At 68.6% G+C, this 44,988-nt stretch carries 33 protein-coding genes, 1 pseudogene and 1 riboswitch; of the genes and pseudogenes, 15 read left to right on the plus strand and 19 right to left on the minus strand.

The genetic code is table 11. The features are described from left to right. Positions 1 to 155: 155 nt before the first annotated feature. From nhaC to W5W_RS14415, 3 genes are read right to left on the minus strand one after another with little or no spacing between them, the layout of a single operon-like run. Positions 156 to 1,694, minus strand: coding sequence for a Na+/H+ antiporter NhaC (gene nhaC, locus W5W_RS0101550; RefSeq protein ID WP_017194064.1), 1,539 nt, complete (start codon positions 1,692 to 1,694; stop codon positions 156 to 158). 27 nt (positions 1,695 to 1,721) lie between these two features. Then, on the minus strand, positions 1,722 to 3,035 hold the full coding sequence (locus tag W5W_RS0101555; protein ID WP_017194065.1) for a MalY/PatB family protein: 1,314 nt from the start codon (positions 3,033 to 3,035) through the stop codon (positions 1,722 to 1,724). Further along, positions 3,032 to 3,913, minus strand: coding sequence for a helix-turn-helix transcriptional regulator (locus tag W5W_RS14415; RefSeq protein WP_017194066.1), 882 nt, complete (start codon positions 3,911 to 3,913; stop codon positions 3,032 to 3,034). The genes W5W_RS0101555 and W5W_RS14415 overlap by 4 nt, the downstream gene beginning before the upstream one ends. A 376-nt stretch (positions 3,914 to 4,289) precedes the next feature. On the opposite strand from W5W_RS14415, the gene W5W_RS0101565 reads away from it, so the two are divergent. Then, positions 4,290 to 5,219 carry a LysR substrate-binding domain-containing protein gene (locus W5W_RS0101565; protein WP_008731791.1) on the plus strand — a complete coding sequence of 310 codons (930 nt, stop codon included), beginning with the start codon at positions 4,290 to 4,292 and terminating at the stop codon, positions 5,217 to 5,219. A gap of 251 nt (positions 5,220 to 5,470) precedes the next feature. Next, positions 5,471 to 6,493: a diacylglycerol/lipid kinase family protein gene (locus W5W_RS0101570; RefSeq protein ID WP_017194067.1), complete on the plus strand. Its 1,023-nt coding sequence runs from the start codon at positions 5,471 to 5,473 to the stop codon at positions 6,491 to 6,493. Between the two features lie 46 nt (positions 6,494 to 6,539). On the opposite strand, the gene pheA is transcribed toward W5W_RS0101570, so the two are convergent. Further along, positions 6,540 to 7,496 (minus strand): prephenate dehydratase, encoded by a 957-nt coding sequence (pheA, locus tag W5W_RS0101575; RefSeq protein WP_008731781.1) that lies wholly within the window; start codon positions 7,494 to 7,496, stop codon positions 6,540 to 6,542. A 304-nt stretch (positions 7,497 to 7,800) separates the two neighbouring features. Between pheA and W5W_RS0101580 the strand changes: the two genes are divergently transcribed. Next, positions 7,801 to 8,760: a fructosamine kinase family protein gene (locus tag W5W_RS0101580; RefSeq protein ID WP_017194068.1), complete on the plus strand. Its 960-nt coding sequence runs from the start codon at positions 7,801 to 7,803 to the stop codon at positions 8,758 to 8,760. Positions 8,761 to 8,801: 41 nt separating this feature from the next. Continuing rightward, complete coding sequence (locus W5W_RS15200) at positions 8,802 to 11,705, plus strand: hypothetical protein (protein ID WP_154650218.1); 2,904 nt, start codon at positions 8,802 to 8,804, stop codon at positions 11,703 to 11,705. Between the two features lie 4 nt (positions 11,706 to 11,709). Here the strand turns inward: W5W_RS15200 and W5W_RS0101595 are convergent, their stop codons facing one another. After that, a complete protein-coding gene (locus W5W_RS0101595) occupies positions 11,710 to 12,495 on the minus strand; it encodes a glycosyltransferase (protein ID WP_008731629.1) in 786 nt (261 codons plus the stop codon). 715 nt (positions 12,496 to 13,210) lie between these two features. On the opposite strand from W5W_RS0101595, the gene W5W_RS0101600 reads away from it, so the two are divergent. After that, entirely contained in the window at positions 13,211 to 13,915 is a 705-nt protein-coding gene (locus W5W_RS0101600; RefSeq protein WP_017194071.1) for a hypothetical protein, read from the plus strand. A 209-nt stretch (positions 13,916 to 14,124) separates the two neighbouring features. After that, complete coding sequence (locus W5W_RS0101605; protein ID WP_017194072.1) at positions 14,125 to 15,450, plus strand: hypothetical protein; 1,326 nt, start codon at positions 14,125 to 14,127, stop codon at positions 15,448 to 15,450. Positions 15,451 to 16,333: 883 nt separating this feature from the next. Here W5W_RS0101605 and W5W_RS0101610 read toward each other — a convergent pair. Next, positions 16,334 to 17,347: a LacI family DNA-binding transcriptional regulator gene (locus tag W5W_RS0101610; RefSeq protein ID WP_017194073.1), complete on the minus strand. Its 1,014-nt coding sequence runs from the start codon at positions 17,345 to 17,347 to the stop codon at positions 16,334 to 16,336. Between the two features lie 147 nt (positions 17,348 to 17,494). Between W5W_RS0101610 and W5W_RS14425 the strand changes: the two genes are divergently transcribed. The 4 genes from W5W_RS14425 to W5W_RS15450 all read left to right on the plus strand — a co-directional run bounded on the left by W5W_RS14425 (position 17,495) and on the right by W5W_RS15450 (position 24,385). Further along, positions 17,495 to 20,689 (plus strand): glycoside hydrolase family 2, encoded by a 3,195-nt coding sequence (locus tag W5W_RS14425; RefSeq protein ID WP_017194074.1) that lies wholly within the window; start codon positions 17,495 to 17,497, stop codon positions 20,687 to 20,689. Positions 20,690 to 20,693: 4 nt separating this feature from the next. Next, positions 20,694 to 21,188 carry a NanQ anomerase/TabA/YiaL family protein gene (locus tag W5W_RS0101620; protein ID WP_017194075.1) on the plus strand — a complete coding sequence of 165 codons (495 nt, stop codon included), beginning with the start codon at positions 20,694 to 20,696 and terminating at the stop codon, positions 21,186 to 21,188. A gap of 127 nt (positions 21,189 to 21,315) precedes the next feature. Beyond that, on the plus strand, positions 21,316 to 22,926 hold the full coding sequence (locus tag W5W_RS0101625; protein WP_017194076.1) for an amino acid permease: 1,611 nt from the start codon (positions 21,316 to 21,318) through the stop codon (positions 22,924 to 22,926). Between the two features lie 292 nt (positions 22,927 to 23,218). Continuing rightward, the gene (locus W5W_RS15450; RefSeq protein ID WP_081486177.1) at positions 23,219 to 24,385 is read left to right on the plus strand and encodes an ATP-binding protein; all 1,167 of its coding nucleotides are present in this window, start codon (positions 23,219 to 23,221) and stop codon (positions 24,383 to 24,385) included. A gap of 725 nt (positions 24,386 to 25,110) precedes the next feature. Here W5W_RS15450 and W5W_RS0101640 read toward each other — a convergent pair. From W5W_RS0101640 to W5W_RS0101650, 3 genes are all read right to left on the minus strand, one after another. Beyond that, complete coding sequence (locus tag W5W_RS0101640; RefSeq protein ID WP_017194079.1) at positions 25,111 to 25,962, minus strand: MetQ/NlpA family ABC transporter substrate-binding protein; 852 nt, start codon at positions 25,960 to 25,962, stop codon at positions 25,111 to 25,113. 137 nt (positions 25,963 to 26,099) lie between these two features. Then, on the minus strand, positions 26,100 to 26,861 hold the full coding sequence (locus tag W5W_RS0101645; RefSeq protein ID WP_017194080.1) for a methionine ABC transporter permease: 762 nt from the start codon (positions 26,859 to 26,861) through the stop codon (positions 26,100 to 26,102). Then, positions 26,858 to 27,994: a methionine ABC transporter ATP-binding protein gene (locus tag W5W_RS0101650; RefSeq protein ID WP_017194081.1), complete on the minus strand. Its 1,137-nt coding sequence runs from the start codon at positions 27,992 to 27,994 to the stop codon at positions 26,858 to 26,860. The genes W5W_RS0101645 and W5W_RS0101650 overlap by 4 nt, the downstream gene beginning before the upstream one ends. A gap of 11 nt (positions 27,995 to 28,005) precedes the next feature. Further along, positions 28,006 to 28,097, minus strand: a riboswitch (SAM riboswitch). Positions 28,098 to 28,233: 136 nt separating this feature from the next. On the opposite strand from W5W_RS0101650, the gene W5W_RS0101655 reads away from it, so the two are divergent. From W5W_RS0101655 to W5W_RS0101665, 3 genes are all read left to right on the plus strand, one after another. Further along, positions 28,234 to 29,139, plus strand: coding sequence for a hypothetical protein (locus tag W5W_RS0101655; protein ID WP_017194082.1), 906 nt, complete (start codon positions 28,234 to 28,236; stop codon positions 29,137 to 29,139). A 112-nt stretch (positions 29,140 to 29,251) separates the two neighbouring features. After that, a complete protein-coding gene (locus tag W5W_RS0101660) occupies positions 29,252 to 29,647 on the plus strand; it encodes a hypothetical protein (RefSeq protein ID WP_017194083.1) in 396 nt (131 codons plus the stop codon). Positions 29,648 to 29,746: 99 nt separating this feature from the next. Then, positions 29,747 to 30,979, plus strand: coding sequence for an alpha/beta hydrolase (locus W5W_RS0101665; protein ID WP_017194084.1), 1,233 nt, complete (start codon positions 29,747 to 29,749; stop codon positions 30,977 to 30,979). Positions 30,980 to 31,077: 98 nt separating this feature from the next. On the opposite strand, the gene W5W_RS0101670 is transcribed toward W5W_RS0101665, so the two are convergent. Further along, positions 31,078 to 31,734 (minus strand): arsenate reductase/protein-tyrosine-phosphatase family protein, encoded by a 657-nt coding sequence (locus W5W_RS0101670; RefSeq protein WP_017194085.1) that lies wholly within the window; start codon positions 31,732 to 31,734, stop codon positions 31,078 to 31,080. A 222-nt stretch (positions 31,735 to 31,956) separates the two neighbouring features. On the opposite strand from W5W_RS0101670, the gene W5W_RS0101675 reads away from it, so the two are divergent. Then, positions 31,957 to 32,709: an A24 family peptidase gene (locus W5W_RS0101675; RefSeq protein WP_008732336.1), complete on the plus strand. Its 753-nt coding sequence runs from the start codon at positions 31,957 to 31,959 to the stop codon at positions 32,707 to 32,709. Positions 32,710 to 32,831: 122 nt separating this feature from the next. Further along, positions 32,832 to 34,583 (plus strand): DUF885 domain-containing protein, encoded by a 1,752-nt coding sequence (locus W5W_RS0101680; RefSeq protein ID WP_017194086.1) that lies wholly within the window; start codon positions 32,832 to 32,834, stop codon positions 34,581 to 34,583. Positions 34,584 to 34,694: 111 nt separating this feature from the next. Here W5W_RS0101680 and W5W_RS16530 read toward each other — a convergent pair. The 9 genes and pseudogenes from W5W_RS16530 to W5W_RS0101725 all read right to left on the minus strand — a co-directional run bounded on the left by W5W_RS16530 (position 34,695) and on the right by W5W_RS0101725 (position 44,730). Further along, positions 34,695 to 35,998, minus strand: a pseudogene (locus tag W5W_RS16530) (amidohydrolase). A gap of 67 nt (positions 35,999 to 36,065) precedes the next feature. Continuing rightward, on the minus strand, positions 36,066 to 36,314 hold the full coding sequence (locus tag W5W_RS0101690; RefSeq protein WP_238533219.1) for a hypothetical protein: 249 nt from the start codon (positions 36,312 to 36,314) through the stop codon (positions 36,066 to 36,068). Positions 36,315 to 36,316: 2 nt separating this feature from the next. After that, positions 36,317 to 36,529, minus strand: a complete 213-nt coding sequence (locus W5W_RS0101695) for a hypothetical protein (RefSeq protein ID WP_017194088.1) — start codon at positions 36,527 to 36,529, stop codon at positions 36,317 to 36,319. Between the two features lie 124 nt (positions 36,530 to 36,653). Then, on the minus strand, positions 36,654 to 37,913 hold the full coding sequence (locus W5W_RS0101700; protein ID WP_008732337.1) for an ATP-binding protein: 1,260 nt from the start codon (positions 37,911 to 37,913) through the stop codon (positions 36,654 to 36,656). A 156-nt stretch (positions 37,914 to 38,069) separates the two neighbouring features. After that, complete coding sequence (locus W5W_RS0101705; protein ID WP_008732359.1) at positions 38,070 to 39,560, minus strand: amidohydrolase family protein; 1,491 nt, start codon at positions 39,558 to 39,560, stop codon at positions 38,070 to 38,072. 80 nt (positions 39,561 to 39,640) lie between these two features. After that, positions 39,641 to 40,615, minus strand: a complete 975-nt coding sequence (locus W5W_RS0101710; protein WP_017194089.1) for a hypothetical protein — start codon at positions 40,613 to 40,615, stop codon at positions 39,641 to 39,643. A 261-nt stretch (positions 40,616 to 40,876) separates the two neighbouring features. Next, positions 40,877 to 41,854 (minus strand): IS481 family transposase, encoded by a 978-nt coding sequence (locus tag W5W_RS0101715; RefSeq protein WP_017194090.1) that lies wholly within the window; start codon positions 41,852 to 41,854, stop codon positions 40,877 to 40,879. 861 nt (positions 41,855 to 42,715) lie between these two features. Further along, positions 42,716 to 43,393, minus strand: a complete 678-nt coding sequence (locus W5W_RS0101720) for a hypothetical protein (protein ID WP_017194091.1) — start codon at positions 43,391 to 43,393, stop codon at positions 42,716 to 42,718. Between the two features lie 164 nt (positions 43,394 to 43,557). Then, positions 43,558 to 44,730 carry a Fic family protein gene (locus W5W_RS0101725; RefSeq protein WP_017194092.1) on the minus strand — a complete coding sequence of 391 codons (1,173 nt, stop codon included), beginning with the start codon at positions 44,728 to 44,730 and terminating at the stop codon, positions 43,558 to 43,560. Positions 44,731 to 44,988: the final 258 nt, after the last annotated feature.

Genomic DNA, 44,988 nt, shown 5'->3' on the forward strand with positions numbered 1-44,988 from the left:
CTCAGATGTAATGACACACCACAACCTCGCACCGGTAGTACCACCGATCTCGAGCCGGAACCGGACCGATCTCGACACGGGTTACGACCGATCTCGACACGCGCGGCGGGGTGCTGTCCGCCGAGGCCGGCGGACAGCACTGGCAGGCCTCCGCATCAGCCCTCGGCGAGCATCCGCTCCCGCTCCTGCGAGGACAGGCGTGCGATCCCGATGCCGGTCGCGCCCCAGAGCATCGCGAAGAAGATGGCGATCCAGTTGGAGACGGCCCACGGCATGTAGCTGAGCGTGGCGACACCCAGTGTTCCGGCCATGTAGGCGCCCGCAGAAGTCCACGGGAGAATCGGCTCCCACACTGTCGCGGCGTCCTCGATCGTCCGAGAGAGGTTCTTCGGGTGCAGGCCCCGGCGAACGTACTCATCGCGCAGCATCTCGCCGGGGATGAGGAGGGAGACCTGCCCGTTGGAGGTGATGCCGATCGTCGCGAGGCCCGTGACGATCGTGGCGAGAATGAGGCCGAAAGTCGAGTGGACCGGCTTGAGGACCCGGGAGATGAGGACGTCGAGGGAGCCCGAGACCGACACGACGCCGGCGAAGCTGATCGCGCAGAAGCAGATGAGCAGGACACTCATCATCGAGTTCATGCCGCCGCGGTTGAGGAGGCGGCTCACGTCCTCGATGACGGCGGAGGCGTCGAAGCCCGCCTTGCCGACCATGTCGACCTCGAAGCCGTTGACCCCGGCGACGACGGCATTCTTGAAGCTCACGTGCTCGAAGACGACGGCGTTGATCATGGCGCAGGCCGCGGAGACCAGCATGACGGGGATCGTCGGCTTCTTCCAGATGGAGCCGCCCAGGACGACGACGACCGGAACCAGCAGCAGGATGTTCCAGTTGAAGGCGGCATCGAGGGTGCTCAGGATCGTCCCCACCTTCTCGGGAACGGCCCCGCCGTGGGACTGGATGCCGAAGATGGTGTAGACGACAGCCGAGACGAGGAAGGCGGGGACAGTGGTCCACATGAGGTGCCGAATGTGCGTGAAGAGGTTCACGCCGGTGGCGACCGAGGCGATGTTCGTCGTGTCCGACAGCGGCGAGAGCTTGTCGCCGAAGTAGGCGCCGGCGACGATGGCCCCTGCGACCATCGGCAGGTTCGCGTCCACACCCATTGCCACGCCCATGAAGGCGACCCCGACCGTGCCCGCCGAGCCCCAGGAGGTGCCGGTGCACAGGGAGACGATCGCCGTGACGATGAGGGCGATGAGGGCGAGGAATTTCGGGCTGATGATCTTCAGCCCGAAGTAGATGAGCATGGGGATCGTGCCGCCGGCCATCCACGTGCCGATGAGGAGGCCGACGCAGATGAGGATGAGGATCGCCGGCATGGTCTTGGCGATCTTCTCCGCGATCGACGAGATGATCTCGTCCCACCCGTAGCCGAGGTACCGGGCGACGACGCCCGCGACGACGGCCGAGGCGATGAGGAGCGGCTCGACGGGCAGCTCCGCGGCGATATAGCCGCCGCCCAGGAGGACGATGAGGGTGAGGACGGGGATCGCGGCGACCCAGACGCTGGGACTCCGATGGGCACGGGCCTTGTCGGCCCGGTCGGCCCGGTCGGCCCGGTCGGCCCGGGGGCTCTCGGAGCCCTGGGAGCTGGTGGAGCCGGCATCGTCCTTGATGCGGGATTCGGACATGAAGGGATACCTTTCTCAGTTGTTTTCTCAGTGAGTGGGAACAGATCGTGATTGAGAACCGGCGGCCCCGGCAGTGCTGCCGGCTTCAGCGGCGCCGGCAGTGCTGCCGGCTTCAGCGGCGCCGACCGCGCCGACCGCACGGATCTCACGGCACAGACGCGGCAGTGCGGCGGCGAGCTCGCCCGCCGGCAGGGCCGTGTTGATGCGGAACCAGCCCGCGTAGCGCTCCCCGAAGTCCTCGCCGGGGGTGACCGCGACGCGGCAGGCCCGCACCGCGCGGTCGAGGTCGGCCTCGTCGCGCAGGTAGGAGCGCGCATCGACCCAGACGAGGTAGGTGCCGTCGGGATCCGCGACGCGGGCGCGGGGCAGCTCGGCCCGGACGATCCTCACGGCCTCGGCGAGATTGGCATCGATGAAGGCGCGAAGGCGATCGACCCACGGACCCCCTCGGGTCCATGCGGCGATGGCCGCCGGAATCGCGAAGTAGGAGGGGTTGTGCAGGCCCATCCGGCGCTTGGCGGCCTCGAGCTCGTCCCCGAGGTCCCCGGGGGCGAGGACGGCGGTGGCCTCGAGGCCGGCAATGGTGAAGGTCTTCCCGGGCGAGGCGCACTGGATGAGGCGGCCCGATTCCCACAGGGCGGGGCGGGTACTGGCGATGGGGGCGTAGCGGGTGCGTCCGGGGCGCTGGAAGTCGGCGTGGATGTCATCGGAGAGCACGAGGACGCCGGTGGGCAGGACCGCATCGGCGACGGCGCCCAGCTCCTCGGCCGTCCAGATGCGGCCGGTGGGGTTGTGCGGATTGCACAGCAGGAACAGGTCGGCGCCGTCGAGCGCCCGCTCAAGGGCCGGGATGTCGATTCGTGCGGGCGATGCGGGGAAGTCGTCCAGGAGGAGGGGGACGCGGCGGATCTCGGCACCGGACCGCTCGGCGACCTCGAGGAGCGGCCCGTAGGCCGGGTCGAGGGTGACGACGACGGGCCGGGCGGCGCGGCGGTCGGGAAGGACGACATTGAGCAGGGCGCTCACGCACTGGACGACGCGTGGGAAGAAGCGGACGCAGCCGGGCTCGGGCGCCCAGCCGTGCCGCTCGCGCTGCCAGAGGACGGCCGCCCGCCTGAAGTCGTCGAAGACCTCCGTGTACCCGTAGGTCCCGTGCCGCGCGGCCGCGGTGACGGCGTCGATCACGCACGGGGCGGTGCGTAGCTCCATGTCGGCAACCGACATGCTGACGGCTTCGGGCCCGAGGCGGGCGGCGAGTAGATCCCACTTCGCGCTGTGGGTGCCCCAGCGGTCGAGGTGCTCCTCGAAGCCCCCGGCCCCCGACGGCGGCGCGGCGGTCATGACGGATCCTCCGCCGCGGTGGCCGGGATCGAGGAGGCTGAAGACGCCGGGGGCTTGCCGTCCTCGCGCTGCCGGTCGGCGCTCTCGCCGATCTCGTTGAGGTAGTTGTAGATGGTGAATCGAGTCACGCCCAGGGCCTGTGCCGCCATCTCGACGGCGTCGCGCAGCATGAAGAAGCCGCGCCGCTTCAAGGAGCGGACGGCCTCCACCTTGTGCGCCTTGCGCATGAGGGAGACGGGCACGTCCTGCTCGGCAACAGCCTGCCGAAGGACGGCGGCGGCCAGCTCATCGACGTCGTGGACGAAGGCCTCTCCGCCGTCCGCGGAGCCGAGCGCCGCCGCGCCGCTCCGCTCATCCTGAGCATTCCGCTCGTTCTGCCCGACGCCCCCGACGCCCCCGCTGCCCCCAGCGTCGAGCCCGGCCTCGTTCTCACCGAGAATTGAGCGCGCGGCACTGCCGATGATCTGCCAGTCGGTCACGTCCCGATTGATGCACAGCGCGGCGGCGGGTCGGCCTGCGGCGTCACGGATGACGATCGTCGTCGATAGCAGGCTGCGGCCACTCGGAGAGGTCGTGCGATATCCGGTGCGCGTCTCGAAGCTGCCGCTGGCGGCGGTCTCGAGGAGCCGATCCGTGGCCGGGTCCCCGGGGCGGCGCCCGGTGACATCCCCCTCAATGGCGACGATCGAGTTGGGCAGGGCGGCGAGATCGTGAAGGACGATCTCCACGGGCCCGGGCAGCGAGCGCCCGAGAGGGCCGACAAGCTGGGACAGGACGGCGAAGACAGCCTCCCTGTCGGCGTCTCCGTCAGCCTCTCCGTCGGCGGCACCGGATCGCTCTTCTGATTTAGGACTATCACAGATGGAATCACTCTTCATTGAGCTCTTCACACTCCATATCTAGCTCGATAGCAGCTATTAAAAGCCTTCATCGTTTTGTTGTTGAGGTCAACAATAAGCTGAAGAGTGGCCGGCGTCAACTCCTCTTTGAAGCCCTCAACACCCCGTGACACGCCTCCCCGCACCCCAGACCGGGCGGGTGTATGGACGAGCGGGCCGGCCGAACCGGCAGCTGAGCGGCCCGGCCGAGTCGCCATCCGGACGGCCCGTCCGAGTGTGACGAACCACCACCGCCACCCCCGCTGTGATGTCACCTGTAAAACGGCTCAGATTAATTGGGAATACCGTACTGTTATCTAAAGAGTAGGCCTTCGCTTATCAAGAGCCCGACCATCTGACACCTTCAGGACTCCACATGCCCACTTCATCCCCGCCCTCCTTCTCGCAACTCAGAGCCTTCGTCGCGCTATGCGATCACCAGCACTTCGGCGAGGCGGCCGCCACCCTCGGCGTGAGCCAGCCGAGCCTGTCCCAGGCGATCACCGCCCTGGAGAAGCGCGTCGGAGGAGAACTGGTCGAGCGCACCACTCGCCGAGTCCTCGTCACCCCGCTCGGCGAGACCCTGCTCCCCTACGCCCGCGAGGCCGTCCTGTCCGCGGAGTCGTTCAACGACGCCGTCGCCAGTCAGGGCGCCGCTCTGACCGGGACGATGCGCCTGGGCCTGATCCCCACCCTCGCCCCCTACATGGCCCCGGTGATCCTCGACGGCCTGCCCGCCGAGCTGCCCTCCCTGCACCCCGAGCTGCGCGAGATGGTCACCGGCGACATCCTGGACATGCTGAGTCAGGGCCGTCTCGACGCCGCCGTCATCGCCATCGACGTCGACCTCCACCGCGCCGCCGCCGTGCCCATGTTCGACGAGCCGCTCGTCGTCCTGGTCCCCCGGAACCACCCCTGGGCCGGACGCACCGACCTGAGCACCGAGGAGCTCGAGGAGCAGCAATTGCTGCTCCTGGACGAGGGCAACTGCCTGCGCGACCAGACGCTGGCCCTCTGCCAGCGCTACAGCTCCCACCCGCCGGCCGCCGTGGCCACGACCCTGTCCACGGTCGTGCGCATGGTCGTCCATGGCGTGGGCATCACCGTCGTGCCCGAAGGGGCGCTGCGCATGCTCGACCATGAGGACTACGCCGTCGCGCGCTTCGCCGGTCGCGGCCCGGTGCGCCGGATCGGCATCGTCCACCGCACCTCGTCCTCGCGCTCGGAGGATTTCACCCGACTCGCGAAGGTCCTCACTCGACTGGCGGCCGACGCCGGGCTGCCCATGCTCCCCCTGAACGGCTGAGCGCGTACAACGGCGGCGGGCCCCGTCGAGGTCGACTTTTTCGAACGAGATCGACGGTGGCGCCGTCTGTTTCGTGCGAAAAAGTCGATCTCGACGTACAGGCCCCAGCGCGGACCGATCTCGCGGCGAGTTGCGACCGATCTCGACGCGGAACCGGACCGATCTCGAGCCGGAGTGCGACCGATCTCGACGCGGCCGCTCCCCCGCGGCCTCCCTGCCCCAGAATCGACTTCGCCCGTACGCTGGAGCACATGACCACGCGCCGGGACACGACGAGGGCACGCACACGCCCCCTGGCCTGCGTCGTCGTCAACCCCAGCAAGCCCGCGGCGACCGACGCCGTCAGACGGCGCATCACCACCTCCCTGCGCAATGCCGGCTACGTCGAGCCGGTCTGGCTGGAGACCACGCCCGCCGAGCCCGGCGTCATGCAGGCGCGCCTCGCCGTCGCCTCCGGGGCGAGCCTCGTTGTCGCGGCCGGCGGAGACGGGACCGTGCGAGCCGTCGCCGCCGGCACGGCCCGCACCGGCGTCGACATGGCGATCCTGCCCCTGGGCACTGCTAACCTCGCCGCCCGCAATCTCGGCCTGCCCATCGGCCGCCTTGAGGCGGCACTCGAGGTGGCCGCACACGGCACAGCCCGGCCCGCGGACCTGGCGTGGGTGAGCACCGAGCCCGGCAGCGCCTCCCTTCCCGCACCGCCAGGCGGTTGGGCGCGCCCCACGCTGGGGAGCGAGCACGTCTGCATGGTGGTGGCCGGGATCGGCTTCGACGCGGGCCTGGTCGCCTCCACGCGCCCCGAGCTCAAGGCGCGGATCCGTTGGGGCGCCTACGCGGTGGCCGCGGTCGCCAACCTCGACTCCCCCCATATGGACATGGTCGTGCGGGTGCGAGAGACCGACGGCGGTGAGCGGGTCGAGCGCCTGCGCGGGCGCACCGTGCTGGTGGCCAACGGGGGTCGCCTGCCCGCCGGGATCACGCTGCTGCGCGAGGCGCGCATGGACGACGGCGTGCTGGATGTCGCGGTGATCGACACGGTCGGCGGCGTGGCCGGATGGAGCTCCCTGGCGCGCCAGGTCCTACCGCCCTTCGCCGCCACCTACTCCGACCCCGCCCGCGCGCTGGGACGCGTGACTCTGCGTCGCGGCACCGAAGCGATCATTCGGCTCACCGACTCGGCACCGGTCCAGGTCGACGGCGAATTGATCGCGCCCACACGCGGCCTGAGAGCGCGTATGGATGCGGGCTCGCTCCTCGTGCGGCGCCCCGACTGAGCAGGCGTCCGGCGCACTTCTCTCTCCCCCCCTTCGCCGAGAAACCTCAGAGCGTGCGGCCCGCCAGGACGTCGCCCACCCAGGCACGGGCGACAACGAAGTCCTTGTCGCTCGTCCCGGCGGGCACCACCACGGGGCGGGCGTCCAACCGCGGATAGGAGCCCAGGAAGCGCACCACCGGGCACGTGCGGTGCAGGCCGATGAAAGCCGCCTGCAGGCGCTCCTCGCGGATATGCCCCTCGGCGTCGATGGAGAACCGGTACCGGCCGAGCGAATCCCCCACCGGCCGGGACTCGATGCGGGTCAGATTGACGCCGCGAGCGCTGAACTGCTCGAGCATGCTCAGCAGGGCGCCCGAGCGGTTGTGGGAGAGCTGGACGAGCAGCGTGGTCTTATCGGCGCCGGTGGGCTCGCCGACCCGCCCGGGTCGCGCGACCTTGACGAAACGGGTCACGGCGTCGGGGTTGTCGGCCACGCCCCCGGCCAGCACGTCCAGACCGTACTGCTGGGCGGCCAGCGGGTTGCACAGGACCGCCTGATACCCCAGGGCCTCGGCGTCCGCGGCGCCGTCGGCCTCCGCAAGGGCGCGCGCCGGCGCGGAGGTGGAGGTGCCGGCGACGTAGCTCGCCTCGGGCAGGTGCTGGTGGACCCAGCCGCGGCACTGCGCCCAGGCGTGGGGGTGGGTGGAGATGGCGCGCACGTCGTCGAGCGCGACGCCGGGGCGCCCGGCCAGCACGAAGGTGATCGGCACGGCCATCTCGGCGGTGATGACGAGCGGCGCACCCGCCACGAGGTTGTCGAGGGTCGCGTTGACCCCGCCCTCCACCGAGTTCTCGATGGGGACGACGGCGGCTTCGGCGGCCCGGTCGCGCACGCGATCCAGAGCGGTGGGAACGTCCTGGCAGGAGTCGAGGACGACGTCGTCTGGGGCGACCTGCCGCAGCGCCATTTCGCAGAAGGTGCCGGAAGGCCCCAGGAAGGACCAGGTGGGAGCGGGGTTCATGGCGCCAAGCCTAAATTGTCGATCCGGCATGTGCGGGATGCCTGACTCGACGCAACTCGACGCACGCCATGATCGGGTGCGCGACTCCGCCGATCCGAAACACGCAGTCCCGACGACGTCGTTCCCCGGCCTCTCCGAACCCGTGAGCATTCGCGCGCACAAGCGGCCGCGGAATCATCCGCCCGGACCGATCTCGACGCGGAACCCGACCGATCTCGAGCCGGAATACGACCGATCTCGACGCGGAGTACGACCGATCTCGCGGCGGAAGTGAACCGATCTCGAGGCGGAATAGGCTGGGCGGGTGAGCAGCGCCGGTCCCACCTTCCGCAAGCACGACGATCTCCCTGGCGCCACCGGCCTGGAGGCCCTGGGCCTGGAGTGGCTGGCCGAGCCCATGGCCGACGGCGGCGCCCACGTGGTCCCGGTGACGACCGGCCCGGGTTGGATCGATGAGCCCCGGCTGGCCGCCGGTTCCGTGACCGCTTCCGCCGCGGAGGCCTTCGGACGAGCGCTCGCGGTCACGCACGCCGCGGGCGCCCCCGTCTTCGGAGCGGCTCCGCCCGGTTGGGACGGTCGCACGCAGATGGGCCGCTCGAACGAGCGCATCCGACCCTGCCGGAGCGAACCTGCAGGAACCGCGCCCCGGCGATGGGGCGAGTTCTTCGCCGAGGACCGTCTGGCCCCCTACCTGGCGCCCTGTCTCGATCAGGGGTCGATGACGGCGCGGGATGTCGCCGTCATCGAGAGGGTCTGCGAGCGCCTGCGCGACGGCGCTTTCGACGCCGACCAGCCCGCGCTCGTGCGCCGAGCGGCCCGCGAGCGTGGGGACAGGATCGCCGTCGCCCGCACCCATGGCGACCTGTGGACCGGCAACGTCATGTGGGTGCCCGAGTGGACCATCGACTGGGCGCCGCCCCGGGCGGGACGCGGGCCGGGAGCCGACGACGCAGACGCCCCGGCGACCGCTGACGACCCCGCAGCACTCCCGGACCCGGCTCCACGGAGAGGCGACGTCGTCGGCGTCCTCATCGACCCGCTCGCCCAGGGCGCGCACGGGGAGACGGACCTGGCGGCCCTGGGCGTGTTCGGGCAGCGCCATCTGGAGCGGATCGTCGCCGGATACGACGAGGCCTCGCCCCTGGCGGACGGGTGGCGCGAGCGCGTGGGCCTGCACCAGCTTCACCTGCTCATCATCCACGCCTTCATCTTCGGGGGCTCCTACGGCGCCGAGACGGCGTCCGTGGCCCGCCGCTACGCATAGGCGCCCAGCCGCCCGCGCGCCGGCGCACGTACCCTGGCGCCATGAGCACGTCCCGGAGTAACCGGAGCAGACGACAGCAGCGCTTCGTGCGCACGGTCGTCTACATCCTCGTTCTGGCACTGGTCATCGGGCTGATCGCCACCATGGTGAGCTCGGCCCTCGCCTCGCCGCACCCCACGGCCTCGATGACGCCGGCTACCGCCACAGAGGGCGCCACGCAGGGCACGACGGCGAACACGACGGCAAGCGCTGCTCCCTCCCCGGTGGCAGCGGGCGGGGACACAGCAGATCCAGCAGACCCAACGTCAGCCCAGGCGTCGGAGCCGGGCGGTCAACAGGGCGAACACAGTGAAAACGGTGAACACGGTGAGCGCAGACCCGTGGTCGTCCTGGGCACCGTAGACCTGACCTGGGCCGATCTGCTGGCCGCATCAGACTCCGACGACCCCTCCCTGTCGTCCGCGGCCAAGGCCCTGCTCGCCTATGCGGGCGCCGGGCGGCCGGTCAACCTGGTCACCCGCACCGTCGGGGAGCGCACCTGCCCGGCGGACGGCTGGCTGACGCTCGGCGCGGGGGCCCGGGTGCGGGCCGCCGAGCACTCCGGCGACGGGAGCGCCGGATGCCGCTGGCCGGCGGACTGGGCGGAGGCCGCGGAGGCGGGAGGGTCAGCGGGGACCGCGGGAACAGCGGGAACGGCGAACGCCACCACCGCGCGAGCCGGCACGCTCGCCGGGGTTCTGGCCCGCGCGGGGACGACCACGGCGGCGGTCGGGAGCGGAGGCGCCCTGGCGCTGACCAACGACGGCGTGAGCCCGGACGTCGGTGCTTCTGCGAGCGAGCTCCTGGCTCGGGAGGATCCGCCCGACCTGATCATTGCGGACACCGTCCCGCAGTCCGCGGACCCAGGTGACGCGGGGGATGCGGCGTTTCCAGCAAGTCCGACAAGCACATCGAGCACAGCAGGCTCCGCCCCCGACGCTTCCGACGCCGACCGTATCCTCGCACTGGCCGCCGCCCTGGAGCCGCTCGCCGACGCCCCTGCCGGCACGCGTGTGGTCGTCGCCTCGGTCGCCGACGCCACGGACCCGAGCCCGCAGCTGGCGATCCTGCCCCCGGGAACGAGTTCTCCGCTGAAGACGAGCACGGGGTTACTGGTCGGCCCATCCACGCACCGCAGGGGCCTCATCCAACTCACCGATCTCGCCCCCGCGCTGTTCCTGGGCGTCACCGGCCAGAAGCCGGGCCCGTACTGGTCGCAACCGCTGGAGATAGCGCCCGAGCTCCGCGAGCAGCCCACCGACGGCGCGCTGGGCACCGGCTCTGTCAGCAGTGGGGTCTCGCAGGCCCGGCCGCTGGCCGACGACGCCCTTCATGCCCAAGCCTCCCAACGCGCGAACGTTCCGGCAGGCCTGGTGCTCATCGGCGCCGCCCTGGCCCTGGGGCTGGCGGCGGCCCGGGTGCTGCGCGCCCCGCGGGCCGCAACGGACGAGGAGCCACAGGCCGCAACGAGCGAGGAACCACAGACCACGACGGACGGGGAGCCGCAGGCCGCAGCGCGCGGGCGGGCGGGCGGCGAGCAGCCCCGGCCGACCACCGCCCCGGATCCTTCAGAGGCCCCGGGCGACTCGCCGGCCGCAGACTCCATGGGCCCCGCAGTCTCCACCCCATCGGGCACCGGGACCACCTCTACCGCGCCTCCAAGGAAGCACCTGCGCGCTCTAGCCTGGGCGGCCTGCCTGATCACGGCGCTGCCGGCGGGGCTGTGGCTGGCCAACATGCTGCCCTGGTGGCGAACCGGAAACGCCACCGCGGCGGCACTCGGCCTTGCGCTCGCCTTCGCCGTGGCGTCCGTAACCGTGACGGGAGCCGCGGCACGAGGGGCGCTGGCCCTCATGCGGCGCCTGCGGCCGCAGGCGCCTCGGCTCCTGCTCACAGAACTCGGGATCGCGGGTGCGGGCAACGGCCGCGGCTCAGACTCCACCTCCGCTACGCCTCAGGATCTCGCAGCGCTGATCTCATCACTACTGCTGGCGGCGCTCACAGCAGTCGTCATCTTCTACGACGCCGGGTACCGGGCACCTATCGCCTTCAACGGGCCGCTGGGAATGAATGCCGTCGTGGCCGGCCGGTTCTACGGCATGTCCAACACGGCCTTCGCACTGGCCGCGGCCTCCCTCCTGGTGACGATCGCCGCCTGGGCGGGTCCATTGGTCGCCGCGCAGCAGGGGTCGCGCGAAAGCAGGCACGCCGCAGCGGTTGCGCTCGTGGCGGTTCCCGGAGTCATGGCGCTGATCCTGGACGCGGCGCCTGAGATGGGCGCCGACATCGGCGGGGCCCTGACCCTGGTGCCGGCCCTGGTGGCGCTGGGGGCCGGACTGGCCGGCGTCCGCCTGGGCTGGCGGCGGTGGGTCGCTGTCGGGGCGGCCGCCGTGGGAATCGTGCTCCTGCTCGGGCTGATCGATTTCCTGTTCGGAGGTTCGAGCACTCACCTGGGAGGCTTCTTCAACCAGTTGCTCACCGGCACTGCGGGGGCGACCCTCACACGCAAGGCGACGGCCCTCATCGCGCCCTTCATCTCCAACTGGCTCGCAGTGGCGGCGCTCGCCGTCGGGGTGGGCGCGATCGTGCTGGTCGGGCGGTGGGCGATGCGCGCGGTGCGCGAGGCCCGGCAGGGGTGGGGGCCCTACGCGTGGCTCACGGGACCGGGTGTGCTGCCACAGTGGCTGCGCCCGCTGGGGCGGGCGCTGGCCGTACTCGTGATCGTCGAAGTGCTCGTCAACGACTCGGGGCTCGTCATGCTCTGGTTCTCAGCCGCGGCGGCGGTGCCGGCGCTCACGGCGATTCTGGCCGCCAGGCTCGCCGCAGCGGGTCCAGCCGAGGCGGCAACCGCTTCTGCCTTTTCTGCCTCGCCCTCCCGACGGCGGCCGGCGAGTAGAGACGAGTAGAGAATCAGGAGGCCGGGCCGCCAGGTCCATCCCAGGCCTTGTAGGCGCGGAAGGGCGACTGGTCGTGCACGGCCTCCTTGTTCATGGCCTTGGCGGGCACTCGGCGTCGGCGCAGGCGGCGGCCGGCGACCGCCCGCAGGACGTCCTTGTACTGGGAGGCGCGGTGCAGGCGGCCGGCGCTGTCATTGCCGGTCACCCGATGGGTGATGTCGCAGGGGACCTCGATCACGGTCATTCCGGCCACGAGCACGTCTATGGTCAGGCCCACTTCGACCCCCCACCCCTCAGCCAGGGGCGCCGCCGCCTCATAGGCCTGCCGGGTCAGGCAGCGCTGCCCCGACAGCGGCGCGACGGGCGACCAGCCGGTGGCGACTGCGATGGCGGAGCGCGCGAGCCGCACCACTCGGCCGCGCCCCCCGGCACCGGTCTGCTTGGGGGGGACGGCGATGGCCATGTCGGCGACGCCGTCGACGATCGGGGGGACGAGCTCGGCGCAGGCGGCGGCGGAGTCGCCCAGGTCGGCATCGACGAAGAGCAGCAGACGGGCAGGACCGTCCACGTAGTCGCGCATTCCCACCACGCTGGCCCCGGTCTCCAGGGCGGAGGCCTTGCCACGGCCGACGGAGTGCCGAACCGTCACCGCACCGGCGGCTCGAGCATGGTCCTGGGTGCCATCGGCAGAGCCGTCATCGACGACGACGACGAGATCGACGCGGGGAATGGACCGGCAGGCCCGCACGGTGGCGGCGATGCGATCCGCCTCATCCTTGGCGGGAATGATGACAGCCACTCGTTGCTCAGAGCACTGGTCGGGCTTTGGCTCATGCGATGGCGTCGGACTCACAGGGCCAGCGTAGCCACAGGAAGGCGAAAGTCATTGTTTCGGTCTGTTCACGCGTGCCGCTCGTTCCTCAATCGGAGTACATGGAGCACAGGAGCATCAGGACCACAGCGGGTGCGCCGCGCGCGCCTGACAGCAGGACCGCCAAGAAGGCCGAAGAGATTCCAAGCGGCTCTATGAGGACCTCAGTCCCTGGAAGACACGGCTGGAGTGATGTCGGAAGCTGACAGATTGTACGACTTTCCCTAGTTTCCCCCTAGTTAGTGGTTTTCGTCACAGAAAGGTAACGTTGGTCATGAGAGCCTTGCGCCACAGGGACCCGTCAACGGCGCCGGGTTCCTCCCTAACTGCACATAACTGCATATATGCGATCCCGTCCGGATCCGCACCCCACGACTCGCACCGAGGAGCGTGCAGCACGCGCAACACACACGAAGACACAGAAAACAAGGAAAACACGGAAAATACAGAAGACGCCAACGGTGCGGCGGAGGCATCCGCCGCACCCGGCTCCGCGACGACGCGGACACCTGCGGCAAGCCGCCCACGACGCAGCGCGCCGCACCGCGAGAACCACCAGAAGCGCTTAAGGTGGGGTCCGCAACACCTGCGACGTGCCGCGCGTCGTCAGCGAGGGAGGTCTGCACCACCCTATGATCACGATGTGGTAACACACGATGCGGTAGCGACGGACCTGACGCCTCAGCAGCACCTTGAGCTGCAGTTCAAGGCGTCCTCCTCCAGCGACCTCATCGACGACGGGCTGCAGACCATTCGCGATGGGCGTCTGTCGACGACGAACCGCGATCAGGTGCTGGCGAGCCTGGCCACCGGGCTCGGCCGGCTCTACACCCTCGCCCTCGACCTGCACCGACTCGAGATCGATCATCTGCCGGAGCGCCCCGACCCGACATCCTCCGAATCCGGCCTGGCGGATCTTCACGCCAGGCTCTTCGACATCCTGGGACTTCACCCCGAAAGATCAGGAAGCGCCGCCGACCAGTGGCTGTGCCGCCTGAGCGCCGACCCGGTCGCCGATGCGCTCATCGAGGCGCTGGACGTCTACCGGGGCGCGACTACCGGCGAGCACACGGCACCGGATGGCGCCTGGGACTGCGTCCGGGCCGCCGTCGACCTGGACCCGGGCGTCGGGAGCCGCCGGATCACAGCGCAGGCGGACGACGAGGCGGAGACGAGCTCCGTACCGACGGGCGCCTACCAGGAGGCGTGGAACAGCCGGTTCATCTCCACCGTTGAAACCATCAGATCCACTATCGACGCCTGCAGCCAGGACGGCCTGCTCGGCGGCCCCGCCCAGAGCCTGGGCGCCGCGCTCGCCCACCTGCGTCAGGGAACGGCAGCGGCATGAACCCGCGGGGCACAGGAGTGCCGAGGCGGCCTCAGCGGACCGGGGCCGGGCCGACCGCACCGGGTTCTTCGCCGACGCAGCATCCGTCCAGACGCCGGAGGGCCTCGACAGCGGCCGTCCAGCAGCTCGGCGAGCAGCAACCCAGTGATCCGCTCCAGCGCCCCGCGCGGCGAGCACGACAGTCACGAGCACGTGAGGATGATGAACAGGTGCAAGGACGCTCACAGGCAGGACGAACCGGTGAGACCGTGAGCGGCGTCGTGGTGCCACCGCTCTCAGGTCCGGTGCGGGTGGGCGACTACGCGCGTTCGGCATCCCTCGGCGACGGCGACGCCGCCTCGGCGGAACGACTCCTCCCGGCGGGGACGGTGGCGCGGTGGGACACGTTGGCGGCGACATGGCAGTCGTCCGGCCAGTCCTGGGGAAGCGACTTCGATCGCTACACGCTCCCGAACGGCGGAGCCTGGTCGTTGCTGGTTCCGCAGACCGTGGAGCGCCCGAGCGGCTTCTCGGCCTGGGCCGATCACGGCGCGTGGGGGCGGAGGCTGCCGCGGGAGGCCACTGTCGATGGCTTCCGGGCCGCGGCCTCGGCGATGCTCGACCGCACGCCGGTGCGACTGCTCGACGTGTGGGGGGACAAGGCGCGGGTGAGCGCGGATGAGCGCGATGCGCTCGGAGACTGGGTGGACCTGTCGAGGCTGACACGGGTGGTCGTGGAGCAGACCCGATCCCTGGCGGCGATCGGCGGTGAACTGACGGCGTCCGTCCCCGATCGCTTCATGGACTGGCGGGTGGTGCTGCCGCAGGGCTTCAGCGGGCTCGGGAGCTCCGGATGCGCGCCCGAGGCGCCGTTGGAGGGCTGGACGCCGTCGTACGTCGGACCGGTGCCCGCGTCGGGGCAGACGTTCGCGGTGCTCGGAGGCATGCCGTTCAAGGCCCAGGAGTTCCATGACCGCGACCACGTGTACCCCGAGCCGGTGACTCTCCTGAAGGCCGACCCCTACTACCCGTGCCCGCAGGGTTTCGGCATCGATCGGAACTACTCGAAGTGGTGGATGACCGATCCGATCGCAACGTCGCAGCTCGACGGGACGTTCTCCGTGGCCCGGGTGCGGGCCGTATGGCGGGGCAGGCACGTGGAGGTGCGCCATGTGGCCTACGCCTACGCCTACGTTCGCGAGCTGGAGACCGTTCCGGAGCGCCCGCGGCCGGCGCGCCAGCCCGGACTCGCCGAACTGGACGCCCTGGAGGGGCCGATCCGCCTCGACGAGCTCGAGCACGTCAGGTTCAGCGTCTCGGTCAAAACCCGGCATCGGGATGGCGGCCCCTGGCGCTTCCTGGAGGCGTGGGGACTGAACCCGTACCTGCGCACCTGGGCGGCCGTGCACATCGAGCGCGGCGCCTGGCAGGCGTGGCCCACGCCTGCGCCCGCATCCGCAGCCGCCCCCACGACCCCCGCAGCCCCGGCCGGACCCGCCCGGATCACCAGGAGATCGCGCACCGGCCACCGGGTGTCGTCGTATGCGAGTTCCTGAATCGGAGACGCCGGGGCGTCCCCGGGTAGTGCCGGTTATAGCGAGCGCCGGGGAATCAGGGGATCACGCGGATCGGGGAGTATCCGGCAATGCGGGAAGGCAGGATTCGTAGCGCATTCACAGGTTGCGCGGGGGCGAGCATTCAGGTGCGGCCGGTTGCATAGTGGCTGCCGCCGGACGGTGCGGGTCGTGAGGAACCGGATTCCCCACGGACAGGCCCGACCGAGAATCGCAGGGTTTACAGGGACCCCTGACGGATTCGCTCCGGCGAAGGAGGGTGTGCTCCCCGGATATCAGGGAACCCGGAGGTGAGCCCCTCGACGCCGCAGGCCCGCGGGCCGGGAGAGACAACCCGGCGCCGCGGGCCCGGTCTTCGAGGGCGGAGCACCCCCGCTTGTGCGACGAGCCGCTCATCCTGGAATTCACGATGAATGCACGACGAACGACTGCGCCACAACGGCCCGGATCGACCCGGGGAATCAGTTTCCTAGGCATTTCTCAGGCTTACCGGAGTAACTTTCCAGTCCGGTCCTGTTACATAATCGTTACCGCCGGGCGGGGCGGACCGTGAGGGTTGGGGAGCCCATCGACCGGTTCGTCGCCGAGGTCAGGATGGGTCTTAGGGAGCCCGTCGCTGACCGTCCCGGCGAAGGAGGTGCACTCCCCGGGGATTGGGAACTCCGGGGCAGGGCTCCTTGATGACGCAGGCCCGCGGGCCGGGGGACATACCTCGGCCCGCGGGCCGAGTCTTTCCCTGTCATTCTCTTTCGTTCCCCGTCGTTCTCTGGAACTGACGCGGGCCGGCAACCGGCCGCGGGCGCCGGCGGAAGGCGCCGATCCCGCCCTGAACCACTCAACCCCACTCAGACCCGCTCAACCCCGGTCAGACTGAGGCCCGCTCGACCAGGCGCATCTCCATGACGACCGTCTCGGGGGGCGCCCCGTCGATCATGGCGAGCACGAGCTCGGCGGCGCGCGCACCCTCCTCGCGCAGCGGCTGGTGAACGGTCGTCAGGCCCGGGCTGCACTGCGCGGCCAGGGCGTGATCATCGAACCCGATGACCGAGACGTCGCCCGGAACATCCCTCCCGGCCTCGCGCAGGGCCTCAATAGCGCCGATGGCGATGCGGTCCGAGCCGGCCAGGACGGCGTCGAAGCGGATGCCGGCCTCCAGGAGCTCGCGCATCGCCCGGTGCCCGTTGAGCTGATCCCAGCCGGTGTGGATGACCCGGTCGGCGCCCATGCGCTCGCCGAGCACCCGCCGATAGCCGCGGAGGCGATCCGCTGACGCCGGGTTCCCGGCCGGGCCCATCACGCAGATGACCTCGCTCCTGCCCGCGTCCACGAGGGCCTGGGCGGCGAGCGCCGCGCCCTCGACGTCATCGGAGTAGACGCTTGAGAAAACACCGCGGTAGGGATCGCCCTCGAGCTGGCCGCACAGGACGACGGGCAGTCCGAGCTCACGAAGCCGGGCAAGGAGCTCACCCCCCTCGTAGGGCGTGATGACGATGACGGCATCGACGGCGCCCCTGCCCATGTGCTCGACGACGCGCTCGCGCTCGGCCCGGGTGGCCGCCTCCAGGATCATGGGGAGGTTCGGGCCGTCCGCGAGCCGGGAGACGATCCCATGGCACAGGCGCGCATACGTCGGGTCGGTGAAGAGCTCTTCGAGAGGGTCGGTGAAGAGCAGCGCGATGGCCTCGGACCTGCCGACGGCGAGCGCGCGCCCCTGGCGGTTGACGACGAATCCGGTCTCCTTAATGGCGCGCATCACTCGATCACGGGCCTTCCGCGAGCTCTTCGGCGAGTTGTTGAGCACCCGGGAGACGGTCGAGGGCGCGACGCCGGCGGCGCGGGCGACGTCGGCGATGGTCGCGCGCTTGCCCGGAGATGTCACGGCTCCATCCTGCTCGAACAGGCGGGGATTCGCATCCTGCTTGCGCTCCGGACGGCTTCCGCCTACATTTGTGGAACCGGTTCCACATCACCATGGAACCGTTTCCCCGCTTCCCCACCCAGCTGGGTCCCACTAGGAGCACGATCAATGGCGAACTCGAACGACTGGGAGAATCCCGGCCTGCCCCACCGGCACCGACTGCCGGCCCGGGCCTACTTCTTCGGCTACTCCTCGGCCGAAGCCGCGACCACCCGCGACCGGAGGCTGTCCACGGGCTTCACCGACCTCAGCGGCGCGTGGTCCTTCCGCCTCTTCGACTCCCCCGGCCGAGTCCGCGAGGACGACCTCGCCTCGCCCCACCCCGACTGGGACGAGGTCCGGGTCCCGCACCTGTGGCAGATCGATGGCTACGGCCGGCTGCAGTACACCGACGAGGGCTTCCCCTTCCCGGTCAGACAGCCCCTGGTCCCCTCCGCGAACCCGACGGGCGTCTACCAGCGGGAACTGCCCCGGCCCGCACTCGGCCCCGGCGAGCAGGCCATCCTCCGCCTGGACGGCGTGGACTCCTACGCCGAGGTCTACGTCAACGGCGGCTTCGTCGGCATGACGAAGGGCTCGCGTCTCAGCGCCGAGCTCGATGTCACCGAGCACCTGAACCGGGAGACGAACCTCCTGACCATCAAGGTCCTGCAGTACTGCGACGGCACCTATGTCGAGGACCAGGACATGTGGTGGGCCTCCGGGATCTTCCGCGACGTCTACCTCATCACCCGGCCGGCGGTGCGCTTGGAGGAGTTCCGCACCTGCACTCGCCTGACCGCCGACGGCGGCGCCGACGTCACCCTGGAGGTGACCACGCGCGGAGCCCGCGACGTCCGGTGGTCCCTCACCGGCCCGGACGGCTCGCACGCGGAGGGCGTCGCCACCGACGATGCGCCCTCCACCGTGCACGTCCCCGACGCGATCACATGGAACCCGGAGTCGCCCGCGCTCTACGACCTGTTGATGGAGGTGCGCGACGACGACGGCGCCGTGGCCGAGACGGTGCCCCACCGCCTCGGGCTGGCCGAGGCGACCATCCAGGACGGTCGCCTCCTGCTCAACGGCGCCTACATCAAGATGCGCGGCGTCAACCGCCACGACCACGACGACCGCCGGGGCCGCGCCGTCGACATGGAGCGGGTGCGCCGCGACCTGGAGCTCATGAAGCTCCACAACATCAACGCGGTGCGGACCTCCCACTACCCCAACGACCCGCGCTTCTACGAGATGTGCGACGAGATCGGCCTCATGGTGGTCGCCGAGACGGATCTGGAGACCCACGGCTTCGAGAACGTCGGCGATATCGCCCGCATCACCGACGACCCGGACTGGGAGACCACCTTCGTCGACCGCATCGAGCGCCTGGTCGCCCAGGAGCGCAACCACGCCTGCATCGTCCTGTGGTCGCTGGGCAACGAATCGGGATTCGGCTGCAACATCCGGGCCATGTACGCACGCTGCAAGGAGCTCGACCCGCGGCCCGTGCACTACGAGGAGGATCGTGACGCCGAGTGCGTGGACGTGATCTCGACGATGTACTCGCGCGTGTCCCAGATGAACGACTTCGGCGAGCACCCTCACGCCAAGCCGCGCATTCTGTGCGAGTACGGCCATGCGATGGGCAATGGCCCCGGCGGCCTGGCCGAGTATCAGCGGGTCATCGACCGCTGGGAGTCCATCCAGGGGCAGTTCGTCTGGGAGTGGTGCGACCACGGCCTGGCCGCCGCCACCGAGGACGGCCGCGAGTACCACACCTACGGCGGCGACCACGGCGACTACCCGAACAACGCGAACTTCTGCATCGATGGACTGGTCTTCCCCTGGCAGGAGCCGAGTCCCGGGCTGGCCGAGTACAAACAGGTCCTGTGCCCGATCTCCGTCTCCTGGTCGGACGGAGTGCTGCATGTGCGCAACGGCCGCTTCTTCACCGACGCCTCGGATGTCGTCCTCGATCTGGAGCGCGTCGTCGACGGCGTGACCGAATCGGTCCGGACGCTGCCGCCCGGCGCGCTCGCCCCGCAGCAGGAGACGGCCCTGCCCTGCCCCGTCGAGCCGGCGGCGGAGGGCCCGACCCACCTGACCGTCCGCGTTCGCTCGACGGCGGCGACCGCCTGGGCGCCCCAGGGCCACGAGCTGGGCGTCTACCAGTTCCTCGTCGCCGATCGGACCGGCCCGGATGCGGCCGCCCGGATGCGGCCGCGCGCGTCTGAAGCGGGTCGCCCCTGCCGCGCGCGCATCGACTGCGACGAGCTCGTGATCACGAGCGATCACCAGGAGGTGCGCTTCGACACCGTCACCGGTGCCCTGAGCCTGTGGATGCGCCGAGGGCGCCGCGTCCTGACCGGACCCCCCGCGATCGGCTTCTGGACGCCGCTGATCGACAACCATCAGCAGGAGAGCGACGAGCTCTGGACGAGCCGGCACCTGCAGGTCATGCAGACCTCCACCCGCTCGGTCGCCTGGCGTGAGGAGGACGAGGGCGTCGTCGTCGAGGTCGTCCAACTCATCGCCCCGCCGGCCCTCGATCTCGGGGTCGAGGCGACGCTGACGTACACGGTGACGGCCTGCGGCGTGAGCCTGAGCGCCAGCGGTCGCACCTATGGCGACTACCACGACATCATTCCCCGAATCGGCATCACCTTCGAGGCCCCCGGCACCGGTCGCGAGGTCACGTGGCTGGGGCTCGGGCCGGGCGAGAACTACCCGGATTCCCGGGCGGCCGCCGTCGTCGGCAGATGGACCTCGACCGTGGAGGACATGCAGACGCCGTACGTGGTGCCGCAGGACTGCGCCAACCGCGGCGGGGTCCGCTGGTTCGCGCTCACCGACTCGCGGGGGACGGGACTGGCGGTGGCGCGGACGCCGGGCGGAGGCCCGAACCGGGCGGACGCCGCGCTCCCGCAGACCGCTCCTACGGTCGCCCGCGGGAGCGAACATGCGGCGGGGAGTCCGCCGGAGGACTTCTACTTCTCGGTATGGCCGTGGACCTGTCAGGACATCGACGCCGCGCGCCATCGCACCGACCTCATCGTGCGCGAGAACGTCACCGTCAATGTCAACCACCGCCTGCTCGGGCTCGGCTCGAACTCCTGGGGCTCTGAGGTGCTCGATGCCTACCGGACCCGATTCGAGGACTTCGCCTTCTCCTTCGATCTCATCCCCCTCGACGGCCCCGATGCCTGCCCCGACGCCGGAGCAGCCGTCAAGGCCGGCCCCATCCGTCTCGGCGGCCCGGCCGAGAACTCCTCGATCCCACTACCACCGTCACCGCCGCTGCCGGCCGACGCGATAGGAGCCTGACGTCATGAGGATCTTCCAGGACCCGGAGGCACTCGTCCGCGAGCGCGCAGACGCCAAGAAGTGGCAGCGCACGCGCCAGGCGATCGAGAATCTCGACCGCATCGAGCCGGGCATCGCTCATTCGATCGGCGACTCCCTGACCTATTGGAGGGGTCCGGCAGAGGGGCTGCTCGCAGCCTGGAGGACCGGCGACGGATTCGTGGCCTCGCGCCGGTACCTCACCGTCCTGCACGCCGTTGACGCCGATCTCGCGGTCGAGGTCGTTCCCGTCGCGGAGGCGGATGTGCGAGCCCCTTACGACGACCTCAGCGACCGGGAGGTCCTGAGCGCCGGCGGAGCGAGCGCCGCCGGGGCGGGCGCCGCGAGCGCCACCACCGTTCCCGCCGGAGGTCTCGGCGTCGTCGGGCTCGACGAGGCCTTCCGGCTGATGCCCGGCAACGGCGGCCAGGCGGCGATCATCCGCGTCACCGTCGAGGGGGCGTCCTTCCCCAATAAGTAGGAGCTCCTAAGTAGGCACTTTCGCCCGACCGGTCCTCTCCCGCTCCCCGTCCACCCGGCTTTCCCCGGCCTTCGGGGCTTTCCCGGCTTTCCCACACCCGATTTCCCGTCAGAAAGGCACTCTCCCCATGTCGTCCGAGACCAGAGCGCGAATCGGTCAATTCGCGCTTCTCACCATGACGGTGTCCGCCGTCTTCAACATCCGAAATGTCATCAACAACAACGTGGCGATCGGCCTGGCCTCAGCACCGGCGTTCTTCCTCGCCACGATCCTGTACTTCGTGCCGTTCACGCTGATCATCGCCGAGTTCGTCGCCATGAACCGCGACTCGGAGTCCGGCGTGTACCAGTGGGTGAAGACCTCGATGGGCGGCCGCTGGGCCTTCATGGCCGCCTTCTGCTACTGGTTCGTGAACCTCTTCTTCTTCGCGTCCCTGCTGCCGCTCGTGCTGGTCTTCACCTCATACCTGGTCACGGGCGACGAGCAGACGATGTCGCCATGGGCGATCACGGGGCTGTCGATCGTGATCTTCGCCGTGGCGACCTGGGTATCGACGAAGGGCGCCAAGTGGATCGGCACGATCACGTCGGTGGGCGCGACCGCGGTACTCGTCCTCACCGGTGTTTTCGTCGTCATGTCGCTCATCGCGCTGGCGGGCGGCGTGGAGCCGGCCACCCCGATCACCATGGGCGCGCTCGCTCCGGACACCTCGTCCTTCGCGACCACGTGGGCCTTCCTGGGGACGCTGGCCTGGATCATCCAGGGCGTGGGCGGCGCGGAGTCCGTCGGTGTGTTCCTCAACGATCTGCGCGGCGGCGTCAAGGCCTTCGTGCGCACGATCGTCGTCGCCGGGCTCATGATCGGCCTGCTCTACGCGGTGGCCTCGCTGCTCATGAATGTCTTCGTCCCGGTGGGCGGGCTAGAGCTGTCCAACGGCCTGTTCGTGGTCATGGGCGCCGTCGGCGAATACTTCGGAATCCCGGTGCTGGTCACCTACCGCATTGTCGGGCTGATTCTGCTCGCGGCGACGCTGGGATCGCTGCTCATGTGGACGTCGACGCCGGTCAAGATCTTCTTCTCCGAGATCCCGCGAGGCGTGTTCGGGGAGAAGGTCATCGAGCTCAACGAGCACGGCATTCCGTGGCGGGCCGCATGGCTGCAGTTCGCCATCGTGGTGCCGATCCTCATCATCCCGGCACTGGGATCGGGCAATATCAATGATCTGCTCGAGATCGTCGTCAACATGACGGCGGCGACGGCGCTCATCCCGCCGCTGCTCATCCTGCTGGCCTACCTGGTGCTCCGGCTGCGCCACGACGGTGCGGAGCGCGAGTTCCGCATGGGCTCGCGGACCACGGGACTGGCGATTACGGTGTTCCTGCTGGCGGTGTTCAGCTTCGTCTTCATCGCGGGGACGACGCCGGTGGACCAGGCGCTGTGGCTCACGCTCGTGTACAACGTGGGCGGCGTGGTCGTGTTCCTCGGCCTGGCGCTGGCGTGGTACCAGCGCTACATCAGGCGCCTGGCGGCCAACGATCCGAAGGCGGCCCGCGCCGAGCTCAGGGCGTCGGCGTCGGCGGGGACGTCGGGGTCAGAGGCGTCGGGAGCCTCGGCGTCGGCGTCGGCCGAGGATGGTCAGAAGGCCGGCGAGGCGGCCGGCGCTGAGGTTGGGAACATGGCCGAGGATAAGGCGAAGGAGGTGGCCGATTCTAAGGGCGCCAATGCGGCCGCGGAGTGAATGAGGCGCGCGGTGAGGGAGCGGTGAGTAGCTGCTCCCTCACCGCGCACCCTGCACTTACCTCACCCCTCCCACCTCTCACGCTCATCGAGGTCGACTTTTTCGAACGAGATCGACGCATGGGCACGGGCCAACACCAATCACAAGATGTCACACATGTCGACCGCATCCCGCGTGAGCAACCGAGCGGCGTCCAGCACGTCTAACGACTATAGCAAGGTATAGGGAAGTGTAGTGAAACGCTATACTTGGGTAGAGATTGCTACACTTGGACCATGAGGGGCATATTATCGTGGACCCTATCCGCAACCCGTACGTCCCCGGCGCCGGCAGACGACCCGGTGCACTCGTTGGCCGCGACGACGCCATCCGGTCCTGGTCGATCGCTCTTCAGCGTGCAGAGCGCAACATCACCGACCAACCACTGATCCTCTATGGCCTTCGCGGCGTAGGAAAGACGGTTCTTCTCACAAAGCTCCGCCACGACGCCGAGGCACGAAGCTGGATCACCGTCCAGGTTGAGGCGGATCCCGATCGCCCCTTGCGCGAGATGCTCGGCGAAGGACTCTATGCTCCACTCACCGATATCACACACCCATCCGCCGGAAAACGGCTAATTAAGGCACTTAAGACCGCCCTTTCATTCAAAGCCTCCTATGACGCTTCAGGAAAATGGGACTTTGGCATCGACCTCAAAGAATTTCCTGGCGGCGGAGCCGACACTGGAATACTCGAAACCGATCTGAAAAAAATCATGAAAGATGTAGCGCTAGCTGCAGCTGAGAAGCAAGCAGGCCTAGCGATTCTTATTGATGAAGCACAAGACCTAAATAAAGACGAATCGAAGACTCTAGCCGTTGTTGCCCAAGCCGCCGCTCAAGACAACTGGCCTGTTCTATTTGCGTTTGCAGGCCTCCCCAGTTTGCCGCAGGCGTTAGCGGAAGCAAAGTCATATTCTGAACGATTCCAATACATCAAAGTCGAAACTCTTGACGCAAAGGCAGCAAAGACTGCATTAATCCAACCAGCAGAAGAGGCTGGGGAGTCCTGGGATGACGACGCCGTTGATTACGTTGTCAAAGAATCAGGACGATACCCATATTTCATTCAGCAATTCGGCCAAGAAGCATGGAATACAGCAACTGGTTCAACGATTACACTCGCCGATGCTAGAGCTGGCGTCGCTACCGGCCACAACCAGCTTGACAACGGTTTCTTCCGCGCACGCTGGGATCGCACGACCACCGCAGAGAAACGCTACTTACGTGCTATGTGTCCCGAAGGAGACGCAGGAATCGGGACTGGAGAAATTGCTGCCCGCCTCCAGAAAAAGACCAACAGCCTTGGTCCTACTCGTGCGAACCTTCTTCATAAAGGCCTCATATATGCCCCCGATCATGGTGTCGTCGCCTTCACAGTTCCCGGCATGTCAGGATTCATCACCCGGCAGCCGAGATAGGTCAGAAGCCCTCATTCAATCTAGCCATTGTCAGCCCGCAGGAGTCGAGGGCGGGATGCGTGGTTGGTCGAGCCCGGGGCGACTCGGTAGCGAAGGCCGGGGGTGGCGGAGGTTCTGGCCGTCAACGGGGCTGCCGCCCTCAACGCCGGCTTGATCCCTGATGACGAAGTTCCCGGCTCTCGTGATCGGCCTTGAACCCGTGTTGGCGGCGCACACCTTCGTCCACGATGATGCTCGCGCGCCCTTGAGCGCCCCGGGGACAGCCCTGCCCTGGTGCCAGCACGGCGCATTGAGGACGCCAGATGTCCAAAACGGAGGAGATCAGCCCGGGCACCATGCAGCGCGACACTGAGGCACACCGGAAACACGCCGAAAACACCAGGTCATCGCACGGTTTCTTCGAGATACCCACGCCACCGGAGCTTTAATCACCTCCGTTTTGGACACACCCAGCCCAACAAGCCCCATCAACCCACCCCACCAGCACGCCGCCCCACCGAAAACAACCACCCCCCCCCGAGAACGACACGTAGAGACCCACGAATAAACCTCCAAGAGGAAGCATTCGGACAGCCATCGAGGTCGACTTTTTCGAATGAGATCGACGGTGCCACCGCCAACTTCGTTCGAAAAAGTCGACCTCGATGCATGTGGGGCCGGGAGGCTAGGCCGGCACTCGGCAGCGAGCCCGCAACCCGGCCACCCGGCCGCCCGGCCCATCGCCGTCAGAACGCCGGAAGCACAGAGCCGTCGGTCCAGTTCTGCTCGATGTACGTCTTGAGCTCGGGGGAAGTCATGAGTTCGGCGAGCTTCTTGAGGTACTCGTTGTCCTGGTCCGCGGTGCGCACGACGAGCTCATTGGCGTAGGGGCTGTCCTTGGCCTGCTCGAGGACCAGCGCGTCCTTGCTCGGCGTGAGGCCGGCGTCGAGCGCGTAGTTGCCGTTGATGACGGCCAGGTCCGCGTCGGCCCTGGAGTTGGCCACCTGCGCGCCATCGACCTTGGTGAACTCGAGATTCTTCGGGTTGTCCGTGATGTCGAGCTCCGTAGGCAGCTCGACGGAGGGGTCGAGGGTGATCAGGCCCGTCGACTCCACGAGCTTCAGGCCGCGCGCAGTATTGGCGGGGTCGGAGTTGAGGATGACCTTTCCGCCGTCGGGCACCTGATCGACGGAGGTGTAGCCCTTGGAGGTGTAGATGCCCAGCGGCTCGACATGCACGTCGGCCAGTGAGGTGAATTTGTAGCCCTTCTCCTGGATCTGCTGGGCCAGGAAGTTGGGCGTCTGGTAGAAGTTGGCCGCCAGGGCGCCATCGTTCAGCGAGGAGTTGGGCGTCTGGTAGTCGTTGATCTCCTTGATCTCCAGGCTCAGGCCGGCGTCGGCGGCGAGGTTGTCCTGAATCCACTGCAGGATGGTGACGTGGGGCTGCGGGGTGGCGCCGACGGTGATGGTGGCGGTGTCGCCGCTGACCTTGATGCCGTCCACTCCGGAGGAGGACTTGCCGCAGGCGGCCAGAGTCAGAGCGGCGGCGGCAGTGAGGCCTCCGGCGAGGACGGTGCGACGGGAGATGCTGGTGGTCATAGTGGTTCCTGTTCGTGAACGGCTCGGGGGCCTTGAGGGCAGGGAGAAACTGATGAGGTGATGCCGAGTCCCAAGCGACTTGCGCGCGCAGCCCGAAACGGCCGCATCAGCGAGCACTCACTCCGGCTGGTCGAGGCTCAGCGGTGGTCGACCAGCCGGCTGAGCATGTCGCCACAGACCTGGATGATGCCGACGATCGCCACGATGAGAACGACGACGATGACCATGACGTCGGTGTCGTTGCGCTGATAGCCGTGCTGAATGGCGAGGTCGCCCAGGCCGCCTCCGCCGACGGTGCCCGCCATGGCGGTGTAGCCGAGCAGGGTGATGATGGTGACGGTGGCGGAGCGGACGAGCGTGGGCAGAGCCTCGCGCACGAGGACGCCCCAGGTGATCTGACGGCTGGATGCCCCCATCATGAGGGCGGCCTCGACCTTGCCGTGCTCGACGTCGTTGATGGCGGTCTCGACCAGGCGCGCGTAGAAGGGGATCGCCCCGACCGTGAGCGGCACGCAGGCGGCCTGCCAGCCCAGGGAGGTGCCCACGAGCATGCGGGTCAGCGGGATGATCGCGACCATGAGGATGATGAAGGGCATTGAGCGCCCCATGTTGACGATCTGGGAGAGGGTCTCGTAGATGAAGCGATTGGGATGCTGGCCGCGGCTGCCGGTGGAGATGAGCGCGAGCCCGAGGAGAAGCCCGAGGATGATGGTCAGGCCCCCGGACAGCAGAGTCATCTCCAGCGTCTCGATAGTGGCGGGCCACAGCCTGCGCTGGATGGCCGAGTTGTTGAACCAGGTGCCGTTCGGGCTCGAGCCGGCAGCCAGCGCGGTCGCCAGGCCCGGCGCCCTGACGGCGAGGGCGGATGCGGCTGTGGCGGTCAGAGCAGTCGGAATCATGAGCGCACCTCCGCGGTGATGCCGGCCTCCCGCAGGGCCGCAACGGCAGCCCGGGCACGATCGGCGGGAATGGTGAGGGCGAGCCGCCCGACCTGAGCGGTGCCGAGGGTCTCGAAGACGCCCCCGGCCACATCGGCGCCCTGCTCGGCCACCAGGGAGAGCACCTGGGCGGCGGCGGGCTCGCCCGAGTGGGCGGTCAGGGCGACGTCGATGACGGCACTCTCAGCACTGTCAGTACTGCCAGCATGATCCGCATCGCCGGCTCCAGCGGCCTCGTCGTCGGTGTCCTCGGGGCTGCCGGCGACGAGGGCGGCCTTGGGCACGTCCGGGGGCGGCACGAGTTCGAGGGACAGCCGGGAATCGACGTCGGAGACGACGTCCTCGATGGGGCCGGACTGGACGATCCGCCCGGCCTCCAGGAGGCTGACGGAGTCGCAGATCCTGCGGACGACGCTCATCTCGTGGGTGATGATGACGACGGTGACGCCGAGGCGGTCGCGGACGTCGCGGATGAGGTCGAGGATCGAGCGGGTCGTCTCGGGGTCGAGGGCGCTGGTGGGCTCGTCGCACAGGAGGACGGCGGGCTCGTCCGCCAGGGCCCGGGCGATGCCGACGCGCTGCTTCTGGCCGCCGGACAGCTGAGCGGGGTATGAGGAGCCGCGGTCCGCCAGGCCCACGAGCTCGAGCATCCGGGAGACCCGCTCGTGCCGCTGGCCCTTCTGGGCTCCGGCCAGGTCCAGGGGGTAAGCGATGTTCTGGGCGGCGGTGCGCTGGTCGAGGAGGTTGGCGTGCTGGAAGACCATGCCGATGGCGCGCCGGGCCTTGCGCAGCTCGTTGGCGCTGAGGGTGGTCAGGTCCTGGCCGGCGACGCGCACCTCGCCGTAGGTGGGGCGCTCGAGGGCGGTCAGGCAGCGCACGAGGGTGGACTTGCCGGCGCCGGAGGTGCCGACGATGCCGTGGATGGAGCCGGCCGGGATGTTGAGGGAGAGCCCGTCCAGGGCGTGGACCTGCGAGCCGTCGCGCAAGCGGTAGACCTTGTGGACGTCGCGCAGGGAGATCATGGACTCGTCCGCGTCAGGGGCGCCTGTCGGAGCGGCGATCTCGTCCGGCTCGCCAGTGGTTGCGGAATTCACGCTCACTCGTTCCTCCATCGGTCCTGGCGGAAGCACCTGCACCGCTAAGCGGAGGTTGCTGCAACGTCGATGAGCCAGGTCTCTCGGCTGCTCTAGATGGTCGGTTGAACAGTAAGCGCTACCAGCAGAGGGACGCAAGTCCTAGGCCGTGAAGGGATGCATCTCACGCATGCCTGCGCACCACCCGCTGCTGCGGTATCGGCGCCTGACGGTGGCGCACCCTGGCCGGGATTCTGGATATGTTCGGCAATCTGTGGGACTCCATGACGCCTGTGGATCAGGATCTGCTGATGGTGACGGCCGGGGCGCTGATCGTGCTGTCCGGGGGTACTCTGGGGGCGGCATTCGAGGTGAGCATGGGAATGGCCATGCTCGGTTCGGCGCATGATGCTGCCAGGTTCGTGCGTGATCCCAAGGAAACGGCTGCCGGGTATGTCTCCTCGCATACACCCGCCGAGATGGTCCTGGACGCCACAGTATGGGCGGCCGCCATGGCCGGCGTGTTCGGCGGAGTCGCCCGCTATGGGCGCCAAGCAGCCCAAGAATCTCGCCGCTGGAACCAAGCCGAAAAAGCAGCCCGGGGTATGTCTGGACCACGCGCCGCCCACGCCGACCCCCGCCGCACCCCGCGCCCCCAGGGCAGGCCCGACAACGGTGCCATGTGGCGCGCCCAGCAGGGAAGCGGATACGGCGGCAGCGGACGGCGCAAAGCACAGCCCGAACCGAAACCCGACATCGACCCCCGCGACGGCAGGGATCACAAGGGCCAGTACGCCGAGGGCAACGGGGGATCCCATGCCTACGAACCCTCCGAATGGCAAGGAACCGAACAATACCGTAAGAACATGGAGGAGCTGGGCCACCCGCTGCAGGAGATCGTCAACGAGAAGCGCGCTGCGCGGATCAACGGCACCGGGAGACCGCGCTTCTACGATAGGTTCATCCTGACCGAGGACGGCACCTGGGAGGGCCTGGAAGTCAAATCGGGAGGCGGCCACTACGAAACGGATCAAAGGGCCTTCGACGCACAGGTCTCCCCGGACAATCCAGCATACGTCACACTCAGCGACGGACGAACCATCAAAATCACCCAAGTCCACGTAGAATACGTGGATAAACAACAATTCCCAGAATACCCACAATAAGGAGAGAGCGATGAGACGATTGGTCACCTGGACGGTAGATAATGAATTTGGGCACTCCGAGGGATTCACCCTACCCCAAACCCCGGAAAAAATAGCCGATGAATTTTCTCGCATGCTGACATATCCCACTTTCTTCACTGGGGAGAAGCGCTTCGCCCTGGGTGTGTGGGCGCTGCCCGAGGGCAAGACCCACCCCGACGAGGTCTCCAAGGATGGGTGGGGGGAGTTCTACATGCAGGCGGCTGGTTCCAACCGGGCGATGACGGTCGAGGTGCGAGTGCCCGACAGTACGGAGGGCTATGCCCACTACGTCGTGGCCCGCGAGCCGGTTCGGGACCCGAACACATGGGTGCCACTGTCCTGGAACAACGGAGGCGACGAGCCCTTCACCACCCACGTCCACCCCGAAGAGGTCTTCACCGGCCAACAGGCCGTCCCCATCTTCCGCGCCTACATACTCACCGGCCAAACCCCACCCCCCAACCTCCTACGCCGCATCAACATCTAACCGCGCTGAATCGCATGCGGCACGTCAAGCCGTTCACTGCCGCCCCACCTCCGCCGCCCCACTCACTCAACCCGCTCAGACCGTGCCAGGATGCTCCACATGACCGAGACCGCCCCCACCGAGCCCTCCGGGCCGACCGGGCCCGCCGCACATGCCACGCACGCCGAGCCCACCGGCTCCGCCTCGCCTCCCATCCCGGCTACAGCGCCCCCCGCGTCTTCCACACCCAAGGTGAGCACGGACATCCTGGGAGAGCCATGGGTGGCCCGTCGCATCGACGTCGCCCTCAATGAAACTGCGGCCCCCAACGCGGACCACGCCGTCCTGGTCCACCAGCGCGGGGCCGCCCCGGCAGCCGGCACCCAAGCAGCCCCCCGCCATGAACGAGCCGTCCTCTACCTTCACGGCCGCAACGACTACTTCTTCCAGACCCACCTGGCCGACGCCTTCCTGCAGGCCGGCTACGAGTTCTACGCCCTGGACCTGCGAACCTGCGGGCGGGCGGGCATCGGCCACCCCTCCCCGCACGACGTGCGCGACCTGCGCATCCACGACGAGGAGATCGGCGAGGCCCTGCGAATCATCCGCTCCGAGCACGGGCACAGCGCCGTCGTTCTCAACGGCCACTCCACCGGCGGACTGCAGGCGGCCATCTGGGCAGCGGACCACCCCGGCAGCGTGGAGGCGGTAGTCCTCAACTCCCCCTGGCTCCAGCTGAACGCCTCCGGGCTCATCCGCTCCTACGGGTCCGCCTACGTCGATGTGCTCTCGCGGCGGAGCCCGGAGCGGATCATCGACAACCCGGCAGAGGCCAAGGCGCGCAAACGCCTGGCCGCCGAAGCCGCGAGCGCCCAGAGTCCGGGCGACGCGGAGGCCGGCATCACCGCCCCCGGAGCCGGAGTCACGGCGGAAGGCAGCCCCGGACCGGTCGAGGCCGATCTCTACGTGCGGGTCCTGCACCGGCGCTGGGGCGGCGAGTGGGACTGGGACCTGCGGCTCAAGCCCTCGCCGGCCTTCCCGGTGAGAGCCGGATTCCTGGCGGGAATCCGCCGGCTCCAACGGGAGGTGCGCCACGGGCTGGGCATCGAGGCGCCCGTACTCGTGTGCTGCTCGACGACGTCGAGCAGCCCCGAGGCGAGTCCGGAAGAGGCGCTGCACAGCGACATCGTGCTGTCGGTCGAGCAGATCATCGAGCGCGCCGCCTTCCTCGGGACGGACGTCACCGTCCGGCAGATCCCCGGCGGAGTGCACGACCTGGCACTCTCGCCCTCACCGGCGCGCGAGGAGTACCTGGCCACCGTGACCGGCTGGCTGGACGAACACCTGGGATAAGCCAGAGCATGCCCGGATAAGCCCGAGCAAACCCAGAAAGTGAGCCGGGCCGCCCGGGCGCCGGGGCGGCCCAACTCAGCACGCCGCCCGGCCGCTCCTCAACGCTGCTGCCGCTGCTCCGACAGCTCCACCAGCGCGGGAGCCACGGCATCGCACACGCGCTCGACGACATCAAGAGTCTCGACGAAATCCTCCATCGTCCCGTACCAGGGGTCGGGCACATCCAGCTCGTAGCGGGCATCGGCGCCGGCCCAGTGCCGCTCCGCACCGGCAGCCGGGTCGAGTTCGCGGAACATGCGGATGCGATCGGCGTCGACGCCGAGGCGCTCGGCGCGACGCAGGAGTTCGCGGCGGTGGGCCGAGGTCATGGCCAGCACCAGGTCGGCGCCCGCGAGCTCGGCGTCCCCGATCCGGTGGGCGGCGTGGCCGGTGATGGCGACGGTGACCGCACGGGCGGCGGCGTCACCTCCGGTGCCGTAGTCCCGCTCGGCCAGAAGACGACGAGCACGGCGGTCGATGGGGTTGCCGCGCTCCTCATCGGAGACGCCCGCGGAGGTCACGACGACGCCGGTGCGCCCCGAGGTGGGGACTCCGGCAGCAGTCAGGCGATCGATGAGCACGATCTCGGCCATGGCCGAGCGGCAGATGTTGCCGGTGCAGACCATGGAGATCGTGTAAGGGGCGTCGCCGTGGCGGGGCGTCGGCAGGTCGGATGGCGTAATAGTGACGGGCATGCGGGCCAGGCTCTCGCTCATGGAGCGCCCGTGGCAAGCCGGCTCTCCATGAATTTCTCAGGCTCTCTCAGGCTCTCTCAGCCGATCGAAGCGGTCTCATCAAACCTCGTCAAAGCGACTTGCGCGGGCAGCAGAGCCTGAAGAGACCTCAGCCTCACCGCCTCAGCTTCTCCGCATGCCCTCAACAAGCCCTCCCGGAACTGAGAACGCCCGCGCATGGGCTAGGCGTGAAAGGCTTCACCCATGCCGACAGCCCTGATCGCAGCCCTGACCGCCGCCGTAGTGGCCATCGCCGCCCTGGTCCTGGCGGCCGGACCGGCCGCTTCTGCCGCCCGAGAGTACGTGGCCCGTCTCGCCGCGACGGACTCGACAGACTCCACGCACGCACCGCAGATCCGCCGCCCCTGGCTCCTGGAAAGGCGCTTCCAGGCTCTGATCGCACTCGCGCTGATGGGGCCCATCCTCTGGCGGGGAGTCGACAGGGCCCTCGCAGACACGCTTGTGGCGCTCCCACTGGTCGCCGTCCTGGGGGTGGCCTGCTGCGTCGATGCCGTCAGCCACCGCCTGCCCAATCGACTGCTCGGCTGGGCGGCGCTATGGCTGATCGCCGCGACCGGATTGCATCTCGGAGCCGAGATGCTCTCGTCGGCCCTTGGAGGAACGGAGACATCCGGGGCAGCCGGAGCACTCGGAGCACTGTGGCCCGTGGGCCGCGCTGCACTCGCCGCGCTCGGAATCGGGATAGTCATGGTCGTCATGGCGCTGCTGCCCTCGGGATTGGGATTCGGGGACGTCAAGCTGAGCGCGCTCTGCGCGCTGTGGCTCGGGCAGCTCAGCGCCGAGGCGCCCATCATGGGCATCATTCTGGGATTCTTCACCGGCGGCCTGGCCGCTCTCGTGCTGATGGCCCTGCACCGGGCGGACCGCAAGACGGCAATCGCCTTCGGCCCCTACCTGGGAGCGGGAGCCTGGCTGACATGGCTGCTCGTCGTCTGACGACGGGGCGCCTCCTGCATCAAAGAGTCGCGCAGGACGTGTGTTGCACGCCCAGGTGCGACTTGCGCCAGACAGAACCGCGGAATCATGCGAAAACAATGTACGTGCCATAGGCTCAACCCATGACCCGGTCCCATTCTGAGTCCGCTGCTTCCTCTACACCTTCCTCGACACCCTCCACCCCCAGCACCACCCGCACCGCCACCGACGTGGACGCCATCGCCGATCGCTACGTCGCACGCCTTGCCGACCTGTCCCCCGAGTTCGCCGTTTACAACGGGCTGCCCGGCCGCCGCGGCGAGCTCGACGACTACTCCCCAGAAGGCCTGGCTGCCCTGAGCGACCTGGACCGTTCAACCCTGCGCGAGCTGGATGCCGTCTCACCCACGGACGACGTGGATCGCATCACCGTGGCCGCCATGCGCGAGCGCCTCGGGGTGAGCGTGGACCTGGCCGACGCCGGCGAGGAGCTGCGCTGCCTGAACGTCGTCGCTTCGCCGGTACAGAGCCTGCGGGACGGATTCGACAACATGCCCACCCGCACTGAGGAGGACTGGGCGGACTTCGCCTCCGCCCTGCGCGACGTCCCCCGGGCGCTGGACCAGTACGCCCAGTGCCTGCGTCTGGCGCTCTCCTGCGGCGACGTCGCGGCGCGGCGCCAGGTCGAGGCCGTCATTTCCCAAGCGCACATCCAGGCCGCGGAGGACACGAGCTCCTACACGGCCCTGGTCGACAGCGCTATCACCGCCGACGGCGCACCGCTGTCGGCGGTGATGGCCGAGGATCTGCGCTCGGCCGCCGCCACCGCTCGAAAGGGCTACGTCCGCATCGCCCAGGTGCTGACCGATGAGATCCTGCCGTATGCGGGCAACACCGACGCCGTGGGCCGGGAGCGCTATGAGCGCTTCAGCCGGCATTTCCTGGGCGCTGTGGTCGACCTGGATGAGACCTACGAATGGGGCCGGGAGCGCCTGTCCGCGATTGACGCCGAGCAGCGGGCGATCGCCGAGCAGCTCTACGGGCCCGGGGTGAGCGTGCGCGAGGCTCTGGACCGGCTCAACACCGACCCCGAGCGCACCATCCATGGCACGCGGGCGCTGCAGGCATGGATGCAGGAGACCTCCGACGCTGCGATAGCGGCTCTCGACGGGGTCCACTTCGACATCCCCGCCCCGCTGCGAACCCTGGAGTGCCGCATAGCGCCGTCGGCCACCGGCGGCATCTACTACACCGGCCCGAGTGACGACTTCTCCCGGCCGGGGCGCATGTGGTGGTCGGTGCCGGCGGGGACCGAGGACTTCGCCGCCTGGCAGGAGCGCACCACCGTCTTCCACGAGGGCGTGCCCGGCCACCATCTGCAGATCGGCATGCAGACCCTCCTGCGCGACGAGCTCAACTCCTGGCGCCGCCTGGTCTGCTGGGTGAGCGGGCACGGCGAGGGCTGGGCCCTGTACGCCGAGAAGCTCATGACGGACCTGGGTTTTCAGGATGATCCGGGCGACCGCATGGGCATGCTCGACTCCCAGCGCCTGCGCGCGGCCCGGGTCGTCCTCGACATCGGTGTGCACCTGGGCAAGGAGCGGCCGCCCGAGCTGACGGATCTGCCCGGCGTGGGCGAGGGCATCTGGGATGCGGGCAGCGCCTGGGCCTTTCTGCGGCACAACGTGGCGATGGACGAGTCATTCCTGCGCTTCGAGTTGGACCGCTACCTGGGATGGCCGGGGCAGGCGCCGTCGTACGCGGTCGGGCAGCGGCTGTGGGAGGACGCGCGGGATCGCGCGCTTGCGGGCGGAGCGAGCCTGAAGGACTTCCACGCCCGAGCGCTGCGCCTGGGCAGCGTGGGGCTGGACGTCCTGCGCGAGGCCCTCGCCTAGCACCTGGCACCGCCGAGATCGGTCGTACTCCGCACCGAAATCGGTCGCAACCCGCGCCGAGATCGGTCCGCTTCCGCGCCGAAATCGGTCGCAACCCGCGCCGAGATCGGTTCAGCCCCAGAAGTGCTCGACATCGACGGCGCCGCCGGCGGCCCTCTCCATCTCCCGAGTGTGGAGGGCGACATCGGGACGGTCGGTGACCCTGATGAGCGGGTGGATGCCGGGCACGCGCTGGGAGACATTGCCGAAGTCGGTGCCCGCCGCGATCGTCTCGGGCACGACCCCGGTGGGCAGCGGATCACGGCCGCGCTCGCGCTGGGAACGGACCCAGGCGGCGGTGAGCGGCCCGTTGGTGCGCACCGGCATTTCATTGGTGTACTCGGGGGTGATGATCTCGACTCCAGTGCCGGTCATCAGGGCGGCGCCGCGCAGAAGATCCTCCACGCGCCCCACCAGGTCCTTGAGGGTCTCGGGATACTTCGAGCGCACGAAGATATTCAGCTCACTGCGCTCGGGAATGACATTGGGAACCCGACCGCCATCCACCACGACGGCGTGAAGGCGGTCCATGGGCAGGATCTGCTGGCGCATCATGCCGATCCCGGCCAGGGCGAGGGAGGCGGCATCAAGGGCGTTGCGCCCCATGAAGGGCTGCGACGCGGCATGCGCGGCCACGCCTGTGAACACGGCACGGATACGACGCACCCCCAGCCAGGTCTGATCGGCCAGGTCGTAGGCGTAGGAATGGGTCTGAATGGCAGCATCAACGCCGTCGAGCATGCCGCGCCGGGCGAGGATCTCCTTGGCGGTGTCGGGCTCCTCGGCAGGAGTGGTCTGAAGAATGATCCGACCGGGCAACGCGACGTCCTCATGGAGCGCCAGAGCGGCCAATGCGAGGAAGGCTCCCACGGAGTTGGCGCACATGACGTTGTGTCCGCAGGCATGACCGATGCCGGGCAGGGCGTCGTACTCGGCAAGAATGGCGATGGTGGGGCGGGGGCGCTCGCAGCAGAACCGGCGGTGCCAGCGGTGCCAGCGGTACTGGCAGAACCAGCAGAACCGGCAGACTCCGGGGCGCCCGTCCCGATCTCGGCGCGCAAAGCCGTATCCATGTCGTAGACCCCGACTCGGGGCTGAATGCCATGGGCCCGCAAGAGGTCAGCCACCGCGGCCACCGCATGATGCTCGCGGTATCCGACCTCGGGATGGGCATGAATATCGTGCGATAGGGAGATGATCTCGGGGGCGTAGTCGGCGATGGCGTCGGCCAGGGCGGCGCGCAGGGCCGACGGGGCGCCGGCATTCTCGGACAGGGCGACGGCGGGAGCCGCGGCAGCGGTGCGGGCGGCGGTTTCAGCGGCCATGCGCTCCTGAACGGCACGACATGGCTCAGACGGGCGGGAGAGGTCACGCATACGACCATCATGCCGCGTCAGGACGGCGCCGCCACTCGACAGCGCCGGCAGACTCGAACCGTTCCGGTCAGGCGCCGAGCCTGTTGTTCGCGCCCTGTTTGGTCATGCCCAGGATGTCTCCGATCTGCTGCCAGGAGCGCCCGTTCTCGCGCGCCCGGACAACAGCCGCATCGAGATCGGCCTCGGCGGCGGCGAGCCGGAGCTGGGCCATGGTGATGCCCATCAGGTAGGGATCACTGGTCCAGGTCGTCACGTCAGGCCCCTGCCCGATGTTGGCCTGCTCGATCTCGTGGAGCATCTTCTTCATGCTGCGCATGGTCATCGCCTCCTGGCGTACTTCGATCGAGCTCTCCTGGCATGGAAGACCTGCCCCATCTCATCGACCGCGACCTCGAGCAGATCACCGAGTCGATCCGACCCGAGAACCATGACGTACCCGTCGTGGAAGTGCACTTCGCAGGGGTGACGGAGCGCCTGCTCGATGTCCTCGCGCTCGACGCCGTGCCTGAAGGCTCTCCGCTGGTACCCCATTCGGTCACTGTAGTTGCCAAATCGTTACATACACGGAGCCTCGCCGTTGCCCCGGCCGGGGCATGCATCTCGGGGCCGGGTCATCCGCACCCGAGCGCCTCGCCAACGGCGCAGTCGTCGGGCGTCATTCCCACAGCGTGTTCAGCGGCAGGCCCCACAATCCCTCGGCGTAGCGCATCGGCTCATCCACAGGGGCGAGGACGACGCCCGCAGCCAGCCGGTCCCCCAGCTTCCGCTTCAGGTCCGTCAGACCGGCGAAGTGCCGGCCGGTCAGTCCCGCAGCCGACTTCACCTCGACGGCGATGACACGACCATCGCCGAGCTCGATGATGACATCGACCTCAAGACCTCGACGGTCCCGGTAGTGGTACAGCCGGTAGTCGACCTCGGCCCAACCCGCCTGAGCACTCAACTCGCCAACGACGAATCCTTCGAGAAGCGCCCCGAAAACCTTGCCGCCGCGCACGACGTCCTTGAGCAGGCCGACGCTCGCACCGCACAGCCAGGCCGCAAGACCGGAGTCCCCCACCCGCACCTTGCGCCTTCCGATCTCGCGAGCGGTCAGGTTCACGGCCCATGGATGAAGATCCTCTGTGAGGTAGAGCCGGTCGAGGGCGTCCAGGTAACCGGTGACAGAGGCGGCGGACAGTGCAGCCTCCTGAGCGATCCGGGCTTTGACGAGCTCACCGGACTGATTGGCGGCGATGAGTCTCAGCACAGCAGCGAGTCGCAGCGGATCCAGTCGGCCGCCGCCCTCCCGGGCGTCCACGCCCAACAGGCGCTCGACGTAGTCGGACAGCCAGGCTGTGCGCAGCCTCGTGCCCGCCTCCCGAATACTGGGGTAACCACCGCGCAGAAGCAGCTCGACGACGTCGACGCGCGACGGCGGGACCGCGACTGCCAGTCCGGCAGGATCATCGATCCGTTCCAGCAGTCGATCGACGAAGGCGCCGCGCCCCAGGCTGCCCCGCAGCTCGGCCTGACTGAGCGGGTGAAGACGCACGCTGAGGGCTCGCCCCGCCAACGAATCCTTGTCTCCGCGGATCCGCGCCACATCCGATGAGCCGGTGAGGATGAATCGACCGGGTCGCCGGTCGCGGTCGACCGCCGCCTTGACGGCGAGCGTCAGTTCAGGAAGGCGCTGCACCTCATCAATGACGAGCAGACCATCACCCGCCTGCTCCACGAAGCCGCGCGGGTCCTCCCGGGCGGCATCCAGAGCGCCCGAGTCGTCCAATGTGAGCGAGCGGGACCCATCGGGGGCGAGCATCCGGGCGAGCGTCGACTTTCCCGTCTGACGGGCGCCCTGGACGACGAGCACGGGAGAGAAGCCCAGATACTCACGAGCCCTGCCCAGCACACCACGATCGAGGAGCTCCTCCATAGTTCGACTATAGCCGACAATATCGCCCTATTCTGCGACATCCATAGGAACGCCACGACCCAACCCGCACATTCGCCTACAGTCATCACATAGTTTCGCCACGGACGATCCCATAGTTTTGCCGCTACAAATCTTGCGACAAACAGCTCTTGCGCCTCACACCTCCGGATGGGTCCGACGCCGCTCAGCGAGGGTGCGCCACACCCCCAGCGTGGCGGCAGGACCGATCGGCCCCAGTCCACCCAGGGAGTCGTCCAGCAGCACGGGCACGCCCTCGAGCCGGTCGGGCACGAACTCGCGTCCGCGCGTCACCACCAGGGTGAGGTCGCGCAGCGCATCCAGACTCTCGCGCGGGTCCCCCGCCACTGCGATGAGATCGGCCTCGAATCCCTCGGCCAGCACCCCGGTGATGCCCGCGCATCCGATGGCGGCGGCCGCCCGCGACGTCGCCGCGAGGATCACCTCGGCACGCGGCAGTCCCACCCACTCCAGCGCCTCGAGCCCGGCGACGTAGCCGCGCTGCGGCACAGCGGGGATCCCGGCGTCGTGCCCGGCGACGATCTTGACGCCGTGCTCCCACAACTGGCGCGCGGGCGGGGCGTAGGAGTCGTCGCGCCGGAGCATCTGGGGCATGTCGGCGGTGATGGTGCAGTCGACGTACACGCCGGCGCGGGCCATCTCGTCGGCCAGGGCCGGGTCGAACTCGCTGCGGCCGTCAGCGGTGATGAAGGAGGCGTGGGCAACGTAGTCGACACCCGCGCGCACGGCCCGCTCAATGCCCTGAACGCCGTGGGCGTGGGCGGCCGTCCACTTGCCCAGGCGGTGCGCCTCGGCGATGAGCACGTCGAGCTCGCCCTGGCTGAACTGGGCGAACCAGGGAGCGGAGCCGCCCGTCATGAAGCCGCCGGTGGCCATGACCTTGATCGTATCGACCCCCATCTTGTGGTGGTGGCGCACCTCGTAGCGGATCTGATCGAGGGAGTCGACCTCCGCGCCGGCGTGGTAGGAGTGCCCGGCGGTGGTGGTGATCTGCGGCCCGGAGGCGACCACCCGAGGCCCGCGCACATCCCCGTTGTCTATGGCCTCGCGCACGGCCACGTCGATGTAGTGCCGCGCCCCCAGGCTCTGAGTACTGGTGACGCCGACGCTGAGCAGTTCGCGGGCGGAGCGCGCGGCGTTGAGGGTGAGGCGGGCGACCTCATGGGGGCCGTAGTCGGGGTATTCGACGGCGGTACCGGAGGTGAGCAGATGGTCGTGGGTCTCGATGAGACCGGGCATAAGCGTGGAGCCGGGCAGGTCGAGGCGCCCGATGTCGGCAACGGCCAGGTCGGTCCGGGAGGACAGGTGCGCCTCCGCCTCGGCGACGGTGCCCACGAACAGGATGCGCTTGTGGTCCAGCAGCACGGCGCCGCCGCCTCCGGCGCGCCGGGCGGCCTCGGCCGGGCCCGCGCCCTCGCCGTCGGGCCCGACGTCGGGAACATCGCCGACGACCTCGAGAGTGCCGGGCGCGTCGCCACGGCGCCCCGTGATGAGGCGGTCGGCGGTCAGCAGAACGGTAGAGCGGCCGTCGAGGCGCTCACCGCCATCAGTGGGAGGAGTGGTCCACCCGGTGATCTCACCGGGGGCAGGGAGGGGATAGTCGGTCATGAGGCCAGGATCGCAGGTTTTCGCGGTTCTGGCGCTTCAGCCTCGCAGGACGGGACGCCTCGGGTGCGCGCACGGCCCGCTCAGCCCCGCGGCATGATGAAGGAACTGCCGAGCGCGAAGGGGAAGCCCGGCTTGAGCACGGCATCCACGACCGGTTGGGCCAGCTCGATGAGGCCCTCGGTCTCGAAGCTCTGCTCGCCGTCGGGCCCCGAGGAGGCGAGGAGGCGGGAGTAGGGCGCATCGATGTCGAGCAGAGCCATGCCATCGGCGTGGGTGGCGCGCTCCCAGGCGCCGCCCTCCATCTCGAGCAGAGTACCCAAGTGGAAGTGCATGACCTGCTCGCCATCGACGGTATCGACGTCGCTGGGCACGCTGAGCACATGATGGGGCTCGGGATCGCGCGGGGCGCGCAGGGTGAACAGGAGAATGGCGCTGTCGCGGGCGGCGCGCAGCATGAGCCGCGCCAGGTGAACGGTGAAGCCGGTGATGTCGAAGTCGGCGGGGCTGGAGCCCATGGCCTCTTCGACGGTCAGCGCCGGCGATAGGGGGACGGCGGCTCCGCGCCTGGGGTCGTTGAAGGCTCGCCGACCCGTGGGGGCCTCGGCCCGCAGGCGCAGGATCGGGCCGAACTCGGCAGGCTCGGCATTGGCCCCGACGTCGTCGGGATCGGAGCCGGGCGCCAGCAGAGTGCCGGTCTCCACGATCTCGACCCAGCCGTCGGGAGCGGTCGAGGGGCCGGGCTCGGTCTCGACCACCCCCATGCCGAGCACCGTGGCGAAGTCGGTGCCGTCGGTTGCACGATGCCAGGTGATCTCGGCGTCGTCATGCCAGATGGGGACGACTCCGTTGAAAGGGATCCCGAAGCGGACGTGCTCGGGAGCCGCGTGCCTGCCTCGAGCGGGGGCGGCGGCGTGCCTGCCCCGCCGGGCGTGCCGGGCGCGTCGAGAGCGCCGGGTGTCCGGGCCTCCCAGGCCTCCCGAAGGTGAGTCGGGGATCGGCGTCCCGGAAGAGCTGGTGCTGGCATCGTCGTGCTTCCCCACGAAGTACTCGCTCATGACAGCAGCCTACGGGGCGCATCCCGCAGCCGGCGCGGCGCTCGCGTGCGGCCGGCGGTGAACCGCTGCAGGCGAGAGGAGATGCACGATGTGCTGGATGCGAATGCGCTCGGCGCCCCCGGGCTGCTCCGGGACCCCTCTCACCGAAATCGGTCCGGTTCCGGCTCGAGATCGGTCGTACTCCGCGCCGAGATCGGTCCACTTCCAGCTCGAGATCGGTCCGGTTCCGCGTCGAGATCGGTCCACTTCTGCTGTACTCGGTCATGAGGTTGGTGACACTCGGCTGATGGGGGGCTGGCCGTCGCAGGCGGTGTGGGGTCGAGTGTAGTTGTAGTGCTCGAGCCAGGGCGCGAGGGCGTCGGCGCGGTGCTGGTTGGAGACGTAGGGCGCTCGGTATGCCCAGTACTCCTGCATGGTGCGGTTGAAGCGCTCGGCCTTGCCGTTCTGCCAGGGACAGTGCGGTCGGGTAGTGATGTGTTTCGCCTCGATGCGGGTCAGCTCGCCCTGGAAGGCTGTGGAGACGGTGTAGTTCTTCGCGTTGTCGGTCATCACCTCGCGGATCTGGACGCCATGGCGGGCGAAGAACTCCGCTGCGGCAGTGAGGAACGCCGCGCAGGTGGTGCCCTTCTCGTCAGGCAGGATCTGCGCGAACGCGAGCCGGGAGTGGTCATCGACGGCGACGTGGACATAGTCGAACCCGAGCTTGGTGGACTTCACTCGACCGCGGTTGTGGTCGATCGCGTCGGGACCTTCGACGCGCCAGCCGCCGCCTTCGGGGACGCGGCCGAGTTTCTTTACGTCGACGTGGATCAGATCGCCCGGAGCGTCACGTTCGTAGCGGACCTGGGTGCGCCGTGAGGCGCGCAACGCGATCCCGGTAACTGGGTCCAGCTCGTGCAGCGCCGGAAGGCCGGCCCGGGCGATCAGGCGGGACGCGGTGCGCGGGCTCACCCCGCAGGCCCGGGCGATGTCGTCACGTCCGAGCCGCTCACGACTGCGCAGCTCGACCGCCGCCGCCGCGGTCTGCGCCGGTGTCGCCGATGGTGACGAGACCGGACGCGACGACCGGTCTGACAAGCCAGCTTCGCCGTGGGCGCGATAGCGAGTCAGCCAGCGGTGCGCGCACTGACGACAGACGCCCATCTCCTTCGCGACATGCGAGACGGGACGGCCGGCGAGGACCCGGCGCACGAGAATCAGCCGGCCCTTGACAGTGAGCCGCGCATTACGATGGACCAAGAGAAGGCCTCCACTTCGGTGACGTTAGACACCACCAATCGTGGAGGCCTTCTCCCTACCCGAGTGTCACCAACGTGCTGACCGAGTACATCTAGCTCGAGATCGGTCGAACTCCGCGCCGAGATCGGTCCACTTCCGCGCCGAGGTTGCGGTGTGTCAGGACATCCGAGACAGGGCGAGTGCGTCGGGTGCGGTGATCAGGTGGAGTGCTTCTTGGGGCTGGGGGTCGTATGAGTCGGGCCGCACCGCCGCGGGCCGACTGTGCCGGTGCTCGCGTGGGCCGGGGGTGGTGGGCTGTGAACACCTGAAGTCCACTCACGTGAATCCCCATACCCACGCGTGCCGGGGGCGGTCAATCGTTGCACACTCGCGTGCGCTCCGCGTCGACGGGAACCGCGAAATCATGCGGAACAGCAATACCGGTAACGGCCGCGGTCGAGCTCCCATGTGCGCAGACCCCCCTCACCGCACATGGGAGCCCAACCACCACACATGACACTCGCCAGAAAAGCCCGTAATTCCAACAAAAACCAGCCCCCCACCCCGCAAAGACCCTGCCCTCCCATGTGCAACACCACAAACAACCACACCCACCAGACACGCCCACCACGCCCCACACCAAGATCGGTCGTATTCCGCCTCGCGATCGGTCCGATTCAGCCCAGCCGACCCAACATCGAAGCGCGCACGACAAGCTCAAGGACGAAGACCGCATGCCGCACCCCGCAACCACCAACGAGCAGCAAATCCGCAGCAGCACGACCGATCTCGACACGGGTTACGACCGATCTCGAGCTGGAAGTGGACCGATCTCGGCGTGGAGTACGACCGATCGCGAGCCGGAGAGCGACCGATCTCGGCTCAGCCGTTCTTGACCGTCACCTTCGAGCGAGACGCATGCGCCTCGTCGCCCTTATCGCCACCACCGGTGGCGGCCTCCCGATCATAGGACAGGGTCATGGCATCCTCGGGCAGGGGCTTGGCCTGGGTGCTGTCGCCCATGGCGACAAACCCGTACCACCCGTCGACATGGCTGGCGCCGTAGTCGTCAGAGGTAATCGGATGCAGCCCCGCCTGCGTCATGTCGTCCTTGAGGTTGTCCTGCATGAGGACGACGAAATGGTACGTGTCGTTCTCATCAATGAGATTCAGGGTGTTGTCGGCCTCGGAGGTGAATGAGAAGCCGTCTGAGAAGTCCAGGGTGCAGTGCACCAGGTAGACCGTATCGTTCGCCTCGGAAGCCTGAGCCTTGTACGTCGGGGTGTCGAAGTCCGAGACGATCTGGTCGCAGGTCTGGGTCAGGCCGATGGCTTCGTCGGTGAAGGTGACGGGCTCGATCTCCTGAGCCCCGGCCACAGTGCTCTGACCCGTTGCCTGCACAGCCGAGTCCGTCGAGCCGCCGGACACCTGACTCGTCGGGGCGCCCGTGTCAGAAGCCGGGCCGCTTGCGTCCTGCCCGTCCTTACTCCCGCAGGCGGACATCCCGACGGCGCAGGCAGCGGCGGCGACAGCACTGAGGATCTTCACGATGGTGCGCATACGAGGTTCCGTTCTCTTGCGGGAGCGATGACGGAGTCAAGTGTGCTCGATGCGGCACGGCCGAGCCGAGTCGGCCCCCTTTCGCGAGATCGGCAAGACGGCCAGACGAGGGCGGCAGACAGCCAGAACAGCAGCATCTGCCGAGCAGACTGCAGAGCCTCTGCTCAGCGCCCGCTGCTCAGCAGGACGTGCAGCACGGCCGGGGCGGCGTAGCGACGCGGTTGGGAGCCCGAGTTGATGACCTCCAGAAGACCGAGCTCGACGAACTGGCCGACAAGCCCATTGGCGCGCCCGTAGGACAACCCCATCTCCCTCTCGACCCTGCGAACGGTGAAGGACGGATTGGCCACGGCGAAGTCGACGAGGTCGAATGCATGGGCCGAGCGCAGCGATGACGCCTTGACCTGCTCCCGAAGATCCTCCTGCACTGCGACCAGCGCCAGCATCTGCTCCTTCGTCCCGGTCGCGGCATCGGCGAGGCCGCGGGCGAAGAAGGACAGGAAGGAGTCCCAGTCGCCGTCCGTGCTCACGCCGAGAAGCGTGTCGTAGTACTCGGTGCGGCGAGCCTCGAACCAGGGTGAGACGGTGAGGCTCGGCTCCGACAACAGCCCTGTGTTCAGGAGTGTCAGGACAATGAGGTACCGCCCGAGGCGGCCGTTGCCGTCGCGGAAGGGATGAAGCGTCTCGAACTGGTAGTGGGCCATGCCCGCCACGACAACCGGGTCGATGCGGTCGGAATGATCTGCTCCGAGCCAGTCGACGAGCGCCGCGACACCCGCGCGCAGCTGATCCCCCGGCGGCGCGGGAACGAACCTGCCGGCTTCAACCGGCACGCTTCGGGGCCCTGCCACATCGCGACGTCCGATGACGACTTGACTCTCGCGCAGCCGCCCGGACTCCTTCTCCAATGGTGTTCCGCGCATAAGGCGCCCCTGGAGGTCCTCAATGAGGGTCAGGGTGAGCGGACGTCCTTCATTCATCCAGTCGAAGCCGAGCCGAGCCATACCGGCGTAGTTGAGGATCTCAGTCATCTCAATGGACGCCGACATATCGTCGTCCGCCTTGAGTACCTCGTCGAGCGGGGCGTATGTCCCCTCGAGCGCTGATGTGGACTGCGCTTCTCGACGCAGCGACGGCGTCCGAAGCAAGTGCGGGTTGGGAAGTCGCCGCGCCGTAGCATCAAGAGCTGCGAGCGCCCGACCCGCCGCCGCAATGGTCCGATAGGTCGTGCCGGAGAGTTGCGGCTCTTCCTCTCCCAAGGGAACTGGGATGAAGGCGTGATGACGCCAACTGCCCAGATGCAGGTCCGATCCGCTGATCTCGACCAGTTCTCCCATCGACGGGTTCCTGAACATCTCCACATCCACGATGTCACGCTAACGGGGGTTGTGTGACATGAGCAAGGAGAACTTTTCACACAAACCCCCATTGTGTGAAAAGTTGTCGGCGGACATGTCACACATATGACATGAGCCGAGCACCCCGGCGGATCGGCACCCCGGAGCACCCAGAGCCGCCAGCCCCGTTACCTTGGTGGTGGTCGCAGGGAGGAGTCTTGCGGCTGGGCCAGCGGTGGTCGGCATGATGTCTTGCCC

The organism is Actinomyces massiliensis 4401292, from assembly GCF_000269805.1.
GTDB lineage: Bacteria > Actinomycetota > Actinomycetes > Actinomycetales > Actinomycetaceae > Actinomyces > Actinomyces massiliensis.

Excerpts from the sequence above, each read along its gene's own strand:
- W5W_RS0101625 (WP_017194076.1), top strand. The coding sequence starts at position 21,316 with ATGTCGTCCGAGACCAGAGCGCGAATCGGTCAATTCGCGCTTCTCACC.
- W5W_RS0101640 (WP_017194079.1), bottom strand. The coding sequence starts at position 25,962 with ATGACCACCAGCATCTCCCGTCGCACCGTCCTCGCCGGAGGCCTCACT.
- W5W_RS0101690 (WP_238533219.1), bottom strand. The coding sequence starts at position 36,314 with ATGCGCAGCATGAAGAAGATGCTCCACGAGATCGAGCAGGCCAACATC.
- W5W_RS0101710 (WP_017194089.1), bottom strand. The coding sequence starts at position 40,615 with ATGAGCGAGTACTTCGTGGGGAAGCACGACGATGCCAGCACCAGCTCT.
- nhaC (WP_017194064.1), bottom strand. The coding sequence starts at position 1,694 with ATGTCCGAATCCCGCATCAAGGACGATGCCGGCTCCACCAGCTCCCAG.
- W5W_RS0101620 (WP_017194075.1), top strand. The coding sequence starts at position 20,694 with ATGAGGATCTTCCAGGACCCGGAGGCACTCGTCCGCGAGCGCGCAGAC.
- W5W_RS0101680 (WP_017194086.1), top strand. The coding sequence starts at position 32,832 with ATGACCCGGTCCCATTCTGAGTCCGCTGCTTCCTCTACACCTTCCTCG.
- W5W_RS0101555 (WP_017194065.1), bottom strand. The coding sequence starts at position 3,035 with ATGACCGCCGCGCCGCCGTCGGGGGCCGGGGGCTTCGAGGAGCACCTC.
- W5W_RS0101705 (WP_008732359.1), bottom strand. The coding sequence starts at position 39,560 with ATGACCGACTATCCCCTCCCTGCCCCCGGTGAGATCACCGGGTGGACC.
- W5W_RS0101695 (WP_017194088.1), bottom strand. The coding sequence starts at position 36,529 with ATGGGGTACCAGCGGAGAGCCTTCAGGCACGGCGTCGAGCGCGAGGAC.
- W5W_RS0101655 (WP_017194082.1), top strand. The coding sequence starts at position 28,234 with ATGTTCGGCAATCTGTGGGACTCCATGACGCCTGTGGATCAGGATCTG.
- pheA (WP_008731781.1), bottom strand. The coding sequence starts at position 7,496 with ATGAACCCCGCTCCCACCTGGTCCTTCCTGGGGCCTTCCGGCACCTTC.
- W5W_RS0101670 (WP_017194085.1), bottom strand. The coding sequence starts at position 31,734 with ATGAGCGAGAGCCTGGCCCGCATGCCCGTCACTATTACGCCATCCGAC.
- W5W_RS0101665 (WP_017194084.1), top strand. The coding sequence starts at position 29,747 with ATGACCGAGACCGCCCCCACCGAGCCCTCCGGGCCGACCGGGCCCGCC.
- W5W_RS0101720 (WP_017194091.1), bottom strand. The coding sequence starts at position 43,393 with ATGCGCACCATCGTGAAGATCCTCAGTGCTGTCGCCGCCGCTGCCTGC.
- W5W_RS0101660 (WP_017194083.1), top strand. The coding sequence starts at position 29,252 with ATGCTGACATATCCCACTTTCTTCACTGGGGAGAAGCGCTTCGCCCTG.
- W5W_RS0101700 (WP_008732337.1), bottom strand. The coding sequence starts at position 37,913 with ATGGAGGAGCTCCTCGATCGTGGTGTGCTGGGCAGGGCTCGTGAGTAT.
- W5W_RS0101725 (WP_017194092.1), bottom strand. The coding sequence starts at position 44,730 with ATGGGAGAACTGGTCGAGATCAGCGGATCGGACCTGCATCTGGGCAGT.
- W5W_RS14425 (WP_017194074.1), top strand. The coding sequence starts at position 17,495 with ATGGCGAACTCGAACGACTGGGAGAATCCCGGCCTGCCCCACCGGCAC.
- W5W_RS0101675 (WP_008732336.1), top strand. The coding sequence starts at position 31,957 with ATGCCGACAGCCCTGATCGCAGCCCTGACCGCCGCCGTAGTGGCCATC.
- W5W_RS0101570 (WP_017194067.1), top strand. The coding sequence starts at position 5,471 with ATGACCACGCGCCGGGACACGACGAGGGCACGCACACGCCCCCTGGCC.
- W5W_RS14415 (WP_017194066.1), bottom strand. The coding sequence starts at position 3,913 with ATGAAGAGTGATTCCATCTGTGATAGTCCTAAATCAGAAGAGCGATCC.
- W5W_RS0101565 (WP_008731791.1), top strand. The coding sequence starts at position 4,290 with ATGCCCACTTCATCCCCGCCCTCCTTCTCGCAACTCAGAGCCTTCGTC.
- W5W_RS15200 (WP_154650218.1), top strand. The coding sequence starts at position 8,802 with ATGAGCACGTCCCGGAGTAACCGGAGCAGACGACAGCAGCGCTTCGTG.
- W5W_RS0101645 (WP_017194080.1), bottom strand. The coding sequence starts at position 26,861 with ATGATTCCGACTGCTCTGACCGCCACAGCCGCATCCGCCCTCGCCGTC.